Source organism: Streptomyces sp. NPDC012825 (genome assembly GCF_042900925.1).
Taxonomy (GTDB): domain Bacteria; phylum Actinomycetota; class Actinomycetes; order Streptomycetales; family Streptomycetaceae; genus Streptomyces.
In genome coordinates this window covers 110,354-156,892 of record NZ_JBIBBZ010000014.1, presented here as the reverse complement: position 1 = coordinate 156,892, position 46,539 = coordinate 110,354, and the positions used below count along the sequence as shown (strand labels likewise).

41 protein-coding genes and 2 pseudogenes (1 of these 43 running past the window's edge) are annotated in these 46,539 nt (G+C 71.2%); 23 read left to right on the top strand and 20 right to left on the bottom strand.

The window, feature by feature from the left end; all coding sequences use genetic code 11:
• From ACFY7E_RS25405 to ACFY7E_RS25395, 3 genes are all read right to left on the bottom strand, one after another.
• Positions 1-129: zf-HC2 domain-containing protein (locus tag ACFY7E_RS25405; protein WP_389488528.1), on the bottom strand; the 129-nt coding region annotated here is incomplete at its 3' end.
• Positions 126-686 carry an ECF RNA polymerase sigma factor SigK gene (gene sigK / locus ACFY7E_RS25400; protein ID WP_389488509.1) on the bottom strand — a complete coding sequence of 187 codons (561 nt, stop codon included), beginning with the start codon at positions 684-686 and terminating at the stop codon, positions 126-128. The genes sigK (ACFY7E_RS25400) and ACFY7E_RS25405, both read right to left, overlap by 4 nt.
• A gap of 158 nt (positions 687-844) precedes the next feature.
• Positions 845-1,279: an ATP-binding protein gene (locus ACFY7E_RS25395; RefSeq protein ID WP_389488506.1), complete on the bottom strand. Its 435-nt coding sequence runs from the start codon at positions 1,277-1,279 to the stop codon at positions 845-847.
• Positions 1,280-1,467: 188 nt separating this feature from the next.
• On the opposite strand from ACFY7E_RS25395, the gene ACFY7E_RS25390 reads away from it, so the two are divergent.
• Positions 1,468-1,734: a hypothetical protein gene (locus ACFY7E_RS25390; protein WP_389488504.1), complete on the top strand. Its 267-nt coding sequence runs from the start codon at positions 1,468-1,470 to the stop codon at positions 1,732-1,734.
• A 90-nt stretch (positions 1,735-1,824) separates the two neighbouring features.
• Here ACFY7E_RS25390 and ACFY7E_RS25385 read toward each other — a convergent pair whose 3' ends face one another.
• Positions 1,825-3,342, bottom strand: a complete 1,518-nt coding sequence (locus ACFY7E_RS25385) for a glutamate synthase subunit beta (protein WP_389488502.1) — start codon at positions 3,340-3,342, stop codon at positions 1,825-1,827.
• A 392-nt stretch (positions 3,343-3,734) separates the two neighbouring features.
• On the opposite strand from ACFY7E_RS25385, the gene ACFY7E_RS25380 reads away from it, so the two are divergent.
• The 5 genes from ACFY7E_RS25380 to sbnA are packed head-to-tail and all read left to right on the top strand — an operon-like array spanning position 3,735 to position 11,869.
• Positions 3,735-6,233 (top strand): Pls/PosA family non-ribosomal peptide synthetase, encoded by a 2,499-nt coding sequence (locus ACFY7E_RS25380; protein ID WP_389488499.1) that lies wholly within the window; start codon positions 3,735-3,737, stop codon positions 6,231-6,233.
• Positions 6,233-8,737, top strand: a complete 2,505-nt coding sequence (locus ACFY7E_RS25375) for an amino acid adenylation domain-containing protein (protein WP_389488496.1) — start codon at positions 6,233-6,235, stop codon at positions 8,735-8,737. Before ACFY7E_RS25380 ends, ACFY7E_RS25375 begins: the two co-directional genes overlap by 1 nt.
• 26 nt (positions 8,738-8,763) lie before the next feature.
• Entirely contained in the window at positions 8,764-9,756 is a 993-nt protein-coding gene (locus ACFY7E_RS25370) for a TauD/TfdA family dioxygenase (RefSeq protein WP_389488494.1), read from the top strand.
• On the top strand, positions 9,753-10,799 hold the full coding sequence (gene sbnB, locus ACFY7E_RS25365) for a 2,3-diaminopropionate biosynthesis protein SbnB (RefSeq protein WP_389488492.1): 1,047 nt from the start codon (positions 9,753-9,755) through the stop codon (positions 10,797-10,799). The genes ACFY7E_RS25370 and sbnB overlap by 4 nt, the downstream gene beginning before the upstream one ends.
• 59 nt (positions 10,800-10,858) lie before the next feature.
• Positions 10,859-11,869 carry a 2,3-diaminopropionate biosynthesis protein SbnA gene (gene sbnA / locus ACFY7E_RS25360; RefSeq protein WP_389488490.1) on the top strand — a complete coding sequence of 337 codons (1,011 nt, stop codon included), beginning with the start codon at positions 10,859-10,861 and terminating at the stop codon, positions 11,867-11,869.
• 577 nt (positions 11,870-12,446) lie between these two features.
• Here sbnA and ACFY7E_RS25355 read toward each other — a convergent pair.
• From ACFY7E_RS25355 to sigK (ACFY7E_RS25335), 5 genes and pseudogenes are all read right to left on the bottom strand, one after another.
• Complete coding sequence (locus ACFY7E_RS25355; protein WP_389488488.1) at positions 12,447-12,590, bottom strand: hypothetical protein; 144 nt, start codon at positions 12,588-12,590, stop codon at positions 12,447-12,449.
• Positions 12,591-12,674: 84 nt separating this feature from the next.
• A pseudogene (locus ACFY7E_RS25350) lies at positions 12,675-13,337 on the bottom strand (hypothetical protein); the annotation flags it as partial.
• Positions 13,338-13,519: 182 nt separating this feature from the next.
• Positions 13,520-14,245 carry an alpha/beta fold hydrolase gene (locus ACFY7E_RS25345; RefSeq protein ID WP_389488486.1) on the bottom strand — a complete coding sequence of 242 codons (726 nt, stop codon included), beginning with the start codon at positions 14,243-14,245 and terminating at the stop codon, positions 13,520-13,522.
• Positions 14,246-14,609: 364 nt separating this feature from the next.
• Complete coding sequence (locus ACFY7E_RS25340) at positions 14,610-15,362, bottom strand: anti-sigma factor domain-containing protein (RefSeq protein WP_389488484.1); 753 nt, start codon at positions 15,360-15,362, stop codon at positions 14,610-14,612.
• Positions 15,359-15,883: pseudogene (sigK, locus tag ACFY7E_RS25335) on the bottom strand (ECF RNA polymerase sigma factor SigK). Before sigK (ACFY7E_RS25335) ends, ACFY7E_RS25340 begins: the two are co-directional and overlap by 4 nt.
• A gap of 426 nt (positions 15,884-16,309) precedes the next feature.
• Between sigK (ACFY7E_RS25335) and ACFY7E_RS25330 the strand changes: the two are divergent.
• From ACFY7E_RS25330 to ACFY7E_RS25300, 7 genes are all read left to right on the top strand, one after another.
• Entirely contained in the window at positions 16,310-16,549 is a 240-nt protein-coding gene (locus ACFY7E_RS25330; RefSeq protein WP_389488482.1) for a chaplin, read from the top strand.
• A gap of 332 nt (positions 16,550-16,881) precedes the next feature.
• A complete protein-coding gene (locus tag ACFY7E_RS25325) occupies positions 16,882-18,975 on the top strand; it encodes an MMPL family transporter (RefSeq protein ID WP_389488479.1) in 2,094 nt (697 codons plus the stop codon).
• Positions 18,929-20,629, top strand: coding sequence for a sulfite oxidase (locus ACFY7E_RS25320; RefSeq protein ID WP_389488476.1), 1,701 nt, complete (start codon positions 18,929-18,931; stop codon positions 20,627-20,629). Before ACFY7E_RS25325 ends, ACFY7E_RS25320 begins: the two co-directional genes overlap by 47 nt.
• Positions 20,630-20,717: 88 nt before the next feature.
• On the top strand, positions 20,718-21,368 hold the full coding sequence (locus ACFY7E_RS25315; RefSeq protein ID WP_389488474.1) for a fasciclin domain-containing protein: 651 nt from the start codon (positions 20,718-20,720) through the stop codon (positions 21,366-21,368).
• 836 nt (positions 21,369-22,204) lie between these two features.
• Positions 22,205-23,086, top strand: a complete 882-nt coding sequence (locus ACFY7E_RS25310; RefSeq protein ID WP_389488471.1) for a DUF4394 domain-containing protein — start codon at positions 22,205-22,207, stop codon at positions 23,084-23,086.
• 514 nt (positions 23,087-23,600) lie between these two features.
• The gene (locus ACFY7E_RS25305) at positions 23,601-24,233 is read left to right on the top strand and encodes a hypothetical protein (protein ID WP_389488469.1); all 633 of its coding nucleotides are present in this window, start codon (positions 23,601-23,603) and stop codon (positions 24,231-24,233) included.
• A gap of 232 nt (positions 24,234-24,465) precedes the next feature.
• Positions 24,466-25,080 (top strand): class F sortase, encoded by a 615-nt coding sequence (locus ACFY7E_RS25300; protein ID WP_389488526.1) that lies wholly within the window; start codon positions 24,466-24,468, stop codon positions 25,078-25,080.
• A 347-nt stretch (positions 25,081-25,427) separates the two neighbouring features.
• Here the strand turns inward: ACFY7E_RS25300 and ACFY7E_RS25295 are convergent, their stop codons facing one another.
• The 3 genes from ACFY7E_RS25295 to ACFY7E_RS25285 form a co-directional block, all read right to left on the bottom strand.
• Positions 25,428-26,000, bottom strand: coding sequence for a DM13 domain-containing protein (locus ACFY7E_RS25295; RefSeq protein WP_389488466.1), 573 nt, complete (start codon positions 25,998-26,000; stop codon positions 25,428-25,430).
• Positions 26,001-26,087: 87 nt separating this feature from the next.
• Positions 26,088-26,384, bottom strand: coding sequence for a Tn3 family transposase (locus ACFY7E_RS25290; RefSeq protein ID WP_389488464.1), 297 nt, complete (start codon positions 26,382-26,384; stop codon positions 26,088-26,090).
• A 1-nt stretch (position 26,385) separates the two neighbouring features.
• Positions 26,386-26,988, bottom strand: coding sequence for a hypothetical protein (locus ACFY7E_RS25285; RefSeq protein WP_389488462.1), 603 nt, complete (start codon positions 26,986-26,988; stop codon positions 26,386-26,388).
• Positions 26,989-27,186: 198 nt separating this feature from the next.
• Here ACFY7E_RS25285 and ACFY7E_RS25280 point away from each other — a divergent pair, with 198 nt between their 5' ends.
• Together ACFY7E_RS25280 and ACFY7E_RS25275 are read left to right on the top strand one after the other, a co-directional pair.
• The gene (locus tag ACFY7E_RS25280; RefSeq protein ID WP_389488460.1) at positions 27,187-27,756 is read left to right on the top strand and encodes a hypothetical protein; all 570 of its coding nucleotides are present in this window, start codon (positions 27,187-27,189) and stop codon (positions 27,754-27,756) included.
• Between the two features lie 723 nt (positions 27,757-28,479).
• Complete coding sequence (locus ACFY7E_RS25275) at positions 28,480-28,836, top strand: ATP-binding protein (RefSeq protein ID WP_389488524.1); 357 nt, start codon at positions 28,480-28,482, stop codon at positions 28,834-28,836.
• 242 nt (positions 28,837-29,078) lie between these two features.
• Here the strand turns inward: ACFY7E_RS25275 and ACFY7E_RS25270 are convergent, their stop codons facing one another.
• Positions 29,079-29,399: a hypothetical protein gene (locus tag ACFY7E_RS25270; RefSeq protein WP_389488458.1), complete on the bottom strand. Its 321-nt coding sequence runs from the start codon at positions 29,397-29,399 to the stop codon at positions 29,079-29,081.
• A gap of 359 nt (positions 29,400-29,758) precedes the next feature.
• Between ACFY7E_RS25270 and ACFY7E_RS25265 the strand changes: the two genes are divergently transcribed.
• The 3 genes from ACFY7E_RS25265 to ACFY7E_RS25255 all read left to right on the top strand — a co-directional run bounded on the left by ACFY7E_RS25265 (position 29,759) and on the right by ACFY7E_RS25255 (position 33,170).
• Entirely contained in the window at positions 29,759-30,043 is a 285-nt protein-coding gene (locus ACFY7E_RS25265) for a hypothetical protein (protein WP_389488456.1), read from the top strand.
• 1,271 nt (positions 30,044-31,314) lie between these two features.
• A complete protein-coding gene (locus ACFY7E_RS25260; protein ID WP_389488454.1) occupies positions 31,315-31,470 on the top strand; it encodes a hypothetical protein in 156 nt (51 codons plus the stop codon).
• Positions 31,471-31,802: 332 nt separating this feature from the next.
• The gene (locus ACFY7E_RS25255; protein ID WP_389488452.1) at positions 31,803-33,170 is read left to right on the top strand and encodes an MFS transporter; all 1,368 of its coding nucleotides are present in this window, start codon (positions 31,803-31,805) and stop codon (positions 33,168-33,170) included.
• A gap of 66 nt (positions 33,171-33,236) precedes the next feature.
• Here ACFY7E_RS25255 and ACFY7E_RS25250 read toward each other — a convergent pair whose 3' ends face one another.
• The 6 genes from ACFY7E_RS25250 to ACFY7E_RS25225 all read right to left on the bottom strand — a co-directional run bounded on the left by ACFY7E_RS25250 (position 33,237) and on the right by ACFY7E_RS25225 (position 39,928).
• Positions 33,237-35,132, bottom strand: a complete 1,896-nt coding sequence (locus ACFY7E_RS25250; RefSeq protein WP_389488449.1) for a helix-turn-helix domain-containing protein — start codon at positions 35,130-35,132, stop codon at positions 33,237-33,239.
• Between the two features lie 81 nt (positions 35,133-35,213).
• On the bottom strand, positions 35,214-36,041 hold the full coding sequence (locus ACFY7E_RS25245) for a 3-hydroxybutyrate dehydrogenase (protein WP_389488447.1): 828 nt from the start codon (positions 36,039-36,041) through the stop codon (positions 35,214-35,216).
• 55 nt (positions 36,042-36,096) lie between these two features.
• The gene (locus tag ACFY7E_RS25240; RefSeq protein ID WP_389488444.1) at positions 36,097-36,579 is read right to left on the bottom strand and encodes an NUDIX domain-containing protein; all 483 of its coding nucleotides are present in this window, start codon (positions 36,577-36,579) and stop codon (positions 36,097-36,099) included.
• Between the two features lie 68 nt (positions 36,580-36,647).
• Positions 36,648-38,381, bottom strand: coding sequence for an apolipoprotein N-acyltransferase (gene lnt, locus ACFY7E_RS25235; RefSeq protein ID WP_389488442.1), 1,734 nt, complete (start codon positions 38,379-38,381; stop codon positions 36,648-36,650).
• A 123-nt stretch (positions 38,382-38,504) separates the two neighbouring features.
• A complete protein-coding gene (locus tag ACFY7E_RS25230; protein WP_389488440.1) occupies positions 38,505-39,071 on the bottom strand; it encodes a hypothetical protein in 567 nt (188 codons plus the stop codon).
• A 62-nt stretch (positions 39,072-39,133) separates the two neighbouring features.
• Entirely contained in the window at positions 39,134-39,928 is a 795-nt protein-coding gene (locus ACFY7E_RS25225) for a glutamate racemase (RefSeq protein ID WP_389488438.1), read from the bottom strand.
• Positions 39,929-39,986: 58 nt separating this feature from the next.
• Between ACFY7E_RS25225 and ACFY7E_RS25220 the strand changes: the two genes are divergently transcribed.
• The 5 genes from ACFY7E_RS25220 (at position 39,987) to ACFY7E_RS25200 (ending at position 46,424) form a co-directional block, all read left to right on the top strand.
• On the top strand, positions 39,987-41,180 hold the full coding sequence (locus ACFY7E_RS25220) for a glycosyltransferase (RefSeq protein ID WP_389488435.1): 1,194 nt from the start codon (positions 39,987-39,989) through the stop codon (positions 41,178-41,180).
• A 475-nt stretch (positions 41,181-41,655) separates the two neighbouring features.
• Positions 41,656-42,159 carry a DUF6643 family protein gene (locus ACFY7E_RS25215; RefSeq protein ID WP_389488432.1) on the top strand — a complete coding sequence of 168 codons (504 nt, stop codon included), beginning with the start codon at positions 41,656-41,658 and terminating at the stop codon, positions 42,157-42,159.
• A gap of 111 nt (positions 42,160-42,270) precedes the next feature.
• The gene (locus tag ACFY7E_RS25210) at positions 42,271-43,095 is read left to right on the top strand and encodes an MOSC domain-containing protein (RefSeq protein ID WP_389488430.1); all 825 of its coding nucleotides are present in this window, start codon (positions 42,271-42,273) and stop codon (positions 43,093-43,095) included.
• Positions 43,096-43,205: 110 nt separating this feature from the next.
• Positions 43,206-43,814, top strand: coding sequence for a hypothetical protein (locus tag ACFY7E_RS25205; protein ID WP_389488428.1), 609 nt, complete (start codon positions 43,206-43,208; stop codon positions 43,812-43,814).
• A 180-nt stretch (positions 43,815-43,994) separates the two neighbouring features.
• Complete coding sequence (locus ACFY7E_RS25200; RefSeq protein ID WP_389488425.1) at positions 43,995-46,424, top strand: right-handed parallel beta-helix repeat-containing protein; 2,430 nt, start codon at positions 43,995-43,997, stop codon at positions 46,422-46,424.
• Here the strand turns inward: ACFY7E_RS25200 and ACFY7E_RS25195 are convergent.
• Positions 46,394-46,539 carry the end of a hypothetical protein gene (locus ACFY7E_RS25195; RefSeq protein WP_389488423.1) on the bottom strand. 2,308 nt of this gene lie beyond the right edge of the window, so only the last 146 of its 2,454 coding nucleotides appear in the window; its start codon lies off the right edge, out of view — the gene reads right to left on this strand; the stop codon is at positions 46,394-46,396. The genes ACFY7E_RS25200 and ACFY7E_RS25195 overlap by 31 nt on opposite strands.

Genomic DNA, 46,539 nt, shown 5'->3' with positions numbered 1-46,539 from the left:
TCCGACCTCGTCGCGGCAGGCGTCGCAGCCCGCGAGGTGGTTTTCGAAGGCCGCTTCCCCGGCCGGGGAGAGGGCGTGCAGGACGTATGCCCCGACAGCGTCGTGCGGGCTTTCGTCGGCGGGCCTCATGATCCGCCCTCCAGGCAGGCGCGGAGCTTCCGCAGGCCTGTGCGCATCCTGGACTTGACCGTTCCCGTCGGGGTCGACAGGGACCGGGCCACCTCCAGGCAGGTGAGCCCCTCGTAGTAGGCGAGCACGAGCGGGATCCGGTGGACGGGGGCGAGCCCGCCGAGGCAGCGGTACACGCGCCGGTGCTCGTCCCTGCCCTCGACGGTCTCGGCGACCTCGTCGAAGGGGCGCACGGGGGACAGCATGGCGGCGCGCCGTTCCCGGTCCGCGCTCGCCTGCGCGGCGCGTACCCGGTCGACGGCCCGGCGGTGGGCGAGGGTGAGGACCCACGTCCTGGCCGTGCCCCGCTCGCACCGGTAGCGGTCGGCGGTGCGCCAGACCTCGATCATGACGTCCTGCGTCACCTCCTCGGCCTGCGCGGCGTCCCGCAGGATCCGGCGGGTCAGCCCGAGAACCGGACCGACCAGGGCGTCGTACACGCCGGCGAACGCCTCCTGGTCCCCGTCGGCCGAGCGGATCAGCAGCTCCTCCACGTCGTGCTCGTGTCCCTGCGGCACGCGCTGCTCACCGTCCTCCCTACCGGCCGGCCGTCGTGCTCGAGACACGGTTGAGGCGCCCGGGGGCCGCCGCCGTTCGACTCCGCCCGCGTTCTCGTACGGGCGCCGCCGTACGGCAGGGGCGATCGAGTGAGACCTTCGGCGACGGGCGAGAGAAGTCATGGCGGTCCGTCCGGTCCGGTTCCGCCGGGCTCCAGGTCGAGTGCGACGTGCAGGGACTTGCCCCCGAGGGCGGGGACCACCTTGATCCGGCCGCCGAGCCCGCGGATGAGGGGGAAACCGAAACCGCCCCGCTCGTCCCCGGGACCCTCCCACGACGTCAGGGGGAGCTCCTCGCTGTGGTCGGCGACGGCGATGTCGAGCAGTGCTCCGCGGACCGTCAGCGTCAGTACGCAGGGGCCACGCGCGTGGCGGACGACGTTCGTGACCAGCTCGGAGACGACCAGCACGGCCTCCGCCGCCCGGACCGACCGTCCCGGGGAGCCCGCCAGCCAGCGCCCGGCGACGCGGCGGGCGACGGCCGGCGCCTTCGGGTCGTAGGGCAGGGCGACACTGTGGCGGGTCGTGTCGGGTGACGGCATCGTGGTGATCATGACTGCCCCCTGGAGGGGATCGAACCGGTGGGCACGGATGTGTACAGGGGATTCGGAGCCGCGCCGCCGCCGGATGACAGCCCCAGGCCGCAGATCGCCGCAAGTGTGTCGCCGGGAGCGGCCGGCACCTGCATTGCTGAACCCGCTTGGACGATCGAAAGCCCTCCTCCGCGCCTCCTCTCCGTGGCTTGCCCGTCTGCCGGGCGGGGCGTCAAAGGTGGTCCAGCCGGTGGAGCCGCTCTCCGGTTCCCGTCCCGGCGGGCACCGAGTGGGTCAAGGGCCACTGGGAGAAGAAGGCCTTCCCGCACAAGACCTGGCACCCGGGTCAGCACGACAAGCACGGCAAGTGGCACAACGGCCACCGGAGCCATGACCACGTCTACAAGTGGGTCTACGTTCCCAGCCACTGGGACCACGTCTGGGTGAAGGGACACTGGGACTGCCGTCACCACTGACGCGGAGCCCCGGGGTGGGGTCGGGAGCACGGCTCCCGGCCCCACCCTCCCGTACCAGCGGCCGGTGCCGGGGCCCGCGTGCCCGCTCGTCTACGCCAGCGGCCCGTCCGAGGCCGTGATCGGAGCGGGAAGGTCACTGGAACCCATCAGGTAGCGGTCCGCCGCGGCCGCAGCGGACCGGCCCTCCGCCAGGGCCCAGACCACGAGTGACTGCCCGCGTCCGGCATCGCCCGCCACGAAGACTCCCTCCGAAGCCGAAGCCGAAGCCGAAGCAGGGCATGGGGCCGTGTCCGCCGTCCGCGCCGCGAACCCGGCGGTGCGGTCGAAGTTGCCCCGGTCGTCGGGGACGAGCCCGAGCGCCGTCGTGAGGGGCGTGCCGTGCCGGGGGCCGCGGAACCCCAGGGCGAGCACGACCAGTTGGGCGGGCAGCGTCCGCTCGGTTCCCGGCCGCGGCGTCCTGTCCGAGGGGTCCACCTCCGTGAGGCGCACCGCCTCGACGCGACCGGCGGCGTCGTGCTCGAACCGTACGGCCGCCGCGCCGAACACCCTCGGATCGTCGCCGTCCCGGTCACAGGCCTCCTCGTGGGCGTGTGAGACGCGGTGGATCCTGGGGTGGACCAGCGGCCACGGTTCGCTCTCCCGCCGGAACCCGCCCGCCATCGGGTTGACGTCCACGTGCACGACGGACGCGGCGCCCTGGCGCAGGGCTGTGCCGAGACAGTCCGTTCCCGTGTCGCCGCCCCCGACGATCACCACTTGTCTGCCCTCGGCCGTCACGGACGGCCGCACGCAGTCGCCCTCGTCCACCCGGTTCGCCGCCGTCAGATACTCCATGGCCTGGTGGACGCCCTCCACTGCCCTTCCCGGTACGGCGAGTTCGCGTGGCTCCGTCGCTCCGACGGCCACGATCACCGCATCGTGCGCACCCCTCATCGCGACCGCGTCCAGATCGGCACCGACGTCGACGCCGGTGCGGAACAGTGTGCCCTCCTCCCGCATCTGCGCGATCCGGCGGTCCAGCCGCCACTTCTCCAGCTTGAAGGCGGGGATGCCGTAGCGCAGCAGTCCGCCGACGCGGTCGGACCGCTCGAAGACCGTGACGCGGTGGCCGACCCGCGTGAGCTGCTGCGCCGCCGCCAGCCCGGCCGGACCCGAGCCCACCACCGCGACCGACCGGCCCGTCAGCCGCTCCGGCGGGTGGGCACGGACGTGGCCCCGCGCCCATGCCTCGTCCGCGATGGCCTGCTCGACGTTCTTGATGGTGACCGGTTCCCCCGTGAGCGCCAGGACGCAGGCGTCCTCACAGGGCGCCGGGCAGACGCGCCCGGTGAACTCGGGGAAGTTGTCGGTCGCGTGCAGCCGTTCCGAGGCGGTTCGCCAGTCGTCGTGGGCCGCGTACACGTTCCACTCGGGTATGAGGTTGCCGATCGGGCAGCCCCCGTGGCAGAACGGAACGCCGCAGTCCATGCAGCGACGGGCCTGCCCGGAGACCAGCGGCAGCAGGGCCTGGCCCGCGTACACCTCGTCCCAGTCGCCCAGACGCTCCCCGGAAGGCCGCGCGGGCACCGGTCGGCGGGGTGTGGTGAGGAAGCCGAAGGGGTCGGTCATGCCGCCCTCCGCAACGCTGTTCGGGGATGCGACGGAAGTCCTCCCAGCGTACGTCCGCGACCCGACGGCGCGCCGTGCCGGAGACGGACCGGGAAGTGAGCGACGCCCGGAATCGTCCGGCCCGCCCGGTCAGGGCGACGACGCCACACCGTCCCAGGTTCGAGAAATCCATCCGTTGTGCGAAAAGTTCGAAGGGATCTTCATCTGTCCGCAGAACAGCGACGAATCACCCGTACAACGTTCACCGCGGACCGTCCGCCACATGAGCGGGCCGGTCGATCCAAGCCCCGTCGCACGGCAGCCACCACCTGCTCGCGGAAACAGAGCAGGCACACGGGATCGAGCACCGATGCGGCCACCCGGCAACAGGACCCGCCCCGGGGAGTTCCCTCATGACACAGAAGTCACTCGAGACCGAGAACCGCCCGAGCACCCGTACACAGGAAACACTGGCCCGGCTGCTCGCGGACGTCGCCCATCTGGACGAAGTACCCCTCGACAGCCACTTCTTCGACGAACTGGGTACGGACTCGCTGGTCATGGCGCACTTCTGCGCACGGGTGAGGAAGCAGGGCGGCCTTCCCGACGTGTCGATGAGAGATGTCTACCGGCACCCGACGGTCAGAAGCCTGAGCACGGCCATCGAAGGCGATGAACCGGGGCCCGTCGTCACCGAGGCCCGCCCTCCCGGCCCCGCGCCGCCTGATCCGGCGCCCCCACCGCAACGCCGGCACCAAGTGCTGTGCGGGGCGTTGCAACTCCTGTGTTTCGTCGGCTACGCCTTCCTCCTCGCCTTCGTCACCGCTCGCGGCTACGACTGGATCTCCGCCGGCGCCGGCCTCTGGGACGACTACCTGCGGTCGGTCGTGTTCGGCGCCGTGACCCTGGTGGTCCTGTGTACCCTGCCGATCGTCGCGAAGTGGGTCCTCGTCGGCCGCTGGAAGCCGCAGCGGATCCCGGTCTGGAGCCTCGCGTACGTCCGTTTCTGGCTGGTGAAGACGCTGATACGGGCGAATCCGATGGCCCTGTCCGTCGGCTCCCCGCTCTACGTCCTCTACCTCAAGGCCCTCGGCGCGCGCATCGGACGGGGCGTGACCGTCCTTTCCCGCAGCGTTCCCGTGTGCACCGACCTGCTGACGGTCGGTGACCGCACGGTCATCCGCAAGGACGTCCTGTTCGGCTGCTACCGAGCCCGCGACGCCGCGATAGAGACGGGCACGGTCACCCTCGGGCGCGACGTGGTCGTCAGCGAGGCGACGGTGCTGGACATCGGTACGTCGATGGGGGACGGGGCACAGCTCGGGCACGCCTCCTCACTCCACGAGGGCCAGAGCGTGCCCGTCGGCCAGCACTGGCACGGATCACCGGGACAGCCGACGGACGCCGACTTCCTGGCGGTGGCTCCGGTCCGGTGCGGCACGGTACGGCGTGCGGTCCACGGTGCCGCCCAGATCGTCATGGCGCTGCTGGTGTTCGCACCGCTCGCCGTGGGATGCCTGGACGTGCTGCTCGCGAAGGCCCCGCAGCTGACGACAGTGCTGGAACGGGGGCCTGCCGCGCTCGCCGACTGGGTCTTCTACGCCGACCTGCTGCTGGTGACGGGGGTCGTCTTCTTCGGCGGCATCCCGATCGTCCTGATCACGCTGGCCGTCGTTCCCCGCGTCCTCGGCCGGCTCGTGACCCCCGGTCGGATATACCCCCTGTACGGCGTCCACCACGCGGCGCATCGGGCGGTCACTCTCCTGACCAACAGGAGGTTCATGACGCGCCTGTTCGGTGACAGCTCAGCGGTGGTGCACTACCTGCGCTGGATCGGCTACGACCTGTCCGCCGCGGAGCAGACCGGTTCGAACTTCGGCACCGCGGTCAAGCACGAGAACCCCCTGCTGAGCTCCGTGGGCCGGGGGACCATGGTCGCAGACGGGCTGTCGCTCATGAACGCCGACTACTCCAGCACGTCCTTCCGCGTGACCCGCACCGTCATCGGCGCGCACAACTTCCTCGGCAACAGGATCGCCTACCCCTCCCGGGGCAGGACCGGCGACAACTGTCTCCTGGCGACCAAGGTCATGGTCCCTGTCCACGGCCCGATCCGGCACGACGTGGGCCTGCTCGGATCACCGAGCTTCGAGATCCCCCGCTCGGTGGTGCGGGACAGCACCTTCGACGCCCTCGCGGAGGGCGACGGGCTGCGCCGCCGCCTGCTCGCCAAGAACCGGCACAACGCCGCCACCATGGCGTGGTTCCTGTTCACCGGCTGGCTCTACTTCTTCGCGGTCACCCTCCTGTACGCGGGAGCGGCCGAACTGTACGCCCAGTGGGGCTTCACGGCCCTCGCCCTCGCCAATGTCGCTTTGCTGCCTTTCACCGTCCTGTACTACGCGCTGATCGAACGCCTGGTCACGGCGGCGCACCCGCTCGGACCCCTGTTCTGCTCGATCTACGACCTCCGCTTCTGGCGGCGCGAACGGTACTGGAAGGTCCCGTCGGAGACCTACCTGCAGATCCTGAACGGCACCCCGTTCAAGAACCTCGTGTGGCGACTGCTCGGCGTCCGGATCGGCGCAGCGGTGTTCGACGACGGCTGCAGCCTGACCGAGCGGCCCATGGTCACCATCGGGGACGGCTGCACCCTCAACGCCGGCAGCGTCATCCAGTGCCACTCGCAGGAGGACGGCACCTTCAAGTCCGACGTCAGCCGGATCGGCGCGGGCTGCACGCTCGGGGTGGGCGCCCTCGTCCATTACGGTGCCACGGTCGGCGACGGCGCCCACCTGGCGGCGGACTGCTTCCTGATGAAGGGCGAGACGGTCCCCGCACACGACCGGTGGTCGGGAAACCCCGCGCGACCGGCCGCCCCCGAGCACGACGCCCACGGAGGCGAACGGTGATGACGGAATCAGCGACCACCAGCACACCACCCGCGGAAGCTCCCGCCGGTCACGCGTTCACGACCGTGCCGAACTGGACCGCCCACCCGGTCCCGGGCACCGCGGAGCACGCCGAAACCGCCCTTCCCGACCGGACGGTCACGGCGCTGCGCACGCGCGCCGACGAGTTCGGGGTGCCGATCGCCGCCGTGCTCCTGGCCGCCCACGCGAAGGTGCTCTCCGCACTGTCCGGCGACACCGATGTCACGACCGGTTACCTGCTCTCCGGAGCGAGCCGTCCGGCAGCCTGCCGGCTGAACGTCCGACCCGGCACCTGGCGTCACCTCACGAAGGACGTCCACCGTGCGCTGCCGCTCCTGTCCCACACGCAGCGACGACAAACCGACGGTCGTCCCGGCGCACCGCCGGACATCGTGTTCGACCCGTCCGGGAACGGACAGGCGCCAGAGGGCACGGCCCTGTGCGTGAGCATCCCCGAAGACGACCCGCGCGTCCTGCGGCTGCGCTACCGCACCGACGTGCTCGACGACGACGCCGCCGCCCGCATCGGCGGCTATCACCTCCGAGCGCTCGAACGGATCGCCACCGCTCCCGAGGAGCACCACGAACGGTGCGCCCTGCTGTCCGCCGAGGAGATCCGGTTCCAGACCGAAGAACTCGCCGGTCCCACCCGACCGCTGCCGGACCGCCGCTTCCACGAACTGTTCGAAGAACAGGCGCGCAAGCGGCCCGGAGCCGTCGCGGCCGAGTACCGCGGCACTCGCTGGACCTACCGGGACCTGAACGAACGGGCCAACCGGCTGGCCCGGGCGCTGCTGTCCCAGGGGCTGGAACCGGAGGATGTCGTCGCCGTGGTCGCCGGACGCACCCTGTACTGGATGGCGGCGGTGATCGCCGTCTTCAAGGCGGGTGGGACCTACCTGCCCATCGACCCCCATTACCCGCCCGGACGCGTCTCCGCGATGCTCACCCGCTCGGACTGCGCTTTCGTGCTCACGGAACCCGGCGTTTCCCGGAATCTCGACCGGGCCCTCGAAATCCGGCCCGGCACGCGCACGCTCCCCATCCCCGCAGTCGCCGAGAGCACCGCCCGCGGCGACGACCCCGCGGTCGCGGTGGCTGCGGACCAACTGGCCTACGTCTACTTCACCTCCGGATCCACCGGCGAGCCCAAGGGCGCCATGTGCGAACACGCCGGCATGCTCAACCACCTCCTGGCGAAGATCGACGACCTCGGCATCGAAGAGGGTCACGTCGTGGCGCAGACCGCGTCGCAGTGCTTCGACATCTCGCTGTGGCAACTCCTCGCCGGGCCCCTGGCCGGCGGGCGCACGCTGCTCGTCGAGCAGGAGGATGTCCTCGACGCCGACAGGTTCCTCGACACCGTCGCCGACGGCCGGGTCACGGTGTTCCAGGTCGTCCCGTCGTACCTCGACGTCCTGCTCTCCGCACTGGAGCGCGCACCTCGTCGGCTGGCCGACCTGCGCCGCGTGTCGGTCACCGGGGAAGCACTGCGCAAGGGCCTCGTCCAGCGCTGGTTCGCCGCGCTGCCCGGGGTGCCCCTGGTCAACGCCTACGGGCTGACGGAGACGTCGGACGACACCAACCACGAAGTGATGACGGGCGTGCCGGACGGCGACCGAGTACCCCTGGGCCGGCCCGTGGCCAACGTACGGATCTACGTGGTCGACGACAACCTGACACCGGTCCCCCTCGGAGCCCCCGGAGCCGTCGTCTTCTCCGGGATCTGCGTGGGCCGCGGCTACGTCAACGACCCGGAACGCACCCGGGACTCCTACCTTTCCGATCCGTACCACCCCGGTCAGCGCCTCTACCGCGGAGGAGACTTCGGCCGCTGGCTACCGGGAGGAAAGCTCGAATACCACGGCCGTCGCGACGCCCAGGTGAAGATCCGCGGGTTCCGTGTGGAGATCGGCGAGATCGAGAACGCCCTGCTACGGCTTCCCGACGTCCGCGACGGCGCCGTCATCGTCACCGGCGAAGAAGCCCACGCACGACAGCTGGTCGCGTTCTGCACCGGCCGGCGACCGGTGGCCGAAGACGTACTGCTCGGGCAACTCGGCGAACTGCTGCCCGCCTACATGGTCCCCTCCTCCGCACACTGGCGGCAGACCCTGCCGCTCACGGCCAACGGCAAGATCGACCGCAAGGTCCTCGGCGTCCTCGCCCGGAATCTCGGTCAACCCGGCGACGGGCACCGTCCGACCCGTACACCGACCGAGCGGCGACTCGCCGCGGCCTGGGCACACGTCCTCGGCGTACCGGTCGACGGCATCGGCCGGCAGGACGACTTCTTCGACCTCGGCGGCACCTCCCTGTCCGCCGTACGCCTGGCCGTCGCACTGGACCGGACCGTCTCCCCGCGCGACCTGGCAGCGCACCCCGTCCTGGCCGATCTGGCCGCTCTCGTCGATGAAAGAACCCACCGGCCCCCGGCACCCCCCGAGGTCGCTCGGGCCGCCGTACGACCGACACCTTCATGAGCCGCGTACCGATGGAGAGGAACGACATGTTGTCCGCACTGTTCCGCAAGCCGGAAACACCAGCACCCACGACGATCCACGAGAGCGCGGCTCCCCCGGACCCGGCCGCTTGGACCGACTCCTACAAGAAGGAACTGCTCGACCTGGTCGCCGCACACGGCGCGGTCCTCGTCAACGGACTGGATCTGCGCGGTACGACCGACGTCGAGGCGGTCGTCCGGAGGGTGACCGACCGCCCCGTGAGGGAAACAGAGGGCTTCGCCCCTCGCGAGGCCCATGGCGAGGGTCTCTACTCCTCAGCCGTCTGGCCCGCCAACCAGCCGATGTGCATGCACCACGAGCTGAGCTACGCGCGCCGGTGTCCCGGACTGTTGCTGTTCGCCTGCCTGGAGCCGCCGACCGGCGGCGGGGCCACCGCGCTCGCCGATGCCGCCGCCGTCCTCGATGCTCTTCCCGCCACTCTGGTCGAGCGTTTCGAGGAGGAGGGCTGGCTGCTCGAACGCTCCTACAACGGCGAGATCGGCGCCACACTCTCCCAGGCGTTCGGCACCGAGGACCGCGGGGCCGTCGACGCGTACTGCCGGGCCCACGACATCGAAACCTCGTGGCAGCCCGACGGAACGCTGCGCACACGCCAGAGGCGCAGCGCGGTGGTACGGCACCCGGTCAGCGGACTGCGCTGCTGGTTCAACCAGATCGCCTTCCTGAGCGAGTGGACGATGGCCCCCGAGGTGCGGGAGTTCCTGATCGAGGAGTACGGCCCGAGGGGTCTGCCCTTCACCACGCGCTACGGCGAGGGCGACCCGGTACCTCCGGAAGTGGTCGAACGGATCAACAAGACCTACGACGACGTCACGATCCGCCGGCCTTGGCAGGCCGGCGAGGTGATGATCGTCGACAACCTGCGCACCGCCCACAGCCGGGAGGCCTACACGGGGCCGCGCGAGGTCCTGGTGGCCATGGCCGACCCGTTCGCCCCGCCGCTGCCGGACCAACCCCCGAGGAGGGCCGCCGCATGACCATGTCCGTCGCCACACCCGTGGTGCCCCCGTTCGCCGTCGTCCCCGGACGCCAGGTCAAGGAAGTCCTCCACGGTCGGGAGAGCGCCGTGACGAAGGTCGTCGAAGACACCTACCGCCTGCACGCCGCCGGACACACCGTCAACCCGCCCTCCTCCTTCCTCCGGTTCACCGACCGGCCCGCGTCGCGCATCATCGCCCTCGCGGCCTCCCTGGGGGGGAACGAGGCCCCGGTGGACGGCCTCAAGTGGATCGCGAGCTTCCCCGCGAACGTGCGGTCGGGCATCCCCAGAGCCTCGGCCGTACTCATCCTCAACGACCCCGCCACCGGCTACCCCTTCGCCTGCATGGAGAGCTCGGTCATCAGCGCGGCCAGGACCGCCGCGTCCGCGGCGGCGGCGGCCGACCGGCTCAGCCGGGGACGACAGCGGCCCACCCGCATCGGGTTCGTCGGCACCGGCCTGATCGCCCGTTACATTCACACCTATCTCATCGGTACCGGCTGGACGTTCGAGCACATCGGCGTCCACGACCTGTCGGCGGACAGCGCGGCCGGCTTCCGGCTCTACCTGGAGCAGACGGGTGGTACCGGGCCCGTCACCGTGCACCGCGACGCCGAGACGCTCATCCGCACCAGCGACCTGGTGGTCTTCGCGACCGTCGCCGGCCGGCCGCACGTCACCGAGGTCTCGTGGTTCGACCACAACCCCCTCGTGCTGCACATCTCGCTGCGTGACCTCGCACCCGAGGTCCTGCTGTCCGCGACCAACATCGTCGACGACGTCGAGCACGTCCTCAGGGAGTCGACCTCGCCCCACCTCACGGAACGGCTCACCGGCAACCGGGCCTTCCTCGACGGCACGCTCGATGACGTCATGGCCGGACGCGTGACGCCGCCGCCGGACCGCCCCGTGATCTTCTCGCCCTTCGGGCTCGGAGTCCTCGACCTGGCGGTCGGCAAGTACGTCTACGACGAGGTGGCCCGATCGGGCCGACTGCTGCTCGTCGACAGTTTCTTCGACGAGCTGAACCGCTACGGATGAGGGGTCCCGTCCTGCCGGACCGTTCGGCCGGACCGTCCGACCACGAGAAGGAGAGCACCGTGACCGTCATATCCGTCCCGCAGGCCTTCAACGAGGAGGACCTGTACGTCGATCTCGGGCCGACGACCGGACATCCCCTGTTCCTCAAGTGCGAGGGCTTCAACTTCGCCGGCTCCATCAAGCTGAAGGCGGCGACCGAGATGGTGGAGGCCGCCGAACGCAGTGGGGTCCTCACCGAGGACTCGGTCCTCGTCGAGTCCTCCTCCGGCAACCTCGGCGTCGCGCTGAGCATGATCGCGGCCGGCAAGGGCTATCGCTTCCTCTGCGTCACCGACTCCCACTGCAACCTGACCACCCGTCAAATGATGGAAGCCCTGGGAAGCGACGTCCACGTGGTCTCCGACGAGGCGGGCAGCGGCAGCCTCCTCGGAGCGCGGCTCGCCCTCGTCCGCGCCCTGTGCGCCGCCGACGACCGGTGCGTGTGGCTCAGCCAGTACACCAATGCGAACAACTGGAAGGCCCACTACCGCAGGACGGCGCCCGCCATCGCCCGTGCGTTCCCGCAGCTCGACACCCTCTTCGTCGGAGTCGGCACCACGGGGACCCTGATGGGCTGCGCACGGTTCTTCCGTGCCTGGAACCCGTCCGTACGCATCGTCGCCGTGGACAGCGTCGGTTCCGCCATCTTCGGCGGCACACCGGGGCGCCGGATGATCCCCGGCCTCGGCATGAGCATGAGGCCACCGCTGCTCGACGAGACGTACGTGGACGAGGCGGTGTCCGTCGAGGAGGCGGACACCGTGCGCACCTGCCGCATGCTTGCACGGCGCGGTTTCCTCTTCGGGGGTTCCACCGGGACGGTGGTCAGCGGCGCGACCGACTGGCTCGCCCGCCACGACACCCGGGGGACCACCGCCGTCGCGATCGCCCCGGACCTCGGCGAGCGCTATCTCGACACCATCTACCAGTCCAACTGGGCGCAGGCGCTCTACGGGGACGACGTCCTGGTGCCGGACAGGAAGGCCGTCGGTGCGGACGGGACGGGAAACGGAGGACGGCGAACGGGGTGACCAGCGCACCGTACGGGATCCGGCTCACCACTTCGCCGCCGACGTCCTTTCCCGCCGGCCCGGTCACCCACCGGCCCACGACCTGTGACCGACGATCCGTGTCCCCTGTGCGGAGCACCTCACGGGCGTCCTGCCGTAAGAGGAAACCCCTTCCACTTCTCCTTGTCCCGTAGCAGCGGATGCTGCCTCTTCGCGTTGGCCGCCGCTCCGGTCGGCGCGGACATCGAACGGATTCCCCCTTCCTCAGTCGAAGCCGCCGGGCAGAAGGCACCGCATCATCTCGGCTGTGGTACCGCGCCGGAGCAGGAGAACGCGATGCGGCGCCCGACGGCCGGACGGCGCAGCTCGGCGCGGTGAACGTCAACCAGGTCCCGATTCCTGGGGAGTTCTGACCCGAGCGACTGTGGACGAGCTCTCTCCGGCTCGGTGACGATGCGGCGGCGCCGAGGGCTCAAGGCCGTGCATGACGAAGAAGCTCCTGGCGGACGGGTACTCGGCCAAGGTGGCCCGTGCCGACCAGGAGCCTCGTGTGCCTTTCCTCACATCCCCGACCGCCCTCGCTCCCCCGGCCTTCCGCTCAGTGCGCCGAGGCACCGAACTCCACGTGCCTGGCGGCCTGTTCGTAGCGCGAATCGTCCTCATCGGCGGACGGCGCCAACCGCGTCCTGCGGGCCTCGTGCCGTGCTGCTTCGAGAAGACGGAGGAACTCTTCGTCCGTCATGGGGATCACCGAGATTCCTGAGGTGCCGTCTCCGGCGCCGTTGTCACCGTTTGTCTCCGCGGCCCTCGAACGTCAGCTGTGACTCATCGGGGCCGAACCGGAACCGCTGCCGTGGATCATGCCGCAGCTGGCCGGTGCGGTCGCTTCCTGGGGGAGCTTCGGGTCTAGCTCGCTCTTGCCCTTGCCGAAGTCGTACATGCCGTTGCCGTTCGGGTCGATCCCGTGCTGTACGACGTGCAGGTGGGCGATGTTGTCGGCGACGGCCTGGGAGACGGTGATCGTGCGAGAGTAGGAGAGGTTCCCGTTCCGGTCCGCGACGGGCATGCGGTCGACCGCGAGGCCGCTGGCCTTGGAGGTGTCCCCGCTGGTGGTCAGGGAGATGTTGATGTCTCCGTAGGCGGGCAGGCCTTCGGCGGTACTGACGATGCCGTCGCCGTTCTTGTCCGCGCTTGCGGCGGGGCAGCGGAAGTCGTGGCCCGTCGTGGAGCCGTGGATGTGCTGGGCGTGAGGCTGTCCGGGGACCAGACCCCATGCGTTGATCTTCACCGTGAGCTGCCGGCCCTGGAGACCGAGCAGAACGGTTCCGTGAGCACCGGAGTGGTTCAGCTGCCGCAGGTCTGCCCTGTACTGATGGGACCCATGGGCCTGGGAGCCGTCGTGCGCCATGGCGGGCACGGCTCCGGCGAGTGCCAGTGCGGCAGGCAGCGCCACCAGGGCGATGAGACGGCGTGGAAGCGTGGTTGTCATGATGATGCATCCCCTTCGGGGAGGGTGCCGGTCCGAGCCGACTCCAAGGAAGGGCGCCTTGCGCCTTTTGTCCTGTATTCGAGGCCGACTGGCTGACGGATTGCTCGGAACCGATACGCTTTTTCATCCTTCACCAGAAGGTGATCACTTTGCTCGCGGGCCCGCTGGAACCCGTGTGTGAATCAGCCCCTCCAGGGAGTCGGTACGCCGGTCCAGGAGCCGTTCCCCGGGAGGGAGGCGGGCAGCGGCGTGAATCCGAGGAGGGCGGTCGCCGTTTCGGCGGCGGTATGGTGCCAGTGTCGTGCGTCGCGGATCATTGCATGGCCTCCGCCGGGCATGCTCAGGCCGAAGACCCGGGCGCCTGCCTTCTGGGCGCGAGTGAGGTACGACCAGGTGTCCACGGCCCGGGTGACGCGGTCGCTTTCGTCGTGGAGCGCGACAAGGGTGCGGCCGCCCGGGTGAGCGGCCGGATCGCCCGGAGGACACCAGGGGGCGAGGGCGACGACGCCCTTGATCCGAGGGTCGTCGGCGGCGCGGAAGGCCGCCCGGGCACCCATGGAGTGTCCCACGAGAACGACGGGGACGGGTCCTGCGGTCTCGTACAGTTCGGCCAGTGCGCGGCGGACATCCGCGACGGGATGGGCATGTGCACCGTTCCAGCCACGGTGGCGGTAGCGCACGTGGCCGAGGAACACGTCGTCGTGCGCGGTGGCACGCAGGATCGCTGTGGCGAAGGGCCGCATGCGCAACGCGGGCAGGTTGAGGACGGGGGGCGGCCGCAAAGCGTCCGCGCGTCCGCCGTGGAGCAGCAGGACCGCCGCCCGGGGACGTCGGGACGAACGGTGGGCGAAGACCGGTACCAAAGCCGTGTCTCCGCAGGTGCTGTCGAAACGGGTGGTAATCGTCATCTCCTGTGCTTTGAGGGGGGCACGGGGGTCTGGGAGAGACCCCATCGGTTCGGGCGGTGCACGGCGCCTGGCCGGGGCGATGGGCCATGCCCATGCCCAAGGGCCGTTGCCGCTGCCGCTGTCGGCGGACAGCAGCAGGTTCACGGCGACCGGAGAGACCAGACCGACGGGGGCCATCCACGAGACGGTGCAGGAGAGCAGGTACATGCCTGACTGGCCGAAACCGCCGCCGAAATGGTTCGGGCAGAAGGCCCGGCCTCACAGCCCCCGGTCCGTGACGCGGCCGCGGTTCGCGAGGTCGGTTGTGAACCGGGTCGGCCGACGACGGCCACGAAGGCCGGTGCGACCGCCCGAGCGGCGCGGGTCAGGCGGGGAGAGTCATCAGAAGCAACGGGGTGGTAGTGGGTCGGGGCGATCCACCGGCGGGTTCGACGGTGAGTCCGACCGCTTTCGCACCGGTGGTCTCGCCCTCGATGAGGACGGTGCCGTCGTCGTGGAGGAATCCGGCCGGCCGCATGGTGCCATCGTGGCTCAGCCACAGCTGGTAGGTCTTGCCGGGAGCGGGCACGGGCAGGCCGGCGGCGGTGAACACGGTCTTCTTCTGCCGGTTGGAAGAGGTGGCCGAGGTGAGAGCGCCGTTGCTGGTCTTTCCGTAGGTGGTGCGTGCGTCGGGGGCCGTCAGAACGGTGCTGATGTCACCGAGGTGTTGTGCGGTCTGACGAGCGCGCTGCCGGAGATCCTCGTTCTCCTGCTGCTGCCAGAGGGCCAGGCCGGACAGTGCCACGACCCCGGCCACGCTGGCGGCCAGGGCGAAGGACAGTCCCCTGTGCCGCAGACCACCGTCCCGGCCTTCCCTCGACGTGCCCCCGGTGAGCCGTGGCGGCAGCTGGCGTACCCCGTCGATCGCGGACATCGTCCACTGTTTCATCGCCGGGCGCGGCGCCTGGGACGCGGCGGCTGCCAGGCGCGCTGCCGTGGCCTGGAACTCGGCGACCTCGTGTTTGCACTCGGCGCAGGCCCTGAGATGCTCGTCGAACGCCCGGCGTTCCAGCGGGGCCACCGCGTCGAGGGCGTAGGCGGCTGAGAGGGTGTGAACGTCGTGGTGGTGTTGTTTCATGTGGTCACCCCCATGCAGTCGCGGAGCTTGATGAGCCCGTCGCGCATGCGTGTTTTGACGGTGGGAAGCGGAGTACGCAGGACTTCGGCGACTTCACGGTAAGTCAGGCCCTGGTAATAGGCCAGGGTCACGGCTTGGCGCTGGATCTCGGTCAGACCGCGCAGACAGCGCCGCACCTGTTCGCTTTCCAGCCGGGTCTCGACCCGCTCGGCGACCTCGTCGAAGGCGGGAGAGTGTTCACGGGCGGCCCGGGCCTGGTCGCGCTCGGCGGACGCCTGCGCGGAACGCACCCGATCCACAGCACGCCGGTGGGCGATCGTCGCGGCCCATGTGCTGACGCTCCCGGCGTCGCGCCGATAGCGGGCGGCCTATCGCCACAATTCGATCATGACTTCTTGGGCGACCTCTTCGGACTGCGCCCGATCACGGACGACCTTGACCGCGATGCCGAACACCAGAGGGGCGAGCGCGTCGTAAAGGATGGAGAAGGCCTCCTTGTCACCGTGCGCCACCTGTTGCATGACTGCGGCGAGGTCGGGGCGACCGGTGCCTCCGGCATCGCCGAAGGGAAACGCCTGGTTCACCTGACGGGCTCCGGCCGGCCGAATCCGTGAATCGGGACGGGTGGCCGGAAGAGGGGTGTCCATTGCATGCGGGTCCTTCGTCGATGGGGCGGGCCGGAGTACGAACGCGGCACGGTTCGATCACAGGCAAGCGGCGTCCTTGAACGGGTTTCGTAGCGGACGGGCGTACGGATGGGCGGACATTCCTTCATCACTCCAGGTGTTGAGTAGCCCGCGAGAGTGAACCGTGCGCTCCGGACCCAACTCGCGGTCGGACGGCAGCGAAGAAGCGGGGGAGGGTCCGGGAGACGTTCCCCTGGCTCCTCACCGGTCGCGTGGGATCTCCACCCGACCGGTACGACCCCTTTTTCAGGAGGCAGTGCGATGGTTCGTGTTCACAAGGGCCTGGTGGTGGCCGCGGCGGCCGGAGCCGTGGTGCTCGGAGGCGCTTCGCTGGCCGCCGCCGACGCGGGGGCCCAGGGAGTGGCCGCCTACTCGCCCGGCGTGGGGTCGGGCAATCTGATCCAGGCGCCCGTCCACGTCCCGGTCAACCTCTGTGGCAACACGGTCAATGTCGTCGGTCTGCTGAACCCGGCCTTCGGCAACACCTGCGTCAACGCCTGATCCAGGCGCCGCCGAGAAGCCCCGGTCCGCCGTTCGGGAGGGTGAGGCGGACCGGCGGCTCGCCCTGGATCGCGGGCCGCTGTCCGTCTCGCGTTCTCACGGCGCAGAGCTGCTGATCCGGGTGAGTCCGCCGCAGGCGGCTTCCGGCAGATCCTCCTCGACCCGAGCAGCAGTGCGTGGGGCGGCGTGGCGTCCGGAGCGGCGCCGAGTACCCGTTCCAAAGCCACGGGGTCGCCAGTGATCGACGCCCGGACAGTACCCCACTACAACCAGGTACGGATTCCGTCCCACACGGGACCGGGGCCTTCCGGGCGGAAAAGGGAGAGCACGCCGTGCGTCGGTTCACCAAGTCAGGAACGCTGCTCATGGTCGTGCTCTGGGCTGCTCTGGTCGTCCTGACGAGCCCCTACGCCCTGCGTCTTGGCGAGGCGGTGCAGGCCGGACAGGCCGGACGGCTTCCCGCCGGTGCCGAGTCCGCCGGAGTCGCCGCATTGCTGAATCCCTCAGGCTCGAGTGAATCGCTGCCGCTGGCCGTGCTATGGACGGCCGGTGAGCCGGAAGCCGGGATCACTTCTTTCCAACAGGTAGAAGCGCACCGGATCCTCACGGAAGTCACGGATTCCCGCTCCGGTACGGAACCGTCACTCGCCCAGGACGGCGAGGCGATGATCGCGGTGATCCCCATCGGTCCGGACAACCTGTCCGCGCGACTCGACCACATCCGAGACGCGTCTGACGCGGTTCCCGGCACCGAGGTACACCTCGCGGGACCGGCCGCCGCGCAACTCGACCTGAACAACGCCTTCGCCCACACCGACGGCATGCTCCTGGCAGCCGCGCTCGGCGGCGTGCTGGTGATCCTGCTGCTCGTCTACCGCAGCCCGCTCCTGTCGGTGCTGGTGATGATCACCGCCCTGCTGACACTCGCCGTGGCCTGTGCTCTGCTGTACCTGACCGCCCGAACGGGTTGGCTGGAGATCGACCGACAGTCCCAGGGCATCGTTCTGGTCCTGGTCATCGGGGCGACCATCGACTACGCCCTTCTTCTCACGGCCCGCTACCAAGAGGAACTCGAGCACCGTGCCGACCTCGTACAGGCGATGACCTCGGCACGTAAGGCCACGACCCCACCTGTGCTGGCCAGTGCCGCAACCGTCGCCTGCGCCATGATGGTGCTGACGGCGAGTTCCCTGCCATCCAGCCGGAGTCCGGGACCGGTGGTGGCGGTCGCCATGATCTGCTGCGCTGCGGCCTCCCTGACCTTCTTGCCCGCAGCTCTCCTCCTTGTCGGCCGGAGCGTCTTTTGGCCGCGGTCCGCCACCACCGCGCCGAAGACGGCTCTGTGGTCCCGGTTGGCCCGCGTCACAGAACGTCGGCCCCGCCGGACCTGGCTCGCCGGCCTCCTGCTGCTGTCAGCGGGTGCCGCGCTCGCTCCACTGCTCTCACAGCAGGGTGTACCCCTGCGCCGGGCCCTACCCGTCGCTGCTCCGTCCGTCACCGGCCAAAGCATCCTGGAACAGCACTTCCCAGCGGGCGTCGCCAGCCCACTGGTGATCATCGCGCCCTGCGCACGGGCAGAGGACGTACGGGCCGTCGCAACCGCCTCACCGGGAATCGCCTACACGGTCATCATTCCTCCGGCAGGCACACCACCCACTGCGAAATGCGAGCATACGCAGATCCTCGCCACCCTCGCGGACGGGCCGGACAGCCGACAGGCCCAGGACACCGTGGAAGGACTGCGGACCACGCTCGACGGCACCGGAGCCCTGGTCGGCGGCCAAGCCGCCCAGCTCCTCGACCTCCACCGAACAGCGGTGGCCGATCAGTGGCTGATCATGCCCTTGGTTTTGCTCGTGGTCCTGGCCGTTCTTGTCGTCCTGCTGCGCTGCCTGCTTCTGCCGCTGCTGCTCGTGATCGCGGCATGGATCAGTCTGCTCGCCGCTTTCGGGACCGCCGCCGCCGTCTTCCGTCTGACCGCCGGGGCAGCGGCAACCGAACCCGCCGTGGTCCTCTTCTCCTTCGTCTTCCTCATCGCCCTGGGCGTGGACTACAACATCTTCCTCGTCCACCGTGTGCGCCACGAGGCTCTTGAAGCAGGCACCCGGGCGGGCGTGCGGAAAGGTCTGCTCACCACCGGCAGGGTCATCAGCGCGGCCGGCCTCGTCCTGGCCGCCACTTTCGGGGCGCTCACCGCCATGCCGCTGCTCTACCTCGCCCAGATCGGAAGCATCGTCGCCGTAGGCGTCCTGATCGACACCCTTCTGGTGCGGCTCTTCCTCGTCCCCGCCCTCATCCTCGATCTCGGGGACCGCGTCTGGTGGCCCGGCCTTCTCTCCCGAGGCCGAACTCCACAACCCGCTCCGCCCGGTCACGGACATGAAGCGGTCAGCCACTCGGCAAGCGATCCGGCCTCAAAGCCCTGACCGGTCGTCCGGCAGCGGTTTTCACTCATTCGAGCGTCAGACCAATCCATCCGGCCGATCACATCGAAGATCGGACGTGAGCAGACTTCGCAACACCATCATCCGAACCTCACGGGGTGCGCTGACCGGGCTTCTGGCAGCGTTCACCGCGCTGGCTGTGGCCGAGCTGGCCGCTGCCCTGCTGCGTCCCGCTGCCGGACCGGTGACGGTGGTCGGAGGCGCGGTGATCGACAGGACGCCCGCCGCCGTGAAGGACTTCGCCATTCGCACGTTCGGCGAGAACGACAAAATCGTCCTCCAGATCGGGATTCTCGTCCTCCTCGCCCTGTTCGCGGTCCTCCTGGGCGTTCTCGCCCTGCGCAACCGGTACGTCGGAGTGGCGGGTGTACTGCTCTTCGGCATCGTCGGAGCAGCCGCCGCTCTCACTCGTCCGGACTCCGCAGGCATCGGTGACGCTCTTCCCTCCCTCATCGGCGCCGTGGTGGCAGCCGCGGTGCTCTTCCTGCTGGCCGGCAAAGCCGCCGGCGCAGCGGACGCGGCCGACGGCGAACCCCACGCAAGCACCTGGAGCCGGCGGGGCTTTCTCACGGCGGCGACGGTGACCGCTGCGGCTGCCACCGGAGCCGGGGTGATCGGCCGGATCCTGGCCGGGCAGCGGGGCGAGGACGCCGTCGCCTCCCGTAAGAATCTCGTCCTGCCCGCCCCGGCTTCTCCCGCGCCGGCGATTCCGTCCGGCGCCCGGCTCAAGATCCCTGGTATCAGCGCCTTCACCACACCGAACCGTGACTTCTACCGGGTCGACACCGCCCTGGTGGTCCCCAAGGTCGACGCCGAAAGCTGGCGCCTGCGCGTTCACGGCAAGGGGGTCACCCGTCCCCGCACCTACTCCCTCGATGATCTCCTCACACGCCCATTGATCGAACGCGACGTCACCCTCACCTGCGTCTCCAACGAAGTCGGCGGCCCCTACATCGGCAACGCCCGATGGCTCGGCGTCCGTCTGTCCGACCTGCTTGCCGAGTGCGGCGTGAAGCCGCCGTCGAAGGGCGGCAAAGCCGACCAGTTGGTGGCCCGCTCCGTGGACGGCATGACGCTCGGCTCGCCCGTGGAGGACGTGATGGACGGCCGCGACGCCATGCTCGCGGTCGGCATGAACGGCGAGCCGCTGCCCTTCGACCACGGCTTTCCGGTGCGCATGCTCGTCCCTGGCCTGTACGGATACGTCTCGGCCTGCAAGTGGATCGAGGACATCGAGCTCACCACCTTCGATGCGTACGACCCCTACTGGGTCAAGCGGAAATGGGCCCGCCGTGCCCCGATCAAGACCCAGTCGCGCATCGACACGCCCAAGCCGTTCGCCCGCCCCGCCGCCGGTACGGTCACGGTCGCCGGCGTCGCGTGGGCACAGCGCCGCGGTATCACCCGTGTCCAGGTCCGTGTCGACGACGGTCCCTGGCAGGACGCCGACCTCGCCGTCCAGGACACCACCGACACCTGGCGCCAGTGGTCCTATCGCTGGCAGGCCACTCCCGGCGGACACAACCTCACCGTGCGCGCCACCGACGCGACCGGCCAGGTCCAGACCGAACAGCGCACCAGGACCGTCCCCGACGGAGCGAGCGGCTGGCACAGCGTGTTCGTCACCGTCACCTAGACCACCGGACCACCGGAGAACGCCTTCGCGTACTCCGTGAACCCCCTGCTTCCCCCATGGAAGTCCGACCCTCTCAAGGAGCAACGAAATGAACTCCCTGCGCATCCGTCGTGGCGCGATCGCCGTGGCCGCCGCCGCCGTCCTTCCCTTCGCGCTCGCCGCGTGCTCGGACTCCGGCAACGACGGCAAGACGACCTCGCCCACCTCGGCCGCCGCCGACCCCGCCACGGAGAGCCAGGAGCCCGACAAGGACTCGATGGCCATGGACGAGCCCTTCGGCCCGGCGTGTGCCGGTGTGCCCGAGGACGGTGCGGGCTCCTTCGACGGCATGGCCAAGGACCCCGTCGCCACCGCGGCCTCGAACAACCCGGCCCTGTCCACCCTGGTGACCGCCGTCAAGAAGGCCGGCCTGGTCGACACCCTCAACAACGCCCAGAACATCACCGTGTTCGCGCCCACCAACGACGCCTTCGCGAAGATCCCGAAGGCCGACCTCGACAAGGTCCTGGCCGACAAGGCCACCCTGACCAAGATCCTGACCTACCACGTCGTCGGCCAGAAGCTCGCCCCCGAGCAGCTGGAGAACGGCTCCTTCGAGACCCTGCAGAAGGGCATGGTCACCACCGCGGGCTCCGGCGAGGACTACACCGTCAACGACTCCTCGAAGGTCGTCTGCGGCAACGTCAAGACCGCGAACGCCAACGTCTACATCGTCGACACCGTCCTCATGCCCAAGTAGTCCCCGGACCGCTCGCGCACAGCCCCGTCCGGAACGGCCCGTGGCCCTGCACCCCTCGCGAGGGGTGCAGGGCCACGGGCATGAACGAACCTCGAGAACTCCGGGACGGATGTGGGACGCGGTCGGCGGAGGAGCCCGGCCGTCCGCTCCCGTGGCAGCCCCGCGATCATTGCCGGCCGAACGCCTGGATCTCGTCGCCGACCGGTGCTGCCATCCGCACGGCTCGGGCACGGGCACCAAGGCCCGGCGTCGCAAGACACCGGTACGCAGACCAGCGCGCTTCCACTCCCGAGTACTTGTACGGTCGCCGGCGCCGCCTGGGCATTCCCGGGGTGCGACGGTCTTTCCGTCACCGGTCCGCCCCCTCCATCGTCCGGCGGCGAGGAGGGTGGAAGACCGCCCAGGTCCCGGCCGGAGAAGTGACAGCACCCGGGACCTGGGCGGCGTCGCAGGAGCAGGCTCCGTCAGGGGAGAGCAGCTCGTACGACGGACCGCCTCTCGTATCCCCGCTCATGGGATACGGAAGCGGTGAAGGCGTCACCGGCGGCGGGGGCCACGGTGACAGGTCGCCGACGGTTTCCCCGATTCCCGGACCGTCGACATCGTGCATTCGTGGCCGGTGCAGAGATGGATTGCTCGGCAGGACGACAACACCCATTCGGAACAGGTGCACGAGCGGCGGTGATTGCTCTGCGCAGGGGCGTGGCGGTAGGACTTTTGCGGGCTGTCCGGGGGTTTGTGGGCCGCGATACCGATCCTCGGCGCATGGGGGTGCCGAAAGATCCGTGGACCCGCACCATCGAGAGTGCGGGCCGCTCGTCGATCGGAGTTCTCTCGTGCGCACTCGACTCGCCGCGACCGCTGTCGTCGCCGCCGCGGTGGCCGCTTCCCTGCTCTCTCCCGTACTGGCGTCGGCGAAGGCCGGTGGCGGTGACCCGTTCGCGCCGCGGGACCGGGCCGCGCACCACGGTCTGATCGGTGTGGGCCTGACCTCCGACCAGCGCCTGGTCGGCTTCGACGTCCGCGACCCGGCCGACGCCTGGTCCCTGGGCAAGGTCACCGGCCTCAAGGGCGACGGCAGGCTGGTGGGCATCGACTTCCGCGTCCAGAACGGCAAGCTGTACGGCGTCGGCGACAAGGGCGGTGTCTACACCCTCAGCGACAAGGCCGCGGCGGTGAAGGTCTCCCAGCTGACCGCCACCCTCCAGGGCCGGTACTTCGGAGTCGACTTCAACCCGGCCGCCAACCGCCTGCGCGTGATCAGCGACACCGGCCAGAACCTGCGCCACAACATCGACGACCCGGCCGCCCCCAGGACCACCACCGTCGACGGCACCCTCACCAACCCCACCACGCCCCCGTCGACGGCCCTGGGCGTCACCGCAGCCGCGTACACCAACAACGACCTCGACGCGGCGACCGCGACCACGCTGTTCGACATCGACACCACCAACGACCGCGTCTCCCTGCAGTCACCGGCCAACGCCGGCACCCTCGCACCGACCGGCAACCTCGGCGTCAACACCGGCCCCTCGGCCGGGTTCGACATCTACTACAAGCCCTCCGACGGGACCAACCACGGCTTCGCGGCCCTGAACACCGGCGGAAAGCAGCGCTTCTACCAGATCAACGTCCTCAACGGCCGCGCCGACCTCGTCGGCTCCTTCCCCGCCGACCGCCAGGTCGTCGACATCGCCCTCCCGCTCAACCAGCACTGACCGGTGCAGACGCCGGCGGCGGGCCGGAACGGCCCGCCACCGGCCCACCCCTTACCCGGATGTCCGACGACGGCTGGCGCAGGACCTCGGTGCCCGGTCTCGAGATACGCCGCGAACCGGGAAGGCTCGAGACACGGCTCCTGGGCTGGCAGGGAGTGCTGCCGGCCTCACTGCTCTGCTGCCTTCAGAAACCATCGCCTGCACCGGCGCAGCAAAATGTTCCGAAAGTCCCTGGCATCGCGCCGGTGCGGTGAAGGGCGGTGTTCTCACGGCACCTGAAGAATCACCCACGTCAGGGAGGTCAAGATGCCCGTCACCGTCGTGGCGAGGTGGCACGTTGCTGTCCCAGGAACGCGTTACTGACACCCTTTCGGCTCTACAGCACCGCACGGTGCTCCCGGATGCACCAGTCCAAGTGGCACGGACTCAGGCAGCGGCTGACGGTGGGCCGTGTCGCTGCGTGTGAAGAGCTGACAGCAGGTCGGCCGACGCAGCGTACGGAAGGAAGCCATCGATGCGCTCTGCCCGCATTCTCTTCGCCGCCACCGCCACCGCTGCCGCCCTGGCCGTCACCACGCCCGGCGCGTACGCGCTCGCCACCGGCGACGACTGGTCCAAGGACGACTCCGCCCACAGCCAGGAGCGCGACCACGACAAGCCGCACGGCGGCATGCACACCGGCTCCGGCGCCCTGTCTCTTCTCAGCGACGACTGGTCCAAGGACGAGCACGACAAGAAGGATCACGGCAAGCCCCGCGGCGGTGTGCACACCGGTGGCGGTGCTCTCACCGCGACGAACGGCGACGAGTGGTCCAAGGAGCATGACAAGGGCGAGAAGCACGAGAAGGATCACGGCAAGCCCCAGGGCGGCATGCACACCGGTGGTGGCGCGCTCACGATGGTGAACGCCGACGACTGGTCCAAGCCGGAGACCGAGTCCAAGCCGGAGCATGAGTCCAAGCCGGAGACGAAGGACCACGAGAAGGACTGGGGCAAGGAGCACGACAAGCCCAAGGGCGGCATGCACACCGGCGGCGGCGGCCTCGCGGGCAGTGGCACGAACGTGACCGGCGCTGTGGTGCTGGCCGGTGGCGTGGCCGCGTTCGTCCTCTACCGCCGCAAGAAGGCCGCAGGCACCACCGCGTGAAACCCGGCCGGACGCGGGAGGCGGCCCCCTCACCGGGGCTCCCGCGTCCGGCCTCGTTCGATCTTGATTCGCCTCCCGACTCCGTTTTCCGAGCGCTCGAAAGGTGCCCCTGGTGAAGACCCGGCCGGATCCCGCCGCAGTGAGAGGGTCCCGGCGTGCCGTTCGGTGGGTCGTGCCCACGGTGTTCTGGACGCTGGTGCTGGTCGTGCTCCTGGCCGTTTTCGGCCCGCGCATGTTCCCGCACGACGCGACCGTGCCATTCGGTCCTGCGGCTTCTTCCGCAGCTGAACACGCTCCGGCGGCCGCACCCCAGCCCGCCGTACCGCCCGCCCGGGACACCTCACGCCGGGCTTCGCCGAGCAGCGCTCCAACGGCGGGTCCCGCCATGCCGCGGTCGGCTCCCGTACGCCTGAGGATTCCCGAGATCGGCGTGGACGCGCCGTTCACCGACCTGCAGATCGGACCGTCCGGGGCTCTGGAGGCACCTCCGGCCGATGACACCAACCTGGTCGGCTGGCACGCCTCGGGCACCTCTCCCGGGGAACAGGGCACCGCTTTGATCGCCGGCCACCTCGACACCGCCACCGCCCCGGCCGTCTTCGCCCGTCTCGGCGAACTCGGTGCCGGAGACACCTTCGACGTCGCACGCGCCGACGGCACCACCGCGGTCTTCCTCGTCGACTCCGTGGAAAGCTTCCACAAGAACGACTTTCCCGACCGGCGCGTCTACGACGACACCCCCGAAGCCCTCGTACGCCTGATCACCTGCGCGGGCGCCTACGACCGTACGGCGAAGGACTACACCGAGAACCTCGTCGTCTTCGCCCGCCTGCGACCCACCGGCTGACACGGTCGGCATCGACAGGGTGACCAGGCCCGGCAGCGGCGAACGACGGCGAGCACGGTCCGGTGATCCCGGTGAGAGAGAAGAACCGGCAATCCGGAGGAGTTCGGCACCCTCCTGGATGCCACCGCCGCGGCGGCCCTGACCAAGCGCCCGGCTCCAAACGGGAGACCACACGAAGCCCCCGTCCCGGAAGAGACCCGGACCCTTGACCACGCGGTCTCCGGGAGGGGTAGCTGTGAGCCGTGGACGCGACGTCGTTGGAAAAGCTCCGAAAATTCTCATCAAGGCGGTGGTCACCCGGTTGATCGCTGTGACGACCTGTGACCGGGTGGACGTGGCGGGGTCGATCAGGTGCGGGCGAGAGCAGCGGCCCCGAAGGAGACGTCGAACCGGTCGCACCAGATGCTGACGCTCGGATACTTCGACCAGTCGATGTTCGTGGGGAGCGGGTAGTTCTGGTCGCCCTTGTTGCCCTTGAGCTTGGCGAGGTCGACGTACTCGCCGTCGTCGAATACGCCCCAGCCGGCCCTGCCCTCCTCGACCGGCGCGTCGCTCAACCAGACGCGCAGATCGGGACCGTTGCTCGTGTCGAGTCCTTCAAGACGCAGAGTGTGAGAGCCGTCGGCGAGGCGGACGATCTTCACCATGCCGGTGGTCGCGTGTTCATGGCCGATGAAAAAGCCCTGCGCGACCGTGGTCGGACCAGCCGGTGCGACAGGCACCGGGAAAGACGGGTTCGCGCCCGCCACCGGCGACGTCGCCGACGCTGTAGCGGGCGCACTCGCGGAAGGCAGCGCCTCATCGACGGTCTTGTCAACCCACAGGGCCCAGGGTTTGAACCACACCAGCCCCGCCGCCACAACCATCACGACAAAAACGCCCAGGCCCGCCCGTACTCGCCTCTTCCGTCCCTGCTCCATCGTCGATTGCCTTTCCCTCGCCGTCTTACCGCCGTCCAACGGCTCCCCGGCCCTCTTCAGAAGACCTCCGGGCAATGAAACAGTCATTCACCATGTCCGTGAACAACACGTGGAGTTCCATTCTCTTCCCCTGCCCGATGGGATCGTCGGCGATGGCCCCGCCTCTGCCGAACCAACCCGCTGGGAGAACCGGTCGAACGACTCGGCCTCGTTCATCGCTGCGGCCACCCTCCACCGAAGCGGCGCGTCGGTGAACTGGCGCAGCAGATGCACGGCGCGGATCACACAGCCCACCTCGCGGAAAGAGGCGCAAGTGGTGGTCTCCCACGAGGCCGACCGCACCTGTTCCAGCATCATGGGCAAAGGGATCAGTTCCTCCCGCATCTCAACGGTCGATCGCGCCGAACGCCGGACCTGCGACCTGATCTGCTACCGGTCGATCGAGTTCTTTCCCGCCTCCCCGACCAGACGTCGGCCCCTTTTCCGCCGGCCGGCAGGTCTTCGACATCGCTCTGCCCCCGGAACGGGACCACTCCGGCCCGCGCTCCAGCATGGACACCGGCGGCGAACCACTGGCCACCCCTCTCAGGTGGAACCGGCCGCCCCCAACCCGTACCCGGTCCGACGCGACAGATCGGGAGCCGGCCGCCTCGAGCCGGGCGCCTCCGCTCAGTACGAGCAGTTCGCCGTCACCGGGCCTCTCCGCAACGGTGTACCCGAGCTGGATCAGCAATCCGGACACGGCCGCCCGGACGATCGTCCGCATACTGTCACCAGAGGCGTCCTTGTCCCGTCGGCTATCCGCGCGCTGTTCACCCGCCGGCGCGGCGAACCCGCCGGAGACATTCCAGCTCACCACCGCCCCGGCCTCGACCTCCCCCACCCGAAGCCCCGGAGAGCAGTCGTCCGCGGCGTGTACGAGCAGAAAACCGGCCCGGCCCAGTGCGTGGCACACCTCCTCAACGAGATCAGGATGCGTCCACAGCACAATTCCCGGTCACCCCTGATCGGTACATGCATGCCTGTGGACCAGACCGCACGACCAATCCGGGGCTGCTTCCTCCGAAGCCGCCCCCTCCTCGTTCGGATCAACCGCGATGGCGGCGACCACCGGGCTCGGCAAGGGTGGAGAGGTACTTGATCCCTCTGCTGCCACGCCAGCCCCGTTCTTCCGAGGAGCACTGTCATGTCCGAACGCAACACGCTCATCCGCAGTCTGCACGACGTGGGTCTGGCCGTCTGGTTCGGCGGCTCGTTGATGGGCGCGGTCGGCCTCAACGGCGCGGCCCGGGACGAGGGCGGCACGGAGACGGCCACCGACCGGATCGCTTCCGCGGGCTGGGCGAGGTGGACGCCGGTCAATGCCGCCGCCATCGGCGCGCACCTGTTCGGCGGCGGCGGGCTGCTGGCCGTGAACGCCCACCGCGTGGCCACCCAGCAGGGAGTGGCCGCCTCCACGACGGCCAAGACGGTCGTCACCGCCGCGGCCCTGGCCGCCACCGCTTACGCCCGTGTCCTGGGCAAGAAGGTCGAACTGGCCGCCTCGTCCGACCCGCAGGACTCCGAGGAGGCGGCCGAGCACCCCGTCGACCTCGACAAGGCCCGCCGGCAACTGGCCTGGGCGCAGTGGGCGGTACCGTCACTCACCGGCTGCCTGGTGGTGCTCAACGCCCTGCACGGCGAGCAGCAGCGTGCCGACCAGCAGGTGGCGGGCATGTGGGAACGGGCCCGCTCCGTGAACCCCTTCATGCCGTGAAACCCCGCTCTCGGCGCCGTACGAGTTCACGAAGGAGCCTCGACGGGTCAAGGGCATCGACCAGGCTTGCTGTGCGGCTCTGCCGCTTCTGGGTGACGCCCGCGGCGGTCATCAGCTGCACGGCATGGATCTTCCGAAGCGCCAGACGGGCCAGAACGACGGCGAGGAACGCCCGCCCGCTGCGGGTGCCGGTGCAGCGTGGGTAAGGCACTGCCTTCGCAGCGCGGGCCCGGTCGGCATGCTGACGCCCGAGAGAAAAGAGCACGGGGTTCCTGCGATGACCGGGACCCCCTTGCCCACCGTTGGTGGACCCGAAGCCGGTGCAGTCCGCCCTGCCCGGCTCTCTTGAGCGGCAGGGCGAGAAGGCGGCGTGTACTGCGGCCGTCCCAGAAGCGGACAGTCGCCAACGTGCAGCTTCACTGCCGGGAGGACTGCCGGTGGTGAACGGTGACGAGCCTCTGCTCTGCAGCCGGGGCTACGGCCGCGTCCCCGACGGCACCGGGGCGCGGCCGTAGCGGATATATACGGGAAGCATCAACTCTCAAGAGCTTGGCTGAGGGTTTCGTGGCAGTCGATGCCGCTGGAGTCCATGAAGGTGACCTGCCGCATGTCGGCCACGACCCGCGGGCGAGATGTCAGGGGCGGCCAGGGCCTGGCGCAGGGTGTCGCCGGTCGTGTGGTCGATCTCTCCGGTCAGGGACACGACGTGGATGTTGCCGGCGCCTGGCCACCGGTTTCCTCACCCGGGTCCAGGTCGAGCACGGCCTGCTCGTCTCCCAGCGTGCCGTCGACCTCACCCAGCTGGTGGTCAGTGAGCTGGTCACCAACACCCGCAAGTACGCGCCCGGCCCAGCCCTGCTGGACCTTTCCGTCACCGGTGACACGGTGGAGATCGCTGTGTGGGACGCCGCCCCGGTGCTGCCGGTGGCCCGGGCCGCGGATGCCGGCCGGGTCGGCCGGCACGGCCTGGAGATCGTCATGACCGTGGCCCGGAGCTTCGAGGTACGGCATGAGGCGGTCGGCAAACGCGTCGCCGCCCGCCTCGCTCTGATCGACGACCCCAGCGACATCCTGGCCTGACACCACGGACCACGGGCGCATACGGCACAGCGAAAGGACGGCCGGCCGGGTCTCCCCGGGCGGCCGTCCCTTCCCACCCGCCTTCACACCGCACTGGTGCCGGGACGGGCCGCAGCGGCCCGAGCAGGTGAATGCCGGGCTTTGCCGGCCGTATACGAGCTCTTCCCGGCCGTCCTCGGGACGCGCCGAGACGGACGCGCCGCGAACGCGGTGCGGGAGCGGCCCGTTCCTCGGCGTGCGGCTCAGAAGTCGATGCAGACCGGGCCCTGGTTGACGTTGACCAGGCCGACCTGGGTCACGGCGGCGTTGCAGTTGAAGTTCATGTCGCCGCTGCCGCCGTCCTTGTTCTCGTCCTCTTCGTAGAGGGGGCCGAAGTCGATGCAGACCGGGCCCTGGTTGACGTTCACCGCGCCGATCTGCGTGGTGAAGTCGTTGCACTGCCCGTAGTACGTCGGCTCCTCTCCCCGCTCGGAGTGGTCGTTGGCCGAGGCGATACCGGGACCGGCCATCACCGCAGTAGCGGTCAGGGCAACGGCGACGAAGGTCTTGCGGAAGGACAGCATGATCTTTCTCCGGGAAGTGGAGGACAAGGACACGACAGACTCCAGCAGTGCTCGCTTCCACCCGCATGCCGAACTGGGCCATTTGGACCGCTGGACGCCCCGATGTCCTTCCTCACCCCGGTGACGGTGGCGGCCCGGAGCGCCGGCGTTGCGCTGCCCGAGGAAGGGTCAGGAACGGGGCCGGCGCTGTGCGTAAGCGGATCTGTGGCACGGGACTCGGCCAAGTGGGCGCCTCGCCTGGCGGGTGGCTCCGGTCACCCCGAGTCTGGGTCCGAAGCCCGTGGCCACAGGGACATCCCTGTCCCGCACTCCAGCCGTCGGCTACCCGAACCCGCATCCCCTACACGAGGAGAGATCTCATGCCCAGAGCTTCTACGACCAAGGTGGCGCAGCCGGTCACGGACGACAGCATCAAGGTGCGCCAGCTCAGCCACTACCAGTTCAGCTGGGTCGCCGGTGAGCCCGCGGCCCGGGGCACCCTCACCCTGCAGCTCGTCCTGGACGAGGGTGCCTGGGAGGAGGTGCTGACCGTCGACGCCGACGACGCCGACGTGCTCCAGGACCTCCTGCGCAGCACTCCGACCGTGCACTACGACGTCAGCCGCCGGACCCTGATGTTCGGTGTCACCGCCGTCGGTACCTGAACAGGCGACGCCCGCCCGTCGCCGCAGGATTCCTGGGTCGCCCTTGGCGATGGGCCCCGTCCACCGTGTCGGGCGGGCCTACGCCGACTTCGCGGGACGCCGCCACAGCGATCACCTGCAGGACAGGGGGATGGGGCGTCGCGGCCCTCCGGTCACGTCTACCTTGATACGCGGCGCAGGCGTCGTCCCGCGAGGCAGACACCTACGGCAGCGGCTCCAACGACCAGGGCGGGGCCCGCACTCCTGCCGAAGTCGCCGGGGCCGGAAGCCACGCCGATTCCGGCCCTGGTACCGCGGGTCGGCGTGAGGGGAGCCGGCTGAAGAGCACTCGCGCCCGGACTCATCTGCCGCAGTGCGGCGGCACTCGGACTTACCAGCGGTACGCCCGTGCTGCCGCGCCGGGGCAGGGCTTCGCAGGCGATGCCGTCGCCGGGACCCCGGTCCTCATCCAGCCGGTTCGGATCACTCGGGTCCCGGTTGAACTCCGTCTGGGCGTCTTCCTGGAACCGGAAGTCCCGGCAGTCGAGATCCCGAGCGTGAGCGACACCGGACAAAAGGACCAGAGAAGCGAAGGTCGGAACTGTGCCGGCCACCATGCTGCGATCACCCACCACAGGGCCCGGGCGCGGCGACAGCCGCTCGGCGATCGACCGCCCGGCGTGCGTCCATCGGCCAGGCTCCCGTGCCCACGGTGTGCTTCACGAGCCGGAACGCCTCACGGACCGGGACGGTGTCCTCATCTGGATACTCGTCGTCCTGCGCGTTGGAGAGGACGAACCCGTCGCTCGACTCCTCAGCTCCGGGACCCACGGCATGCTCGCCGGGATCGCCCCGGACGGTTCAAAGGTACAGTCCCTGGCCGTCCAGGGGTTCGAGCACCTTTTGGTGCAGCTACCCCCGTCGTATCCTCCACACGCGTATCACCAACGATGTCGACGCAGCTGAACCACAACGATCTGACATGGCTTCATACATTTCGAATGGACCAGCAGAACGCCCCTGGACAGCTCTTACAACTTGTGGAATGCAGTACCGGCAGAAGAACGCCGCCTCCATTCGGCTCGACTGTGGTTCGGCAAGGCTGTTTACCAGTGACCCGTCGCCCCCCTGCTCGTCCAGGGTCGCCAGGAGGCGATAGAGGCGCACGCGGCGCGGATCTCGTAGTCGGGGAGGGCCGCGAAGAGGGAGTGGTGCCGTTCCGCGGCCCGTGCGGTCACGCGGGCCGACGCGTCCCTGTTGGCGGACGTCGGCGTCAGCAAGGGCGAGGATCGGTGGTCCGGGTTCACCGCGAGCTCGGCCAGTCCGGGCGCCACGAGGCCGTTGGTGACGCGCTGGACTTTCCGACGGCCGGTGCCCAGGCGCCGCGCAGCCTGAGGGCCGTGAACGACACCTCGAAGACGACGCTCTGCAACTGCCACTGCGCCTGATCCGTCGCCCATGCGGTGGTTCTACGTTCCGTAGTCAGCACCAAGTCAGCACGGGAGGGGTGAAGAGGGGTGCTGACGTGGGCTTCCAGTCAGCACGAAACCAGCACGGGAGTCAGCACCGCACCGCCAAATCACCCCGGATCAGAGCAACAGAGACAGCCGCTCCCACAATCCTTCCGGGCCCTCCGGAAAGCCCGCGAGGGTCCGTCATGGCGGCCGAGCGCACTCGTCCGACCCGAACTATGGTGTCCCACCACATACGCCCCTGACCTGCCGCTTCCTACGGTGTGGCGACACCGAAACGTCCCCGCCCTTGCCTGGAAGTGGTGCACATGGCCGCCGCAACGCCCTCCCCGACCCCACCCGGATCCCTCAAGCGGATCGTCGCCGCCAGCCTCATCGGCACCACCATCGAGTGGTACGACTTCTTCCTGTACGGGTCCGCCGCGGCGCTCGTGTTCAACAAGCTGTTCTTTCCCGAGTCCGATCCACTGGTCGGGACCCTGCTGTCCTTCCTGACGTACGCGGTCGGGTTCGCCGCGCGGCCGCTCGGGGCGCTGGTGTTCGGGCACTACGGCGACCGGCTCGGGCGGAAGAAGCTGCTGGTGCTCAGCCTGCTCCTGATGGGCGGGGCGACGTTCGCCATCGGGCTGCTGCCGACGCACGCGACCGTCGGGTCCGCGGCCCCCGTGCTGCTGACCGTACTGCGGCTCGTGCAGGGCTTCGCGCTCGGCGGGGAGTGGGGCGGGGCCGTCCTGCTGGTGTCCGAGCACGGGGACGCGAAGCGGCGCGGCTTCTGGGCCTCGTGGCCGCAGACCGGCGCCCCGGCCGGGCAGTTGCTGGCCACCGGCGTGCTGTCCGCGCTGACCGCGCTGCTCTCGGACGCCGCCTTCGCCTCCTGGGGCTGGCGCATCCCGTTCCTGCTCTCCGGCGTCCTCGTGGTCGTCGGCCTGTGGATCCGGCTCTCCGTCGACGAGTCGCCCGTCTTCAAGGCCGCCCTCGCCGCCGCCGAGGAGCGCAAGGCGGTCGCCGGGCAGGTCGAGAAGATGCCGCTCGTGGCGGTGCTGCGGCACCACTGGCGGGACGTGCTCGTCGCGATGGGCGCCCGCATGGCGGAGAACATCTCGTACTACGTGATCACCGCGTTCATCCTGGTGTACGCGACCACCCAGGTCGGCCTCTCCAAGCAGACCGCCCTGAACGCCGTCCTCATCGGGTCCGCCGTCCACTTCGCCGTGATCCCGCTCTGGGGCGCGCTGTCCGACCGGATCGGGCGCCGGCCGGTGTACCTGATCGGCGCGATCGGCGTCGGGGCCTGGATGTTCCCCTTCTTCTCGCTCATCGACCGGAGCACCTTCGGCAGCCTGCTGCTCGCCGTCACCGTCGGCCTGGTCCTGCACGGGGCGATGTACGCGCCGCAGGCGGCCTTCTTCTCCGAGATGTTCGCGACCCGGATGCGCTACTCCGGCGCCTCCATCGGCGCCCAGTTCTCCTCCGTCGCCGCCGGCGCGCCCGCCCCGCTCATCGCGACCGCGCTGCTCGCCGACCACGGCAGCTCGACCCCGATCTCCCTCTACGTGATCGCCGCCGCGCTGCTCACCGTCGTCGCGATCGTCTGCGCCCGCGAGACCCGCGACAGCGACCTCGGCGACGTCGCCGAGCGGACCCCCGAGGACTCCCGGGTCCGCGCCGACGCCTGACGCACGGGACGTGGGAAAGGCCCCGGGCCCCGCTCATCGCGAGCGGGGCCCGGGGCCTTTCCCGCCTCACTCGCCCCCGACCGCGTCCGAGAGGGCGTGCAGCCGCAGCGCCAGCTGGATCTCCAGGGCGCGCGAAGGGGACTGCCAGTCGGGACCGAGGAGCCGGCCGATCCGTTCCAGGCGCTGGGCCACCGTGTTGACGTGGACGTGGAGTTCGTCCTTGGTACGGGCGGGACTCATGCCGTTCGCGAAGTACGCGTCCAGGGTGCGGATCAGCTCCGTGCCGCGCCGCCGGTCGTAGGCGACGACCTGGCCGACGGTGCGGTCGACGAAGCCGCCGATGTCCCGCCTCTCGGCGAGCAGCAGGCCGAGGAAGCCGAGGTCCTCGGCGGCCGCGCCCTGACCCGAGCGGTGCAGGAGCCGCAGCGCGTCGAGGCAGCGGCGGGCCTCCTCGTACGCGACGGCCACCCGGTCCGGGTGGTCCAGGGGCGCCCGTACGGGGGCGGAGGCGCCGACGGTGACCTGCTCGCGCAGGGTGCCGCCGAGGTTCCTCGCGGTCTGCCGGGCGAGTTCGGCGGCGCTCTCGCCGGGCCCGAGCGGCAGCAGCAGGACCGTACCGCCGTCGCGCGCGGAGGCCAGTCCGTGGCGGGTGGCGGCCAGGTGGGAGGCGGCCGACCAGAGGCGCTGCCGGTCGGCGCTCTCGCGGCGGCCCGCGTCGGTGTCGGCGGCGCCGTCGGCGGCCCGGTCGATGCGGGCGGCGAGGACGACGTGCGGGGCCTCGCTGTCGGTGCGCAGCCGGGCGGCGCGCTCGCGCAGCAGGCGGCGGTCCCGGTCGGGGGCGTCGAGGAGGTCGTCGAGGAGTTCGCCCCGTACCCGCTGCTCGGCCTCGCCCGCCGAGCGGCGGGCGAGCAGCAGCAGGGAGGTGACCAGGGCGGCGCGCTCCAGGGTGCGCTGGTCGACGGGGTCGAGGTCGGGCCGGCCGTGCAGGACGAGGGTGCCCAGGGTCTCGCCGCCGGCGGAGACCGCGGCGACCCAGTCGTCGCCCTCGCGGGCCGCGTGGCCGCCCGCGCGGCGCGCGGAGCCCGCGCCCGTCTCGGTGAACTCGACGGTGCCGCCGAGGACTTCGGAGACGGCGCGGGCCACGTCGTGGACGCCGCCGCCGTGCAGGACCAGTTCGGAGAGGCGGTCGTGGACCTCGGAGGCCCGCTCGATGACGCCGCTGTGCTCGCGGATGATGTCGTTGGCCCGTTCCAGCTCCGCGAGGGCCGAGCGGGTCTCGGCGAGGAGGTTGGCCGTGTCGATGGCGACGGCGGCGTGCGCGGCGAAGGAGCCGAGCAGCGCGACCTGCTCGCGTTCGAAGACCCTGGCCCTGCGGTCGGCCGCGAACAGCACTCCGATGACCTGGCTGCCGAGGCTGAGCGGCACGCCGAGGATGGCGACGAGGCCCTCGTCCCGTACGGCCGTGTCGATGGTGCGGGTGTGCTGGAAGCGCGCGTCGTCGAAGTAGTCGTCGGTGACGTAGGGGCGGGCGGTCTGGGCGACGAGGCCGCCGAGTCCCTCGCCCATGCCGAGCCGGAGCTGCTGGAAGCGGGCGGAGACGGAGCCCTCGGTGACCCGCATGTAGGTGTCGCCCGCGGCCGGGTCGTTGAGGCTGAGGTAGGCGACCTCGGTGCCGAGGAGCGAGCGGGCGCGCTGGACGATGGCGCGCAGGACCGCGTCGAGGTCGCGGAGTCCCGCGAGGTCGTGGGCGGTGGCGAAGAGCGCGGACAGCTCCGCCTCGCGCCGCCGCCGTCCCTCCAGCTCGGCCCGGACCCGCAGGGCGAGCTGCTTGGCCTCTTCCAGCTCGGCCAGCGCCTCGGGGCCCGCGCCGCTCGCACGGGCGAGCAGCACCGGTCGGTCGTAGGCCTCCGTCGCGGCTCCCCGTGCGAGGAGTTCCAGGTAGGAGACGTGTTCGTGGGACATGGACACAGGGATACCTGCCGTACGTGTGGTCGCACCACCCCTGTGGACGACCTTCCCAGGGGCACCTCGAGGGCGCGTCCCTCAGTGGGCGGTCCAGCCGCCGTCGAGGGTGAGGGAGGTGCCGGTGATGAACGAGGCCTGGGGGGCGCAGAGGTAGAGGACGGCCTCGGCGACCTCCTCCGGTTCGATGAGCCGCTTGAGGGCCGCGTCCTTGAGCAGGACGTCCGCGAGGACCCGCTCCGGCGGGATGCCGTGGGCGGCGGCCTGGTCGGCGATCTGGCGTTCGACCAGCGGGGTGCGGACGTAGCCGGGGTTGACGCAGTTGGAGGTGACCCCGTGCGGGGCGCCTTCGAGGGCGGCGGTCTTGGAGAGGCCCTCCAGACCGTGTTTGGCGGCCACATAGGCGGACTTGAAGGCGGAGGCGCGCAGCCCGTGGACGGAGGAGATGTTCACGATCCGGCCCCAGCCCCGGCCGTACATGTGCGGGAGGGCGCCCCGGATGAGCCGGAACGGCGCCTCCAGCATCACGGTGAGGACGGTGTGGAAGACGTCCGGCGGGAACTCCTCGATGGGCCGCACGAGCTGGAGCCCGGCGTTGTTGACGAGGATGTCGGCGCCGGCGGCGGCCGTCTCCGCGGCGTCCAGGTCGGTCAGGTCGAGCAGCCTCGGTTCCAGCTCCCCGGGAAGCGCGGAGACCTCCCCGGCCAGGACCTCCAGGCCCTCGGCGACCCGGTCGACCGCTCTGACCCTGGCCCCGGCGGCGGCGAGCCGCAGCGCGCAGGCGCGTCCGATGCCGCCGGCCGCGCCGGTGACGAGCGCGGTGCGGCCGGTGAGGTCGAGGGCGAGCCCGGCCGCGCGGGGCAGGGGTGCGGCGGGGACGGTACCGGGGGCGGTGACGGGAGCGCTCATGCTCCGCACCCTATGAAGGGCCCCCTTCCCCACCGATGTGCGTCGGACCCACAGTTCAGTGGGTTGCTGTGGTGCGGAACCATGTGGGTTCGTCGGCGAGCGCCTTCTCGATCCGCATATGGGAGAAGCGCTTCATCTCCGGCAGGTCGTCCACCTCGAACCAGCCGACCTCGGTCGACTCGTCGTCGTTGACCCGGGCCTCCCCGCCGACCGCCCGGCAGCGGAAGGTCACGTCCATGAACTGGCACTGGTCGCCGTTGGGGTAGACGACGGGCTCGCGGAGGGTCTCGACGAGCACGATCCGCTCGACCTCGCAGCGCACGGCGGTCTCCTCGTACACCTCGCGCACCGCGCAGTCGGCGGGCTGCTCGCCCGGCTCGACGATGCCGCCGATGATCGCCCAGCACCCGTTGTCGGAGCGCCGTCCGAGCAGCACCCGGCCCCGGTCGTCGAACACGACGGCGCTCACCCCGGGCAGGAAGAGGAGCTGGTGACCGGCCGTCTCGCGCAGGTCCCGGATGAAGTCAGGGGTAGCCATGGACCGACCCTAGATCATGTGCGGTCGCCCCCGGCCGGCCCCGCCGTCCGGCTCGCGGTCGCCCCGGTTCACTCCGCCCGCGTGCGGCGGGCCCGTACGGAGCGGAGGGCCGACCAGCCGAGGCCGACGGCCGCGAGCGCCGCGAGGAGGGCCTCGGGGAGGGTGCCCATGCGGGTCGCGGGGGTCTGCGAGGAGCGCAGCGGCACCTTCTCGACCAGGACGTCCGGGGTGAACATCCTCGTCTGCGCGACGACCTCGCCGTCGGGGCGGATGACCGCGCTCACCCCGCTGGTGACGGGCACCACCACCGCCCTGCTGTGCTCGACGGCGCGCACCCGGGACATCGCGAGCTGCTGGTAGGTCATCTCGCTGCGGCCGAAGGTGGCGTTGTTGCTGGGGACGGTGATGAGCTGCGCGCCGTGGGTGACGGTGTCGCGCACGGCCCAGTCGAAGGCCGCCTCGTAGCAGGTGGCCAGGCCGACCTTCGTCCCCGCGAGGTCGAAGACGCCGACCTTCGTGCCGGGGCCGAAGTCGCGGCTCACCCGGTCCACGTTGCTGTTGAAGAGGCGGACGAGGGGGCGCATCGGGATGTACTCGCCGAAGGGCTGGACGTGCCGCTTGTCGTACGTGGCGACCGGGCCGCGTCCGGGCTCCCACTGGATGAGGGTGTTGCGGAGCTTGCCGGTCTCGGGGGCGACGACCGCGCCGATCACGGTGGGCGCGCCGATCGCGCGGACGGCCTCGTCGATGACGTCGGCGGCGTCGGCGTTCGCGTACGGGTCGATGTCCGAGGAGTTCTCCGGCCACAGGACGAAGTCGGGCCGCGGCTCGCGCTTCTCCTCGACGGCCCGGGCGAGCTCACGGGTGCGGGCGGCGTGGTTGTCGAGGACGGCCCGTCGCTGGGAGTTGAAGTCGAGGCCGAGGCGGGGGACGTTGCCCTGGACCGCGGCGACGGTGGCGGTGCCGTCCTCGGCGGAGTCGTCGACGAGCGGCAGCGCGGCGAGCGCGCCGGTGACCGGGAGGAGCACGGCGAGCGCGGCGGCGACGAGCGGACCGCGCGGGACGGAGCCGGCGCGGGGCGGGGTGGAGCCGGTGGCGGGCGAAGTGGTGCCGTCGGTGCCCGGGGCGGTACGGGTGTCCGGAGCGGCACCAGTCTCCGCAGCGGTACCGGTGTCCGACGCGGCGCCGGTGCCGCGGAGGCCCTGGTGGGCGCGACGGGCGCGGATCAGCCGGGCCGCCTCGTACAGGCCGAAGCCGCAGAGGGCGACGGCGAAGCCGAGCAGCGGGGTGCCGCCGACGGCGGCGAGCGGCAGGAAGACGCCGTCGGCCTGGCCGAAGGCGACCTTGCCCCAGGGGAAGCCGCCGAAGGGCACGCGCGCGCGTGCCCCCTCCGCGAGGATCCACACCCCGGCGGCGAAGAAGGGCCATCCCGGGAGCCGGGAGACGGCCGCGACGCCGAGGCCCGCGGCGGCCACGAAGAGCGCCTCGACGGCGGCGAGCGCGAGCCACGGGCCGGGGCCGACCTCCTCGCCGGTCCACACGAGGAGCGGGAGCAGGAAGCCGAGGCCGGCCAGGTACCCGAGGCCGAAGCCGGCGCGGAGCCGGCGGCCCCGCAGGGCCCAGCCGAGCAGGGCGAAGGCGGGCGGCGCGAGCCACCACAGGGGACGCGGCGGGAAGCTCAGGTAGAGCACGAACCCGGACAGCAGGGCCGCCGCGGGCCGTGCGAACCGCCGCAGCCGGCGGGCCGGCGCGGATGCGGTGTCGGTTTCGGACGCGTCGACGGGGGTGATGGTGGCGCTCACCTTGCGGAGTCTACGGGTCGTCCCCGTCCTCCGGGCGTCCGGTGCGACCCGACGCGAACCGCCCTGACCGGCCCGGACGCGGCTGGACACGGCGTACGGGCCCGGGGTCCGCGGACCGGTCCGTCACGCCCCCGTCGCCGCGGGCGGACCCGGCGGGGTCAGGTGGCGCAGGCGGTCGCGGATGACGCGGACGGCGGACTCGGCGCCGTCGACGGTGACCGTGAAGGTGTGCCCGTCGTCCAGGCGCAGGACCAGGCCCTCGCCCCGCCGGACGATCACGGCCGTGCCCTTCTCGGGGCGCCAGCGGTAGCCCCAGCCGCCCCAGTGGCGCGGGGTGACGCTCGGGGCGAAGTCGGCGCCGACGACGTGGGAGAGCTGGATGCGGCGGCGCGGCAGGCCGATGTGGCCGCAGCGGACCTCCATGGCCAGGTCGTCGACCTCCACGGCCACGTGGACGAAGGCGAGGGTGCCGAAGAGGACGAGCATGCCGACCGTGACGCAGCCGATCACCGCCATGAGGAGGGCCGCGACGCCCGAGGTCCACTGCAACTGGACGGCGAGGGCGACGCCCAGGGCCACGCAGGCGACGCCGGCCACGGCGGCCAGCCACTGGAAGCGGTTGGTGGCGCGGCCGGTCCAGACGGCGGGGGTCCGCTCGTCGGCAGGGAGGTCCCGGGAATATTCCCTCATAACGGAAAGAATACCCAGACCGGTCCGGGGCGGCGCGTCGGAGAGAAGCCCTTCGGTCACGCTCAGTGAGCGGGTGCGGTCTCCGTGAGACCTCGGCCCTCGGCGTAGGCGAGGGCGGCGGCGGAAAGCCGTCCGGGGCGTCCGCTGAGGAGGACGGAGAGGGTGCCGGTGGGGTCGGCGTCGGGTGCGGGCTCCGCGCCGATCCGGCGCAGCGCCTGGGCGGCGACGGCGTCGGCGGAGCCGTGGAAGACGAGGGGCGGCAGGCCCGGCCGGCGGCGTTCCCCCAGGGCGGCGAGGATGCGCTCCTGGACCAGCTCGTAGTGGGTGCAGCCGAGGACGACGGCGCGGACGTCGGCCGGGGTGAGGGCGGCCGCGGCGGCGACGGCCCGGTCCACGGCCTCCTGGTCCGCGTGCTCCACGGCGTCCGCGAGCCCCGGGCAGGGCACCTCGGTGACCTCGGCGCCCCCGGCGAAGTCGCGGATGAGCCCGCGCTGGTAGGCGCTGCCCGTGGTGGCCGGAGTGGCCCAGATGGCGATCTTGCCGCCCCCGGCGGCGGCGGGCTTGATCGCGGGCACGGTGCCGATGACGGGGACGTCCGGTTCGAGGGCGGCGCGCAGGGTGGGCAGGGCGTGCACGGTGGCGGTGTTGCAGGCCACGATCAGCGCCCTCGGGCGGTGCTCGGCGGCGGCGAGCGCGACGTCGAGGGCGCGCCCGGTGAGGTCCTCGGGGGTGCGCGGGCCCCACGGCATTCCGTCGGGGTCGTTGGAGAGGAGGAGATCCGCGTCCGGCCGGAGCCGGCGCACCGCGGCCGCCGCCGGGAGGAGGCCGATTCCGGAGTCCATGAGCGCGATCTTCACCCGGTCACCCTAGCCGATGAGCCCTGGATCCCCCGCGTTCTGGGGCAGACTGCCGCGAATGAGCACCCTTGCCTGGTTCGCGTTCGCCTCCCTGGCCGCCTGGGCCTGGCTGCTGCTCGGCCAGGGCTTCTTCTGGCGCACGGACCAGCGTCTTCCGGCCCCGCGCGACGGCGGGCACGCGTGCGGGGAGCCGGTCGCACGGCCGCGCGTGGTGATCGTCGTGCCCGCGCGGGACGAGGCCGGGGTGCTGCCGCTGAGCCTGCCGTCGCTGCTCGCGCAGGACTATCCGGGGGTCGCGGAGGTGATCCTCGTCGACGACGGGAGTACGGACGGCACGGGGAGCCTCGCCGTGGAGCTGGCCGCCCGGTGCGGCGGGCTGCCGCTGACCGTGGTGTCGCCGGGCGAGCCGGACGCGGGGTGGACGGGCAAGCTGTGGGCGCTGCGGCACGGCATGGCGCTGGCACGCGCGCGTGGACCGGAGTTCCTGCTCCTGACGGACGCGGACATCGCCCACCGTCCGGACAGTCTGCGCCTCCTCGTGTCGGCGGCGGTGGGGAACGATCTGGACCTGGTGTCGCAGATGGCCCGGTTGCGGGCCGAGAGCGTGTGGGAGCGCCTGGTCGTGCCGGCGTTCGTCTACTTCTTCGCGCAGCTCTACCCCTTCCGTTGGATCAACCGGGCGCGGCCCCGGGCGACGGCGGCGGCGGGCGGCTGCGTGCTGCTGCGGACGGGGACGGCGGTGGCGGCCGGGGTGCCGGAGGCGATCCGGCAGGCGGTGATCGACGACGTGTCGCTGGCGCGGGCGGTGCGGCGGGCCGGCGGGCGGATCTGGCTGGGCCTCGCGGAGCGGGTCGACAGCGTCCGCCCGTATCCGGGGCTCGGCGAGCTGTGGCGGATGGTCGCGCGGAGCGCGTACGCGCAGCTCCGGCACAACCCGCTGCTGCTCGCGGGGACGGTCGCGGGGCTCGTGGTCGTCTATCTGGTGCCGCCGGTGGCCCTGGTGGCGGGCGCGGCGGGCGGGGACGGGCCGGCGGCCTGGGCGGGAGGCGCGGCCTGGGCGGTGATGGCGGGGTCGTACGTCCCGATGCTCCGTTACTACCGGCAGCCGCTGTGGCTCGCCCCGCTGCTGCCGTTCACCGCTTTCCTCTATCTCCTGATGACGGTGGACTCGGCGGTGCGGCACCACCGGGGCCGGGGCGCGGCGTGGAAGGGGCGGACGTACGCGCGCCCGGAGGCGGCCCCGGAGCGGTGAACACGCGCCCGCGTCCGGCGCCTTCGCGCGACGCCCTCCCCCGACGCGCTCTCACCCGACATCCCCGTCCGGCGTCTTCGCTGAAAAGGCATTTTCGATACGGGTAGTAGCGCTTTCAATTACGCGGAGTAGCGTCGTCAATTCGGCGCGTACGCGTCACCTCCGGGGCGTCGACTTGACGGTCAATCAAGGGCGCGAATGAAGAGCGACCAATCATGCCCATGATCACTTCCGCCGTCCCCTCCCGGCACCTTTTCTTTATGCGTTCCTCACGCCGGGGGCACCGGTCGGCGCCACGACACCCCCGACCGACCGGTAACCCCCTCCGAACTCGGCTTTTACGCGATCTTGAGACACAGCGACGTCCCCTTTTGTCGCGTTCGCTCGGGTTGGGGATCCACCGCTTCGCGAAGCCCGTCAAACAACCTTCTAATCGGTCTCCCCAAGCGGCACATCGTGGGCTTAACTTATGGCCATGACCTCCCCCCGCTCCATCCATGGAGGCGGTTACCACACCGCGCCGTCCTTCCCGGACACCCCGATCTACGACTCCCTGGTCGCGGAGCGGGGCACGCCTCAGATCGCCCCGATCCGAGTGCCCGCCGCCTACGACACCGGCAGTGGCTTCCCCGCCAGTGGAAGCGGCTCCTACCTGCCGGCGCTCCCCTCGGCGCTGCCCGCCCTCCCGGCGGCGCCCGCCCCGCAGCCCGCCCCCGCCTACAACGGCGGTTACGGCTACCCGCAGCCCTCGCCGCAGATGGCCCCCGTCCCCCTGCAGCAGGCCCCGGCCCCGTACATCCCGCAGCAGTCGTCGGGCCCGCGCGGCTACCCGGGCGGCGCGTACCCGCAGCAGCAGCCCCGTCCGGCGGCCGCCGGCTACGAGGCGATGCGTCCGGCGGCGCCCCGGCCCGCTCCGGTCCCGGCCTCCGCCCCCTACGCGGACCCGTACAACCGCCCGTACCAGGGCGGGAGTTACTGACCGGATCCGGCAGCCCCGCCGTCGGCCGACCCGGCGGGCTCCCGTCGCGGGAGGGCCCGAAAGGGCCCACCGCCCGCAGGGCGGGACCGGAGCGGCTGGCAGGATGACTCCATGTCCTCTCCCGTGCTCCGCTCCGTCCACGTCCACCCGGTGAAGGCCATGCGCGCGCTGACCCGCCCGGAGGCCGAAGTGCAGCCCTGGGGGCTGGCCGGGGACCGTCGCTGGACCGTCGTCGACGCGGCGGGCAAGGTCGTGACCCAACGCCGTCACCCCCGGATGGCGCTGGCCTCGGCCGAGCCGCTGCCCGGCGGCGGGGTCGTCCTGTCCGCGCCCGGACACCCGCAGCTGGCGGTCGAGGTGCCGCATCCCTCGGCCACCGTCACCGTGGAGGTGTTCGACAAGCCCGTGGAGGCGGTCCCGGCCGGTCCCGGCGCGGCCGCGTGGCTCTCGGCCTTCCTGGAGGGCGACTTCCGGCTCGTCCACATGGACGCGCCGGAGCACCGGCGCCCGGTGGACCCCGCGTACGCGCTGCCCGGCGAGACCGTGAGCTTCGCGGACGGCTATCCGCTGCTCGTCACCACCACCGCCTCGCTCGACGCCCTCAACTCCCTGATCGCCCGGGGCGACCGGGCCGACGAGGGCCCCCTGCCGATGGACCGGTTCCGGCCGAACCTGGTCGTCGGGGGGACCGAGCCCTGGGCGGAGGACGGCTGGACCCGGATCGCCGTCGGAGAGGTCACCTTCCGGGTCGCCCGGTCCTGCGGACGCTGCGTCGTCACCACGACGGACCAGTCCACCGCCGCGCGCGGCAAGGAGCCGCTGCGGACCCTCGCCCTGCACCGCAAGAGCGACGGCCGGATCGTCTTCGGCCAGAACCTCGTCCCCGAGCACACCGGCACGGTCCGGGTCGGCGACGCCGTCAAGATCCTGGACTGACACGCCCCCGCGGGCGGGGCGCGCGTCACACTTCGCCGTCCCGACGGGCGGGGAACGCACCCCCGGGGCACACTCGTTGGAGAAGCCGCGAACGACGAGGGGGTCCGGACGTGCGCGCAGCCCTGGGACTCCGGCGCTGGCGCCGCAATCCGCTGCGCCGGACCACGGACCTCGTCGAGGCGTGGGTCGCCCTCACCGCCGCCGTACTGCTCTGCGTCGCGGTGCCCCTGGCCGGCTGGAACGCCGGCACGTCCGCCCACGAGTCGCTCCGGCGGGCGGTCCGTGCGCAGCAGGAACAGCGGACGCCGACGACGGCCCGGGTGGTGCGGCCCGCCGACGTGCCCGCGAGCGGACCCCGGACCACCGAGTCCGGCGGGGAGGAGCGGTTGCGCCGCTCCGTGGTGGCCCGCTGGACCGCCCCGGACGGGTCGTCCCGTACGGGAACGGTGACGACGGTCCGGCGGCACTCGGCCCCCGGCGACGCCTTTCCCCTGTGGACGGACCGGGGCGGGCGTCCGGTGGCGCCGCCGATGCGCGCGGACACCGCCCGCGCGCACGCGGTCACCGCGGGGCTCATGGCCGCGCTCCTCACCGGTCTCCTGGTGGAGACCGTCCGACGGCTCGTGGTCCGCCGGCTCGTCCTGCTGCGGTACGCGGACCTCGACCGCGCGTGGGCCGCGACCGGTCCCGACTGGGGCCGCACCGGCACCGGCAGCTGATCGGGTACGACCGGGTACGACCGCTCCGGACCGCCCCGGACCGGCGGTGACGCACCCCGGGCACCAGGTGCGTTCCCGGCGCGGGCGGGGGTACGCGACCCGTCAACCCCACACCGCCGCGCGCGCTACGGTGGGGCATCGGATCAGCGGCGAGGCATGAGGCGGGGGCAGGACACACCCATGGCACAGGGCACGGTCCAGGTGACGCACACCGGCACATCGCGGTGGCGGCGCCGCACGGGTGAGTACCCCTCCCTCGCCGCCGCCCTGGAGGCCGCGGGCGACGGGGACGTGCTCACCGTCGCCCCGGGGACCTACCGGGAGAACCTGGTGGTGCGGCGGGCCATCACCCTGCGCGGCCCCGAGGGCGGGGCCGGCCCGGTCCGGATCGCGCCCCCGGACGGGGTCCCGCTGACCCTGCGCGCCTCCGTCGTCCTCCAGGACCTGCACGTCGAGGGCCAGGACGTGGCGGCGCCCGCGCTGCTCGTCGAGGACGGCACGCCCGAGCTGCTCGACCTGCGGATCATGACCCGCTCGGCCGCCGGGATCGAGGTGCGGGGCGCCGCCCGGCCCACGGTCCGCCGCTGCACGGTCGACAACGCGGCGGGGATCGGCATCGCCGTGCTCGACGGCGCGGGCGGGGTGTTCGAGGAGTGCGAGGTGGTGTCCGCCGGGCAGGCGGGCGTCTCGGTGCGGGGCGGCGCGCACCCGCGCCTGGAGCGCTGCCGGGTGCACCACGCCTCCGGCGCCGGGATCGCCGTCACCGGCGAGGGCAGCGCCCTGGAGGGCGTGGGCTGCGAGGTGTACGAGATCAAGGGCGCCGGACTCCAGATCGCGTCCCGCGCCACCGCGCACCTCACGGACTCCTCGGTGCACCGGACGTCGGCGGACGGCATCACCCTCGACACCGACGCCGTCCTCACCCTGTCCGACTGCGACATCCACGACGTCCCGGAGAACGCCGTCGACCTGCGCTCGCGCTCGGTCCTGACGCTCACCCGGTCGACCGTGCGCCGCTTCGGCCGCAACGGCCTGTCGGTGTGGGACCCGGGGACCCGGGTGGACGCCAACCAGTGCGAGATCCACGACAGTACGGGCGACTACCCGGCGGTGTGGGTGAGCGACGGGGCGACCGCCGTCCTCGACGCCTGCCGGGTGCACGACGTGCCGGACGCGCTGTTCGTCCTCGACCGGGGCTCGCGCGTGGACGTGGTCGACAGCGACCTGTCGCAGGTGCGGAACACGGCGGTGTCGGTGAGCGACGGGGCGACGGCCCAGCTCGACGACTGCCGCATCCGGGAGGCGTCCACGGGCGCCTGGTTCCGCGACCACGGCAGCGGCGGCACCCTGGCCGGCTGCGCGATCGACTCCGTGCAGACCGGGGTCATCGTCACCAAGGGCGCCGACCCCACGATCGAGCGGTGCACGGTCGCCTCGCCCGCCGAGGCCGGTTTCTACGTGTCGGCGGAGGGGCGCGGCTCCTTCCACGGCTGCCGGGTGACGGGCAGCGGCGGGTACGGCTTCCACGTCACGGACGGCTGCCGGACGACCCTGCGCAAGTGCCGTACGGAGCGGTGCGCGCGCGGCGGTTACGAGTTCCCGGAGGAGGGCGCGGTCGCCGAGGAGTGCACCAGCGACGAGAGCGCGGTCCGCTCCTCCGTACCCGACTCGTCGCCGTCCGGGGCCTCCCCCGCCGGTGGTGCGGTCCTGACGGAGACGCGGACGGCCGGGCTGCTCGGCACCGTGCCGGCCGCCCGGCCCGCGGCTCCGGCCCCGACCCCGGAGCCCGTCCCGGAAGCCCGCTCCTCGCAGGACGTGCTCGGCGAACTGGACGCCCTGGTGGGCCTGGAGAGCGTCAAGCACGAGGTGCGGACCCTCACCAACATGATCGAGGTGGGGCGCAGGCGCCAGGAGGCCGGGCTCAAGGCGGCCTCGGTCCGCCGCCACCTGGTCTTCACGGGCAACCCGGGCACGGGCAAGACGACGGTGGCGCGCCTGTACGGCGAGATCCTCGCCTCGCTCGGGGTCCTGGAGCGCGGACACCTGGTGGAGGTCTCCCGGGTGGACCTGGTCGGTGAGCACATCGGCTCGACGGCGATCCGTACCCAGGAGGCCTTCGACCGGGCGCGCGGCGGGGTGCTGTTCGTCGACGAGGCGTACGCGCTGTCGCCGGAGGACTCGGGACGGGACTTCGGCCGCGAGGCGATCGACACCCTGGTCAAGCTGATGGAGGACCACCGGGACGCGGTGGTGGTCATCGTCGCCGGGTACACGGCGGAGATACAGCGCTTCCTCACCGTGAACCCGGGGGTGGCCTCGCGCTTCTCACGGACCATCACCTTCGGCGACTACGAGCCGGAGGAACTGCTGCGGATCGTGGGGCAGCAGGCGGACGAGCACGAGTACCGGCTCGCCCCGGGCACGGACGGGGCGCTGCTCGCGTACTTCGCGAAGCTGCCCAAGGGCCCGGCCTTCGGCAACGGGCGCACCGCGCGGCAGACCTTCGAGTCGATGGTGGAGCGGCACGCGGGACGGGTCGCCGCGCTCGACGAGCCGAGCACGGACGACCTGACCCTGCTCTACCCGGAGGACCTGCCCGAGCTGCCCTGACCCGTCTCCTCCTGACCGGAGGCCCGCTCTCCGGAGGCGTCCGGCCCGCAGTCACCCGGTCCGGAGGCGTCCTTCCCGCAGGGCTCCGGCGGTTCCCCGGCCCCGCGCTGCCGGG

Excerpts from the sequence above, each read along its gene's own strand:
- ACFY7E_RS25395 (WP_389488506.1), bottom strand. The coding sequence starts at position 1,279 with ATGATCACCACGATGCCGTCACCCGACACGACCCGCCACAGTGTCGCC.
- ACFY7E_RS25385 (WP_389488502.1), bottom strand. The coding sequence starts at position 3,342 with ATGACCGACCCCTTCGGCTTCCTCACCACACCCCGCCGACCGGTGCCC.
- ACFY7E_RS25380 (WP_389488499.1), top strand. The coding sequence starts at position 3,735 with ATGACACAGAAGTCACTCGAGACCGAGAACCGCCCGAGCACCCGTACA.
- ACFY7E_RS25375 (WP_389488496.1), top strand. The coding sequence starts at position 6,233 with ATGACGGAATCAGCGACCACCAGCACACCACCCGCGGAAGCTCCCGCC.
- ACFY7E_RS25370 (WP_389488494.1), top strand. The coding sequence starts at position 8,764 with ATGTTGTCCGCACTGTTCCGCAAGCCGGAAACACCAGCACCCACGACG.
- sbnB (WP_389488492.1), top strand. The coding sequence starts at position 9,753 with ATGACCATGTCCGTCGCCACACCCGTGGTGCCCCCGTTCGCCGTCGTC.
- ACFY7E_RS25355 (WP_389488488.1), bottom strand. The coding sequence starts at position 12,590 with ATGACGGACGAAGAGTTCCTCCGTCTTCTCGAAGCAGCACGGCACGAG.
- ACFY7E_RS25345 (WP_389488486.1), bottom strand. The coding sequence starts at position 14,245 with ATGACGATTACCACCCGTTTCGACAGCACCTGCGGAGACACGGCTTTG.
- ACFY7E_RS25340 (WP_389488484.1), bottom strand. The coding sequence starts at position 15,362 with ATGAAACAACACCACCACGACGTTCACACCCTCTCAGCCGCCTACGCC.
- ACFY7E_RS25330 (WP_389488482.1), top strand. The coding sequence starts at position 16,310 with ATGGTTCGTGTTCACAAGGGCCTGGTGGTGGCCGCGGCGGCCGGAGCC.
- ACFY7E_RS25320 (WP_389488476.1), top strand. The coding sequence starts at position 18,929 with ATGAAGCGGTCAGCCACTCGGCAAGCGATCCGGCCTCAAAGCCCTGAC.
- ACFY7E_RS25315 (WP_389488474.1), top strand. The coding sequence starts at position 20,718 with ATGAACTCCCTGCGCATCCGTCGTGGCGCGATCGCCGTGGCCGCCGCC.
- ACFY7E_RS25305 (WP_389488469.1), top strand. The coding sequence starts at position 23,601 with ATGCGCTCTGCCCGCATTCTCTTCGCCGCCACCGCCACCGCTGCCGCC.
- ACFY7E_RS25300 (WP_389488526.1), top strand. The coding sequence starts at position 24,466 with ATGTTCCCGCACGACGCGACCGTGCCATTCGGTCCTGCGGCTTCTTCC.
- ACFY7E_RS25295 (WP_389488466.1), bottom strand. The coding sequence starts at position 26,000 with ATGGAGCAGGGACGGAAGAGGCGAGTACGGGCGGGCCTGGGCGTTTTT.
- ACFY7E_RS25290 (WP_389488464.1), bottom strand. The coding sequence starts at position 26,384 with ATGCGGGAGGAACTGATCCCTTTGCCCATGATGCTGGAACAGGTGCGG.
- ACFY7E_RS25280 (WP_389488460.1), top strand. The coding sequence starts at position 27,187 with ATGTCCGAACGCAACACGCTCATCCGCAGTCTGCACGACGTGGGTCTG.
- ACFY7E_RS25270 (WP_389488458.1), bottom strand. The coding sequence starts at position 29,399 with ATGCTGTCCTTCCGCAAGACCTTCGTCGCCGTTGCCCTGACCGCTACT.
- ACFY7E_RS25265 (WP_389488456.1), top strand. The coding sequence starts at position 29,759 with ATGCCCAGAGCTTCTACGACCAAGGTGGCGCAGCCGGTCACGGACGAC.
- ACFY7E_RS25255 (WP_389488452.1), top strand. The coding sequence starts at position 31,803 with ATGGCCGCCGCAACGCCCTCCCCGACCCCACCCGGATCCCTCAAGCGG.
- ACFY7E_RS25250 (WP_389488449.1), bottom strand. The coding sequence starts at position 35,132 with ATGTCCCACGAACACGTCTCCTACCTGGAACTCCTCGCACGGGGAGCC.
- ACFY7E_RS25245 (WP_389488447.1), bottom strand. The coding sequence starts at position 36,041 with ATGAGCGCTCCCGTCACCGCCCCCGGTACCGTCCCCGCCGCACCCCTG.
- ACFY7E_RS25240 (WP_389488444.1), bottom strand. The coding sequence starts at position 36,579 with ATGGCTACCCCTGACTTCATCCGGGACCTGCGCGAGACGGCCGGTCAC.
- ACFY7E_RS25230 (WP_389488440.1), bottom strand. The coding sequence starts at position 39,071 with ATGAGGGAATATTCCCGGGACCTCCCTGCCGACGAGCGGACCCCCGCC.
- ACFY7E_RS25220 (WP_389488435.1), top strand. The coding sequence starts at position 39,987 with ATGAGCACCCTTGCCTGGTTCGCGTTCGCCTCCCTGGCCGCCTGGGCC.
- ACFY7E_RS25215 (WP_389488432.1), top strand. The coding sequence starts at position 41,656 with ATGACCTCCCCCCGCTCCATCCATGGAGGCGGTTACCACACCGCGCCG.
- ACFY7E_RS25210 (WP_389488430.1), top strand. The coding sequence starts at position 42,271 with ATGTCCTCTCCCGTGCTCCGCTCCGTCCACGTCCACCCGGTGAAGGCC.
- ACFY7E_RS25200 (WP_389488425.1), top strand. The coding sequence starts at position 43,995 with ATGGCACAGGGCACGGTCCAGGTGACGCACACCGGCACATCGCGGTGG.